The sequence below is a fragment of the Kitasatospora sp. NPDC040550 genome (assembly GCF_055594965.1).
Window position 1 is genome coordinate 1 of record NZ_JBVIWC010000014.1, and the last position, 56,423, is coordinate 56,423.

Genomic DNA, 56,423 nt, shown 5'->3' on the forward strand with positions numbered 1-56,423 from the left:
CCCCCCCCCCCCCCCCCCCCCCCCCCCCCCCCCCCCCCCCCCCCCCCCCCCCCCCCCCCCCCCCCCCCCCCCCCCCCCCCCCCCCCCCCGCCCCCACATCCACCACCCACGCGGACACCCCCGAACGCACTACGGAGGCCCAGCGGTGCACGACCTACCGCAGCAGCTGGCCAACGGCCTGATCCTCGGCGCCCTCTACGGACTCGTCGCGATCGGCTACACGATGGTCTACGGCATCGTCCAGCTCATCAACTTCGCCCACGGCGAGATCGTCATGGTCGGCGGCTTCGGCGCCCTGACCGCCTACCTCGCCCTCCCCGGCGGCACCACCCTGTGGCTGGCCCTACCCCTCATGCTGATCGCCGGCATCCTGGTCTCCACCCTCACCGCCGTCGCCGCCGAGCGCTTCGCCTACCGGCCGCTGCGCAACGCCCCCCGGCTCGCCCCCCTGATCACCGCGATCGGGCTGTCCATCTTCCTCCAGCAGCTCGTCTTCTCCTTCTACCCCGACGCCAAGAAGGCCCGGGTCTTCCCCAAGATCCCCGGCGACCCGTTCAGCCTCGGCTCCGTCACCATCCAGCGCAGCGACATCTTCCTGATCATCGCCGCCCCGCTGTGCATGCTCGCCCTCGGCTGGTTCGTCACCCGCACCCGCTCCGGCCGCGCCATGCAGGCCACCAGCCAGGACCCGGACACCGCCAAGCTGATGGGCATCGACACCGACCGCATCATCGTCATGGCCTTCGCCATCGGCGCCGCGTTCGCCGCCGTCGCCGCCGTCGCCTACGGACTGCGCAGCGGCCAGGTCGACTTCCGGATGGGCTTCATCCTCGGCCTCAAGGCCTTCACCGCCGCCGTCCTCGGCGGCATCGGCAACATCTACGGCGCCATGCTCGGCGGCCTCGCCCTCGGCCTCGCCGAAGCCCTCGCCACCGGCTACATCCAGCACCTGCCCGGCATGCACCTCTTCGGTGGCGGCGCCTGGAAGGACGTCTGGGCCTTCGTACTCCTCATCCTCGTGCTCCTCGTCCGGCCCCAAGGCCTGCTCGGCGAGCGCGTCTCGGACAGGGCGTGACCACCATGACCACCACCAGCACCGAGACCACCCCGGTCATCCCCCTGCCCGCCACCGCCGCCACCGCCCTCACCGGCCTCGGCGCCCTGCTCACCGCCGCCTCCGCCGCCATGTCCTGGACCTGGACCAGCGACTTCCCCGGCGACCTCACCTACTACGGCTCCCCGGCCGGACTCCAGTGGCTCGCCGTCGTCGCCGGCATCCTCACCCTGGTCCTGCTGCTCGCCGCCCAGGGCGTCCCCGGCCTGCGCTGGGCCGCCCCCAGCCGCAGCAACAACGCCGTCCTGTTCGCCGCCACCGGCGCCCTCGCCGTCGCCGCCTACTCCGTCACCGCCATCTCGGTCGAACTCGGCGGCCTCGCCAACCTCGAACCCGGCGGCTGGGTCCTCGCCGCCGGCGGCCTGCTCGGCGTCATCGGCGCCCTCGGCCTCCCGCTCGACCGGCGCACCGCCGTCCCGCTGCGGATCCTCGACAAGCGGCTCTTCCTGCTCGTCCCCGCCGCCCCCATCGGCTGGTTCGCCGCCCACGCCATCCCGGACGACCAGCCCGTCGCCCCGGTGACGACCGCCCTGGCCGGCGCCCTCGCCATCGCGGCCGGCGTCGTCCTGCTGCTCCAGCTCGGCCACCTCGCCAACAGCCGGATCCGCCTCGGCACCGTCGAGCGCCCGCTCCCCGCGGCCCGCCGACTCCCCTCCTGGGTCGAGGTCCTGCTCATCGTCCTGGCCTTCGGACTCGGCCTGTACGCGATCACCTTCGGCATCGACACCGAGTACGGCGAGCTCTTCATCGGCTACCTGCTGCTCGCCGCCCCCTCGATCGCCGCCCTCGCCAAGTCCGGACTGCTCGGCCGGCTGCGCGCCCTGACCGTCAAGTACCGCCCGGTCACCACCGGCGCCGCGTTCGCCGCCGCCGCCAGCTTCCCCTTCACCCAGAGCAGCGACCAGTACACCTCGGTCGCCACCAACATCCTGATCTTCGCCACCGTCGCCCTGGGCCTCAACATCGTCGTCGGCCTGGCCGGCCTGCTCGACCTCGGGTACGTCGCCTTCCTCGGCGTCGGCGCCTACGCCGCCGCCCTGGTCTCCGGCTCCCCCGCCTCGCCCATCCACGTCCAGTTCCCGTTCTGGGCCGCGATGCTCACCGGCGCCGCCGTCTCCATGGTCTTCGGCGTGCTGATCGGCGCCCCCACCCTGCGGCTGCGCGGCGACTACCTCGCCATCGTCACCCTCGGCTTCGGCGAGATCTTCCGCATCACCATGCTCAACCTCAACGGCACCACCGGCCCCAAGATCACCAACGGCTCCAACGGCATCCCGCGCATCCCCGACCTGGAGATCTTCGGCTTCGACCTCGGCAAGCCGCACACCGTCGGCGGCATCGAACTCGGCCGCTTCTCCAACTACTACCTGCTGATGCTGCTGGTCACCGCCCTCGTCGTGCTGATCTTCGCCCGCGTCGGCAACTCCCGCATCGGCCGCGCCTGGGTCGCCATCCGCGAGGACGAGACCGCCGCCGAGGCCATGGGCATCAACGGCTTCCGCCTCAAGCTGCTCGCCTTCGCCCTCGGCGCCTGCCTGGCCGGCCTGGCCGGCACCGTCCAGGCCCACGTCAGCTACACCGTCACCCCCGACCAGTACACCTTCGCCGAAGCCCTCCCGCCGAACTCCGCCTTCCTGCTCGCCGCCGTCATCCTCGGCGGCATGGGCACCATCAGCGGCCCGCTGGCCGGCGCCACCCTCCTCTTCCTCATCCCCAAGAAGCTGGAGTTCCTCTCCGACTACCAGCTCCTCGCCTTCGGCGCCGCCCTCATCGTCCTGATGCGCGTCCGCCCCGAAGGACTCATCCCCAACCGGCGCCGCCAACTCGAGTTCCACGAAGCCGCCATCCCGGCCCAGCCCACCGGCGAACCGGGCGCACTCACCAAGGCAGGGGCGTGACGCGCCAGATGACCACCACCGCAACGCCACCCACCGCAACGCCCCTGCTCGACGTCACCGGCGTCACCATGCGCTTCGGCGGCCTCACCGCCGTCAACGACGTCTCCCTCACCGTCGGCGAGGGCGAGATCATCGGCCTCATCGGCCCCAACGGCGCCGGCAAGACCACCTTCTTCAACTGCCTCACCGGCCTCTACGTCCCCACCGAGGGCACCGTCCGCTACCGCGGCACCCAACTGCCCCCCAAACCCCACCTCGTCACCCAGGCCGGCATCGCCCGCACCTTCCAGAACATCCGGCTCTTCGCCAACATGACCGTCCTGGAGAACGTCCTCGTCGGCCGGCACAGCCGCACCAAGGAAGGCATCTTCGCCGCCATCCTCCGCGGCCCCCGCTACCACCGCGCCGAAGCCGAGAGCCGCGAGAAGGCCATGGAACTCCTCGCCTTCACCGGCCTCGCCGAAAAGGCCGACCACCTCGCCCGCAACCTCCCGTACGGCGAACAGCGCAAGCTGGAGATCGCCCGCGCCCTCGCCTCCGACCCCGGCCTGCTGCTCCTCGACGAACCCACAGCGGGCATGAACCCCCAGGAGACCCGCGCCGCCGAGGAACTCGTCTTCGCCATCCGCGACCGCGGCATCTCCATCCTCGTCATCGAGCACGACATGCGGTTCATCTTCAACCTCTGCGACCGCACCGCCGTGCTCGTCCAGGGCCAGAAGATCGTCGAAGGCGACCGCGAGACCGTCCAGAACGACGAACGCGTCATCACCGCCTACCTCGGCGCCCCGCTCGAAACCCCCGCAACACCGGAGGACCCCAAGTGACCGCACTCCTCGAGGTCGAGGACCTCCGCGTCGCCTACGGCAAGATCGAAGCCGTCAAGGGCATCAGCTTCACCGTCGAACAGGGCGAGGTCACCACCCTCATCGGCACCAACGGCGCCGGCAAGACCACCACCCTGCGCACCCTCTCCGGCCTCCTCAAGCCCACCGCCGGCCGGATCACCTTCGACGGCCAGGACCTCTCCACCGTCCCCGCCCACAAGATCGTCGCCCTCGGCCTCGCCCACTCCCCCGAGGGCCGGCATATCTTCCCGCGCATGACCATCGAGGAGAACCTCCTCCTCGGCGCCTTCCTGCGCACCGACACCGCCGGCATCCAGTCCGACGTGGAACGGGCCTACACCCTCTTCCCGATCCTCGGCGAACGCCGCAAGCAGGCCGCCGGCACGCTGTCCGGCGGCGAGCAGCAGATGCTCGCCATGGGCCGGGCCCTGATGTCCCAGCCCAAGCTGCTCATGCTGGACGAGCCCTCGATGGGCCTCTCCCCGCTGATGATGCAGAAGATCATGTCCACCATCGTCGAACTCAAGGCGTCCGGTACGACCATCCTGCTGGTCGAACAGAACGCCCAGGCCGCCCTGTCGCTCTCCGACCGCGGCTACGTCATGGAGACCGGCCGCGTCGTCCTCTCCGGGACGGGCGCCGACCTCCTCCACGACGAGTCCGTCCGCAAGGCCTACCTCGGCGAGGACTGAGCCCGCACACGCGGAAGGGCCCGGCGGATCCGATCCGCCGGGCCCTTCGCCTGCGCGCTACTCGCCCTTGTCGCCCTCTTCCGCCTTCTTGCGGTCCTGGGCCTCGCCCTCCTCGATGACCGCCTCGGCCACCGCCGCCATCGTCATCCGCCGGTCCATCGAGGTCTTCTGGATCCACCGGAAGGCAGCCGGCTCGTTCAGCCCGAACTTCGTCTGCAGCACGCCCTTGGCGCGGTCCACCAGCTTCCGGGTCTCCAGCCGCTGGGTGAGATCCCCGATCTCCTTCTCCAGCTCCCGCATCTCGGTGTACCGCGACACCGCCATCTCGATCGCCGGCACCAGGTCCGACTTCGAGAACGGCTTCACGATGTACGCCATCGCCCCCGCGTCCCGCGCCCGGTCCACCAGCTCCCGCTGCGAGAACGCGGTCAGCATCAGCACCGGCGCCAGGTGCTTCTCGTGGATCTGCTCGGCGGCGGAGAGCCCGTCCAGGATCGGCATCTTCACGTCGAAGATCGCCAGATCCGGCTTGAGCTCCTCGACGAGCCGCACCGCCGTCTCCCCGTCCCCGGCCTCACCGACGACGGTGTACCCCTCCTCCTCCAGCATCTCCTTCAGGTCGAGACGGATCAGCGCCTCGTCCTCGGCGATCACGATCCGGGTGATCTGGGGCATATCGGTCTCAAGCGGCTGTGCCTGCTCGTCGGCGGTGCTCACTGGGCTCCTAGTTCCGGCGGGGTACTGCATGCACGAGGGTACCTAGACACGGTATGTTTGAGACACGACGCGAAGGCAATCGCCTTCGAATCGTAGGCCCCGATAGCCCAATCGGCAGCAGGCGATGGTCTCAAACACCATACAGTGTGGGTTCGAATCCCACTCGGGGCACTTTTCCTTCGAATCGAAGGAGTCCGCCAGCCAGACAATGGTTGGCGATCTTCGCCCAACCGGGTGAAGATCCGGGCATTTTCCTGATGCGCCCAAGAACTTCGTGCACGCTCGGCCACATGTACGAGCTCTCCGTGCGCGAACAAGCCGTCCACCTCCTGCGGCGTGGCACAGGCACCTCCGAGACCGCCCGCCGCCTTGGAGTTCCCGTCGGGACGGTCTCCTGGTGGAAACACAGGGACCTCGCCAAGCGAGGCGAACTTCCCGGCCGCAAGCACTCCACCTGTATGCACTGCGGCGGCTGCGACCTGAATCGCCCCGCCTACTCATACCTGCTCGGTCTCCACCTGGGCGACGGCCACATCAGCCACCCGAAGCAGCACCGAGTCCCCAGCCTCTTCATAACCTGTGACGACAAGTGGCCAGGGATCATGGATGCCGTCGAGACGGCCATGCGGCAGGTCTTTCCCGTTCTCACGCCTTGCCGCGTGCGGTGCCCTGGCTGCCACAACGTCAAGGTGTACTCGAAGCACCTGCCGTGCTACTTCCCCCACCACGGACCGGGCAAGAAGCACGAACGCACGATAGCCCTGGAGCCCTGGCAGCAGGAGATCGTCGACGCCCACCCCTGGGAGTTCCTGCGCGGCCTCATCCACTCCGACGGCTGCCGCATCACCAACTGGGCGACCCGCACCGTCAACGGCGTCACGAAGCGCCACGAGTACCCGCGGTTCTTCTTCACCAACACCTCGACCGACATCATCGGCCTCTTCACCGCCACCCTCGACGCCGTCGGTGTCCAGTGGAAGGCATCGACCCCCCGCCCGACCGGCCAGGTCAACATCTCCGTCGCCCGCAAGGACTCCGTCGCCCCGATGGACGCCCACATCGGCCCCAAGTCCTGACAACGCCATGTACGACATGGCCACGCGTCGGCGCGCGCTCGACCTCCACGCATCAGGCCTGACGTTCAGCCAGGTCAGCCGCGCGACGGGCATCTCCCGCTTCGCGATCCGCGAGTGGGCGTCCGGCACAGTCCCCAGCCCTCGCATGACCGCCGAGTGCCCGGTCCGCGACGGCCGGCTCGACCCATCCCGCCCACGCGCGGAGTACGCCTACCTGCTCGGCCTCTACCTCGGCGACGGCTGCATCAGCGAGGGCCGCCGCAAGGTCCACGCCCTCCGCATCGCCTGCTGCGACGCCTGGCCCGGCCTCATCGACGAGTGCGAGCGGGCCGTCTCCGCCGTCATGCCGCACAACAAGGTCAACCGCGTCCGCGCGCCCGGCTGCACCAGCGTCGTGAGCACCAGCAAGCACTGGCCCTGCCTCTTCCCCCAGCACGGCCCCGGCCCGAAGCACCTGCGGTCGATCTCCCTCGCGCCTTGGCAGCAGGAGATCGTGGACGCCCACCCGTGGGAGTTCCTGCGCGGCCTCATCCACTCCGACGGCTGCCGCATCACCAACTGGGCGACCCGCACCGTCGGTGGCGTCACGAAGCGCTACGAGTACCCGCGGTACTTTTTCACCAACACCTCGACCGACATCATCGGCCTCTTCACCGCCACCCTCGACGCCGTCGGCGTCGCCTGGAAGGCCGCTCCGCGCGCGACCGGCGCCACCAACATCTCCGTCGCCCGCAAGGACTCCGTCGCCCTCATGGACGCCCACATCGGTCCCAAGTACTGACAGCGGCGCGACCCCTGGCAGGGCCGCGCCGCCTGAGCAACGTCAGTCGTCCAGGGTCCCCACGTGGTGGACGCGGACGAGGTTGGTGGAGCCGGCCAGGCCGGGCGGGGAGCCGGCGGTGATGACGACGATGTCGCCCTTCTGGCAGCGGCCGAGGGAGAGCAGGGCCGCGTCGACCTGTTCGACCATCTGGTCGGTGGTCGGGGCGAAGGGGCCGAGGAAGGTCTCCACGCCCCAGGTGAGGGCGAGTTGGCTGCGCACGGCCGGTTCGTAGGTGAAGGCGAGCACCGGGATGGGCGAGCGGTAGCGGGTGAGCCGCCGGGCGGTGTCGCCGGACTGGGTGAAGGCGATCAGGTACTTGGCGTGCAGGAAGTCGCCGATCTCGGCGGCCGCGCGGGCGACGGCGCCGCCCTGGGTCCGCGGCTTGCTGCCGGTGGTCAGCGGGGGCAGTCCGGCGGCCAGGATGTCGTTCTCGGCGGCTTCGATGATCCGGCCCATGGTCTTGACCGTCTCGATCGGGAACTTGCCGACCGAGGTCTCGCCGCTGAGCATCACCGCGTCCGTCCCGTCGAGGACGGCGTTGGCGACGTCGGAGGCCTCGGCGCGGGTGGGCCGGGAGGCGTTGATCATCGAGTCGAGCATCTGGGTCGCCACGATGACGGGCTTGGCGTTGCGCCTGGCCAGCTTGATGGCGCGCTTCTGGACCAGCGGGACCTGTTCGAGGGGCATCTCCACGCCCAGGTCCCCGCGGGCCACCATGATGCCGTCGAAGGCGTCCACGATGGAGTCGAGGTTCTCGACCGCCTGCGGCTTCTCGATCTTGGCGATGACCGGGACGTACCGCCCCTCCTCGGCCATCACCCGGTGCACGTCCTCGATGTCGCGCCCGGTGCGGACGAAGGAGAGCGCGATCAGGTCGGCGCCGGTGCGCAGCGCCCACCGCAGGTCGGCGACGTCCTTGTCGCTGAGTGCGGGGACGGAGACGGCGACGCCGGGGAGGTTGAGGCCCTTGTGGTCGGAGACGAGTCCGCCTTCGATGACGAGGCATCGCACCCGTGGTCCGTCGACGGCGACGACTTCGAGGGTGACGCGGCCGTCGTCGACGAGGATGCGTTCGCCGCGGCTGACGTCGCCGGCGAGGCCGGCGTAGGTGGTGCCGCAGATGTCCTTGTCCCCCACGACGCCGTTGTCGGTGGAGATGGTGAACTCGTCGCCGCGTTCGAGGAGTACGGGCCCGTGGGCGAAGGTGTCGAGTCGGATCTTCGGGCCTTGGAGGTCGGCGAGGACGCCGACGCTCCGGCCGGTCTCGTCGGCGGCCTTGCGGACGCGACGGTAGCGTTCCTCGTGTTCGGCGTGGGTGCCGTGGCTGAGGTTGAAGCGGGCGACGTCCATTCCGGCGTCGACCAGGGTCTTGATCTGGTCGTACGAGTCGGTGGCCGGCCCGAGGGTGCAGACGATTTTTGCTCGGCGCATACTGCTGAGGGTAGGCATTACCGGCGCGTAACCTCGACGCGGGTCCGGACTGCGGGATGACCTTTGTCGTAAGGCGAGTTGAACAATCTGACACTTCCTCGGACCGGTGTGCGAGGGGTTCGTCGAGGGTTGTTCGGGCGCCCTCCCGGAGCCCCTCTTCCGATGCGATTCCGTGAAACGGTGTTCACCCCCGGTTCACCGCGCCTTCCGCCCGTGCTCCCCGCCCGGCGGGACGCTCGTCACCCCCGGGTGACCGCATCCGGGTGGCGGAGCAACGAGGGGGAGGCGCTCGCGATGAGACGACGCGCTCTGGGGGTGCTCGCGGCCCTGGCCCTGCTGGGCGGGGTGACGTACGCGCTGGTCCCGGAGGACGCCGGGACCGGCCCGACGAAGACGGTCACGGTCACCGGGCTGATCGGTTCGGAGAAGCGGAGCTTCTTCGAGAACGCCGAGGTGAAGGCCGAGTTGGCGAAGCAGGGGGTGGAGGTGCACGCCGACTCGACCGGTTCGTGGACGATGAGCGAGCAGGCGAGGAGCAGTTCCGGGCTGGACTTCGCGTTCCCGGCGAGCACCGCGCCGGCCCGGGAGATCCAGCGCGACTGGGGGTTGCAGGACTCGCCGCTGGTGCCGTTCTACTCACCGCTGGTGGTGGTGGCGCACGCGCCGGTCGCGCAGATCCTCAAGGACAGCAACCTGGCCGCGAAGGACGATTCGACCGGTGTGTGGACGTTCCGGATGGACGAGTACGTCCGTGCCCTCAAGGCCGGGCGCAAGTGGCAGGACCTGGCGGGCGCGGGGAGCCACGGGGAGTTGTCGGGCCCGGTCTTCGTCACCACCACCGATCCGGAGAGTTCCTCCTCGGGGGCGTTGTACATCGCGCTGCTGTCGTACGTCCTGAACAACAACCTGGTGGTCTCCGACGACGCCGGGGTCGAGGCCGCCCGGCCGGTCCTGTACCAGGCGACCGCGCTGCAGGGCGGCCAGAAGAGCAGCAGCGACGAGCCGTTCCGGGACTTCCTGGCCGGGGTGGGCAACCCGCTGATCTTCGGCTACGAGTCGCAGGTCGCCGCGATGGCCGTCCAGGGCCAGCCGACCGGGGACATGGTGGTGATGTATCCGGACACCACGGCCTACTCCGACCACACCATCATCGCCCGCACCCAGAACGGCCGGAAGCTCGCCGGACTGCTGCAGAACGACGAGGCGCTGCGCGCCCTGGAGGTCCGGTTCGGCTTCCGTCCGCAGGCGGGCAGCGGCGCCTTCGCCGACCGGGTGAAGGACGTCAGGCAGCCGGTCTTCGCCCAGGACCTGAACGCGGCGAGGGTGAAGCAGGCGACCGTCCCGTCGCTGGAGAACCTGACCAAGCTGACCAAGGCGGCGAAGGGGAGCCCGAAGTGAACCTCCTGACGAAGCGGCCCGCCCGGCTGGCCGCCGTCCTGGCGGCGGTGCTGGCCGCGGTGACCGCCTGCACCTCCTCTCCCGCCCCGGCGCCCGCGCCGAACCCGACCGGCTCGCTGGCCGAGACCGCGCGCCCCGGGGTGCTGCGCGTCCTGGCCGGCAGTGAACTCCAGGACCTGCAACCGGTCCTGGACGACGCGCGGAAGGCGACCGGGGTGACGGTCCAACTGGCGTACGGCGGCACGCTGGACGGCGCGGACGCCATCTCCGCCGGGCGGGCGGACGGCAAGTACGACGCGGTCTGGTTCCCGTCGAACCAGTACCTGCGGCTGGACCCGGCGGGCAAGTCCAAGGTGCTGTCGGAGACCCCGGTGATGGTCTCCCCGGTGGCCGTGGGGGTGCGCTCCTCCGTCCTCGCCGACCTCGGCTGGGGGGACGGTTCGAAGGTCACCTGGGCGCAGATCGGCGATGCGGCCGCGGCCGGGAAGCTGTCGTACGGGATGTCCGACCCGTCGCGCTCCAACTCCGGCTTCTCCGCCCTGGTCGCGGTGGCCTCGGCGTTCTCCGGCGCGGGCGCGGCACTGACCTCGGCGGACGTGCAGAAGGCGACGCCGCAGTTGAAGCAGTTCTTCACCGGCCAGAAGCTGACCTCGGGTTCCTCGGGGTGGCTGGCGCAGGCCTACGCCAAGGCCGAGCCGGGCCGGGTCGGCGCCCTGGTGAACTACGAGTCGGTGCTGCTGTCGCTGAATCAAACGCTGCCCGCGGACCAGCGGCTGACGGTGGTGCGCCCGGTGGACGGCGTGGTGTCGGCGGACTACCCGCTGTCGCTGCTGTCCTCGGCGGGGCAGGGCGAGCGGGAGTCCTTCCAGCGGCTGGTCGGCTACCTGTTGAAGGAGGACGTGCAGAGGCGCATCTCGGAGCTGACGCTGCGGCGCCCGGTGACGGCGGGGGTGGCCCCGGCGGCGGGGCTGCCCGCCGACCGCCGCCGCGAGCTGCCGTTCCCGGGTACCCGGGCGGTGGCGGACGGCCTGCTGGCCTCGTACCAGAACGAGCTGCGCCGCCCGTCCCGGACGGTGTACGTGCTGGACACCTCGGGTTCGATGGACGGCCAGCGGCTGGCCTCGCTCAAGGCGGCGCTGGGCCGGCTGACCGGTACGGACGACACCCGGGGGCTGCGCCGTTTCCGGGACCGCGAGGAGGTCACGCTGCTCTCCTTCGCGTCCTCGGTGAAGTGGTCGAGGACCCATGTCGTCCCGGCCTCGGGCAGCCAGCCCGGTCCGGAGTCCGAACTGGCGGCGATCAACGCCGACGTCCAGTCGCTGCGGGCCGAGGGCGGTACGGCGCTGTACGACTCGCTGGAGCAGGCGTACCGGGTGATCGAGGCGCAGCAGAAGGCGGCGGGGGACGACCGGTTCACGTCGATCGTGCTGATGACGGACGGGGAGAGCAACGAGGGCGCGACGGACGGGGACTTCAAGCGCTTCCACGACGGGTTGCCGTCGGCGGAGAAGTCGATCCCGGTGTTCCCGATCAAGTTCGGGGAGGCGGCGGTGAGCCAGTTGCAGGGGATCGCGGACGTCAGCGGGGGCAAGCTCTTCGACGGCGGGGGTTCGCTGGACGGGGTGTTCGAGGAGATCCGTGGCTACCAGTAACGGGGCCGGGTTCGGTCGGCTGCTGCTGGGCTACCTGGAGTCGACCAGGAACCTGGTCGGCTGCGGGGGCGGCGCCATCGGGCTGGGGCTGCACTTCGCGGGCCTGGGCGGGTCCTGGTGGCCGGGGGTGGTGGCGGGCCTGTACGGCGTCGGCGCCCTGCTGACGCCGGGCCCGCCGCCACCGCCCCCTCCTCCGCCGCCACCGCCGCCCCCGCCGCCTCCGGCGCACCCCGAACTGGACGGGCTGGCCGCCTATCTGGAGACCGTCCCGCTGCCCGCTTCCGCCGGGGTGGACGCCCTGCTGGTGGCGTTGCGCGAGGCCGGTCCCGGCCCGGTGGCCGATCCGATCGTCCGGCACCGCCTGCCGGTCGCGGTGGACGGCTACCTACGGGCTCGCGCCTGGCTGCCGTGGGCGGAGCCGGACGCGCCGGACCCGGCGGCGCAGCTGGGCCGCGAGGTGAAGCAGCTGTCCGCCGAACTGGGCTGACCGAAGTCGACCGACCGGCCGGAAGGCAGGGGCGGGGTGGCCGGAAATCGACCCTCCCGCCCCATACCACCCCTTTCTCCGCCCACCCCGGACACGAACGAGTCGCCAAGATCTCACCCGTTGGAAACGTCCGAGGGCTATCCAGCGGCCCGGCCCGCACGGCACACTTCTACGCGCGTCCTTCTACGCGCGTCACCGCTCTCGCCGACGCGCCACGCACCTCATCTGCACACACGTTGACGGCCCATCCGCCGTCGTTCCCCACTCGGGAGAGTCGTCCATGCCGCTGAACCGCCGTGACTTCGTCACCCGGTCCGCCGCCACCGCCGCCGGCGCCGCCCTGACCGGCGGAGCCGTCGTCGCCGCCGCCCCCGCCGCCGCGGCCGCCGAGCCGGACACGGCGGCCGCCAAGGGCAGGAAGAAGCAGCCCCGCCGCCAGGCCTTCACCGTCATGGGCACCACCGACCTGCACGGCCGGGTGCTCAACTGGGACTACTTCACCGACGCCGAGTACGTCGACAAGGCCCACAACGCGGTCGGCCTCGCCAAGATCTCCACGCTGGCCAACCAGGTCCGCGAGGAGAAGGGCTGGGACCGCTGCCTGCTCATCGACTCGGGCGACATCATCCAGGGCACCCAGCTGTCCTACTACTACGCCCGGGTCGAGCCGATCGCCACCGACGGCGACAACGTGCCGGACCACCCGATGGCGGTCGCCATGAACCTCATGGGCTACGACGCCGCCGCGCTCGGCAACCACGAGTTCAACTACGGCATCCCCACCGTGAAGGCCTTCGAGGACCAGCTGGAGTTCCCGCTGCTCGGCGCCAACGCCCTGCACGCGAAGAACGAGAAGCCGGCCTTCAAGCCGTACGTGATCAAGGAGGTGTGGCTGGACGAGGACACCCCGATCAAGGTCGGCATCCTCGGCCTCACCAACCCCGGCATCGCGATCTGGGACAAGGCCAACGTGGCCGGGCAGATGGTCTTCCCGGGCATCGTCGAGACCGCCGCCAAGTACGTGCCCCGGATGAAGGCCGCGGGCGCGGACGTCATCGTGGTCTCCGCCCACTCCGGCATCGACGAGCCGACCACCTACGGCGACCAGCTGCCCTGGCCCGAGGACGCGTCCGGCGAGATGGCCGAGACCGTCGCGGACATCGACGCGGTGCTGGTGGGCCACACCCACAAGGAGGTCGCGCAGCGCCTCATCGTCAACAAGAAGACCGGCAGGACGGTCGTGCTCTCCGAGCCGCTCTGCTGGGGCCAGCGCCTGAGCTGCTTCGACTTCGAGGTCGAGTTCGTCGACGGCCACTGGAAGGTCGCCTCGGTCTCCTCCCGGGTGCTGAACTCCAACACCGTGCCGGAGAACCCGGAGATCAGCGACGCCATCGTCGGCCAGCACAAGAAGGTCGTCGCGTACGTCAACCAGAACATCGGCACCAGCAAGATCGAGCTGTCGATCGCCGACGCCCGGTTCAAGGCCACCCCGATCATCGACCTGATCGGCAAGGTCCAGGCCGACGCCGTCAGGACCGCGCTGGCGGGCGGGCAGTACGCCAACCTCCCGGTCCTGGCCCAGGCCGCCCCGTTCAACCGCACCGCGCTGATCCCGTCCGGCCAGGTCAAGCTGCGCGACGCGGCCGGCCTGTACATCTACGAGAACACCCTGGAGGCCCGCATCCTGACGGGCGCCCAGCTCAAGGACTACCTGGAGTTCTCGGCGAAGTACTACTACCAGCTCGCCCCGGGCGCCCCGGTCGACAAGGACGCCATGACCGGCGCCGAGACCACCCCGGACTACAACTACGACTCGGTCTACGGCCTGAGCTACGACATCGACATCGCCCAGCCCAAGGGCCGGCGGATCGTCAACCTCAGCTTCCAGGGCAAGCCGATCGACCCGAACGCCCAGTTCGTGTTCGCGGTCAACAACTACCGCGCCAACGGCGGCGGCAACTTCCCGCACGTCGCCACCGCCAAGGTGGTCTGGACGAACTCCGACGAGATCCGCAACACCATGATCGCCTGGGTCAAGGCCAAGGGCGTCATCGACCCCGCCGACTTCTTCACCAACTCCTGGCGCCTCGTCCGCGCCGGCCAGCCGGTGTTCTAGTCACACCTTTCCATGAAGGCCGTCTGCCCCCGCGCAGACGGCCTTCGTGCCGTTCCCGCTGGAAGAATGGAGCCATGAGCGAGTTCCCGATTCCCGACCGCCACGCCCGGCTGCTCGAGTACGCGCAAAGCCTGACGCCCCCGGCCGGATGGAAGATCGAGATCTCCGGCGACGAGATCATCATGATGGCCGGCCCGTCCGCGATCCACCAGCGCAACCTCCTGCTGGTCCGCAGGCAGTTCGAGGCACACGAGCCGGCCGACATGATGCCGAGCGAGAACACGGACCTCGCCTCCCCCAACGTGGGAAAGCTGCGCAACCCCGGCCTCACCTACATCCCTCTGGAGTCGGCCGGCAACCCGACCCCCGCCGAGCAGGCCGCCATCGCGGTCGAGATCGTCTCCCCGTCGAACCCCGAGAACGACCTGGTCGGCAAGGTCCGCGACTATCCGCTGATGGGCATCCCGCTCTACCTCCTGATCGACCCGCGCGAGGGCGACATCACCCTCTACTCGGACCCCTCCGACGGCAGCTACCACCAGTGCTGGCACGGCAAGTTCGGGGACCGCGTGCCGATCCCGGTCCCCTTCGACTTCAAGCTCGCCACCGACGGCCTGGTCCGCTACCCCGCCTGAGCCGCCGTCTAGAACGGGAACGGCGCCCGCCCGTGCTGCACCGAGATCCACTTCACGGTGGTGAAGGCGTCCACCGTGTACTCCCCGTTGAGCCGCCCGACGCCGGAGTTCTTCTCCCCGCCGAACGGCACCCCGGGCTCGTCCGCGATGGTCCCGCCGTTGACGTGGATCATGCCGGTCTCGATCCGCTGGGCGACCCGCACCCCGCGCTCGACGTCCGCGGTGTGCACCGCGCCGCTGAGCCCGAAGGGCGTGTGGTTGGCCAGCCGGACGGCCTCCTCCTCGCCGTCGAAGGGCACCAGCAGGACGACCGGGCCGAAGAGTTCGCGCTGCAGGATGGGCGCGTCCTCGGCCAGGCCGGTGAGCACGGTGGGCGCCATCAGGCTGCCGGCCGTGGCCCCGCGGAGCAGGGCGGTGGCGCCGCCGGCGACGGCCTGGTCGACCTGGGCGTTGATCGCGTCGGCCTGGACGGCGTTGATCAGCGGGCCGATGTGGGTGGCCGGGTCCCGGGGGTCGCCGACGGTCAGCGAGGCGATCTTGGCGACGAACTTCTCGGTGAACTCGGCGAGCACCCGCCGGTCCACCAGCACCCGGTTGGCGGCCATGCAGACCTGGCCCTGGTGGACGAAGCGGCTGAACACGGCCGCGTCCACGGCGTAGTCGACGTCGGCGTCGTCCAGGACGATCAGCGCGCTGTTGCCGCCGAGTTCCAGCACCGCCCGCTTGAAGTGCGCGGCGGCGACGGTGGCGACGTGCCGGCCGATCTGGTCGGAGCCGGTGAAGGAGATCACCTTGGGCACCGGGTGCTCCAGGAAGCTGTCGCCGATCTCCGCGATGTCGGTGATGACGACGTTCAGCAGGCCGGGCGGCAGGCCCGCGTCCTCGAAGAGCTTGGCGATCAGGCTGCCGCCGACGATCGGGGTCTCCTGGTGCGGCTTGAGCACCACGCCGTTGCCGAGCGCGAGCGCCGGGCCGATCGCCTTGAGGGCGAGGAACAGCGGGAAGTTGAACGGGCTGATCACACCGACCACGCCGACCGGCAGCCGGTAGAGGCGGTTCTCCTTGCCGGGGGCGGGGGAGGGCAGCAGCCGGCCCTCGGTGGCCACCGACAGGTGCAGGCACTCCCGCAGCACGTCCTTGACCAGGGAGAGTTCGAAGCCGGCCTTGAGCGCGGTGCCGCCGAGTTCGGCCATCACGGCCCGGACGATCTCGCCCTCGCGCTCCTCCAGCAGCCGCAGCGCCCGCTCGAAGACCAGGCGGCGCTGGTAGGGGTTGGTGGCGGCCCAGGAGCGCTGGGCGCGCTCGGCGGCGCGGTAGGCCCGGTCGACCTCGGCGACGGTGGCCACGGTGATGGTGGCCAGCTTGTCCCCGGTGTAGGGGTCGACGTCGACGATGTCCCAGGAGCCGCTGCCGCTGCACCATTCGCCGTCGATGTACTGCAGCGCCAACTCGGAGAAGTACGACATCTGTTCCCTCTCGTGCCCGACCTGATGGGAGCTCATCGTACTGATGTGTCAAAGCTCTTGGCGTACGGAGAGCAGAAGATCGCGGGTCCGTTCGGGTTCGAGGCTCTCGGCGAGCAGCCCGTCCATCGCCTGCCGGTACGAGGCGACCTCGGCGGGCTTGTCCACGTAGAGGGCGGTGGTGAACTGCTCCAGGTAGACGACGTCGGCGAGTTCGGCCTCGGCGAAGCCCAGCACGCTGAACGCACCGCTCTCGGCGCTCAGCGCGGCGCCGCCGAGCGGCCGCACCTGGAGGCGCACGTTGGGCAGTTCGGAGAGCTGGAGGAGGGTGTCCAGCTGGCCGCGCATCAGCTCGGGCCCGCCCCAGGGGCGGCGCAGCGCGGCCTCGTCGAGGACGGCGTGCAGGTGCGGCGGGTGGTCGGCGGTGAGCAGGTCCTGGCGCTTGCGCCGCACCTCGACCCGGCGTTCGACCTCGTCGTCCCGGAGGCCGTGGCAGCCGGCGTGGATGACGGCGCGGGCGTAGTCGGCGGTCTGCAGCAGCCCGTGCACGAACTGGACCTCGTAGCTGCGGATCTCGGCGGCGGCCTCTTCCAGGCCGAGGTAGTTCTGGAACCAGGCGGGCAGCACGTCGCCGTAGTCGTGCCACCAGGAGGTGGCGTTGGCCTCCCGGACGAGGCCGAGGACGTTGGCCCGTTCCTGTTCGGCGTCGACGCCGTAGAGGGTGAGCAGGTCGGCGACGTCGCGTTCCTTGAAGCCGACCCGGCCGAGCTCCATCCGGCTGATCTTGGACTCGGAGGCGCGGATCGAGTACCCGGCCTCCTCGCGGCTGACGCCTCTGGCCTCGCGGAGCTTGCGCAGCTGGCTGCCGAGCAGCAGGCGCCGTACGGTGGCGCCTCCGCCTGCCTGAGTCGTGCCCATCGAAGTCAACCTCCGCACTCGTGCAGCCCCCCGGCCGTCGGCCGCAGTCTGCCACCTGGCACTGACGAGCAACAGCCCGTGCCGGGTCGCATTCCGGTCGCGGTGCGAAGCCTGGGAGAAAGCTGGGAGGCGACCCTCGGTGCACGGACGGACGCGCAGGTGGGAGCGCAGGTGGGAGCCCTGGTAAGGGGCGGGTGAGAGCTCCGGCGGGGCGCGGGTGAGAGGAGTCTGGGAACGCGTTCCGGAACCCGCCGGGAAGCCCCGGCGACACCCCGGGAACGCGAGAGGGAACGCACTCGGGAACCCGCGGGGGAACGCGACGGCGCCCGCCCTCCAACTGGTCGGGGAAGAGGGCAGGCGCCAGGAGACCGCGTTGGCCCGGCGACGCTGGCGGGGGCAGCGGGTTGAGCTCCCGGCGATGCGGCGCCGGGGGTTCGGGGTGGGCCGGTCGGACCGTCGGCCGTCAGACCACCAGGGGGCGGTCGGTGGGCCGGATCGGGGCGGGAAGCGGGGTCTTGCCGCCCAGGTGCTTGTCCACCGCGGCGGCGGCCGAACGGCCTTCCGCGATGGCCCAGACGATCAGTGACTGGCCACGGCCGGCGTCTCCGCAGACGTACACGCCATCGACATTGGTGGCGAACCGGCCGTCGCGGCCAATGTTACCGCGTGTGTCGAGGTCGACGCCGAGCTGCTCGACCAGGCCGTTCTTCACGTCCGTCCCGGTGAAGCCCATGGCCAGGGTGACCAGCTGGGCCGGCAGGGCCCGCTCGGTGCCGGAGACGGGCTCGAACCGGCCGTCCTTGAACTCGACCTCGACCAGGTGCAGTTCCTGGACGTTGCCGTCCTCGTCGCCGGTGAAGTGGGTGGTGTTGACGGAGTAGATCCGCTCGCCGCCCTCCTCGTGCGCGGAGGTGACCTTGTAGGTCATCGGCATGGTGGGCCAGGGCTGGTGCCCGGGCCGCTCCTCGCCGGGGCGCGGCATGATCTCCAGCTGGGTGACGGAGAGGGCGCCCTGGCGGTGGGCGGTGCCGACGCAGTCCGCGCCGGTGTCGCCGCCGCCGATGACGACCACGTGCTTGCCCTTGGCGCTGATCGGGGAGTCGACGAGGTCGCCCTCCTGGACCTTGTTGGCCAGCGGCAGGTACTCCATCGCCTGGTGGACGCCCTTGAGCTCGCGTCCGGGGACCGGCAGGTCGCGGGCGGTGGTGGCGCCGGCGGCGATCACCACGGCGTCGAAGCGCTCGCGCAGCTGCTGGCCGGTGATGTCCTCGCCGACGTGCACGCCGGTGCGGAACCGGGTGCCCTCCGCCCGCATCTGCTCGATGCGGCGGTTGATGTGGCGCTTCTCCATCTTGAACTCGGGGATGCCGTAACGCAGCAGCCCGCCGATCCGGTCGGCGCGCTCGTACACCACCACGGTGTGCCCGGCCCGGGTGAGCTGCTGGGCGGCGGCCAGGCCGGCCGGGCCGGAGCCGACGACGGCGACAGTCTTGCCGGAGAGCCGCTCCGGGATCTGCGGGGTGACCCCGCCGCGGTCCCAGGCCTTGTCGATGATGGTGACCTCGACGTTCTTGATGGTCACCGCGTCCTGGTTGATGCCGAGCACGCACGCCGACTCGCAGGGCGCCGGGCACAGCCGCCCGGTGAACTCCGGGAAGTTGTTGGTGGCGTGCAGCCGCTCGATGGCGCCGGTGAAGTCGTCGCGGTAGGCGAGGTCGTTCCACTCGGGGATGAGGTTCCCGAGCGGGCAGCCGTTGTGGCAGAACGGGATGCCGCAGTCCATGCAGCGGCCGGCCTGCTCGGTGATGATCGGCAGGAGGCTGCGCTCGACGTAGACCTCGTTCCAGTCCTTGATCCGCACGTCGACCGGGCGGCGCTCCGCCAGCTGCTTGGGCGTGGTCAGGAAGCCCTTGGGGTCAGCCATGTGCCGCCTCCATCATCTTGCGAGTGGTCTCGGTCTCGGAGAGACCGTCGCGCTCGGCGGCGTCCTTGGCGGCGAGCACTGCCTTGTAGTCGGTCGGCATGATCTTGGAGAAGCGGGAGACCCCGCTGCCCCAGTCGGCCAGGAGTTCGGCGGCGACGGTGGAGCCGGTCTCCTCGTAGTGCTGCTGCACGGTCTCGCGCAGCCAGTCGCGGTCGGCGGCGGTCGGGGCCTCGATGCCCACCATGCCGTCGTTGACGTTGGCGGGGCGCAGGTCCAGGACGTACGCGACGCCGCCGGACATGCCGGCCGCGAGGTTGCGTCCGGTCTCGCCGAGGACGACGACCCGGCCGCCGGTCATGTACTCCAGGCCGTGGTCGCCGACGCCCTCGACGACGAGGGTGGCGCCGGAGTTGCGGACGGCGAAGCGCTCACCGGCCTTGCCGCGCAGGTGGATCCGGCCGGAAGTGGCGCCGTAGCCGATGGTGTTCCCGGCGATGACGTGGTTCTGGGCGTCGTTGCCGATGGCCGCGGCCTCGCGGGCCGGGCGGACGACGAGCACGCCGCCGGAGAGGCCCTTGCCCACGTAGTCGTTGGCGTCGCCCTCCAGCCGCAGGGTGATCCCCCTCGGCACGAAGGCGCCGAAGGACTGTCCGGCGGAGCCGGTGAAGGTGACGTCGATGGTCCCCTCCGGCAGGCCCTCGCCGCGGTACCGCTTGGTCACCTGGTGGCCGAGCATGGTGCCGACGGTGCGGTTGACGTTGCGGATCGGCAGCTGGATCCGCACCGACTCGCCGCGCTCCAGGGCGTCCTCGGCCAGCGTGATCAGCTGGTTGTCCAGGGCCTTGTCCAGCGCGTGGTCCTGCTCGGTGGTGCGGTGCCGGGCGGCGCCCTCGGGCAGTTCGGGCACGTGGAACAGCGGGGCCAGGTCGAGCCCGACGGCCTTCCAGTGGTCCACGGCGGCCTGGGCGTTGATGTGCTCGGCGCGGCCGACGGCCTCCTCGATCGAGCGGAAGCCCAGCGAGGCCAGGATCTCCCGGACCTCCTCGGCGATGAACTCGAAGAAGTTGACCACGAATTCGGGCTTGCCGGAGAAGCGCTCGCGCAGCACCGGGTTCTGGGTGGCGACGCCGACCGGGCAGGTGTCCAGGTGGCAGACGCGCATCATGATGCAGCCGGAGACGACCAGCGGGGCGGTGGCGAAGCCGAACTCCTCGGCGCCGAGCAGCGCGGCGATGACCACGTCGCGGCCGGTCTTCAACTGGCCGTCGGTCTGGACGACGATGCGGTCGCGCAGCCCGTTCAGCAGCAGGGTCTGCTGGGTCTCGGCGAGGCCGAGCTCCCAGGGGCCGCCGGCGTGCTTGAGCGAGGTCAGCGGTGAGGCGCCGGTGCCGCCGTCGTGGCCGGAGACCAGCACCACGTCGGCGTGCGCCTTGGAGACGCCGGCCGCGACCGTACCGACGCCGACCTCGGAGACCAGCTTCACGTGGATGCGGGCCGCCGGGTTGGCGTTCTTGAGGTCGTGGATCAGCTGGGCCAGGTCCTCGATCGAGTAGATGTCGTGGTGCGGCGGCGGCGAGATCAGGCCGACGCCCGGGGTGGAGTGCCGGGTCCTGGCGACCCACGGGTAGACCTTGTGGCCGGGCAGCTGACCGCCCTCGCCGGGCTTGGCGCCCTGGGCCATCTTGATCTGGATGTCGTCGGCGTTGACCAGGTACTCGGAGGTGACGCCGAAGCGGCCGGAGGCGACCTGCTTGATCGCCGAGCGGCGCTCGGGGTCGTAGAGGCGGTCCGGGTCCTCGCCGCCCTCGCCGGTGTTGGACTTGCCGCCGAGGCGGTTCATCGCGATGGCGAGGGTCTCGTGGGCCTCCAGCGAGATGGAGCCGTAGGACATCGCGCCGGTGGAGAAGCGCTTGACGATCTCGGAGACCGGCTCGACCTCCTCCACCGGGATCGGCTCCCGGTCGAGGCCGTCCAGCTGGAACAGGCCGCGCAGCGTCATCAGCCGCTCGGACTGCTCGTTCACCCGGTCCGTGTACTGCTTGAAGATGTCGTACCGGCGGTTGCGGGTGGAGTGCTGGAGCCGGAAGACGGTGTCCGGGTCGAACAGGTGCGGCTCGCCCTCGCGGCGCCACTGGTACTCGCCGCCGATGTCCAGCGCGCGGTGCGCGGCCGGGATGCCGGAGGCCGGGTACGCCTTGGCGTGCCGGGCGGCGGTCTCCTTGGCGATCTCCTCCAGCCCGATGCCGCCGAGCTTGGTGGTGGTGCCGGCGAAGTAGGCGTCGACCAGGCCCTGGGAGAGGCCGATGGCCTCGAAGACCTGGGCCCCGCGGTAGGAGGCGACGGTGGAGATGCCCATCTTGGACATCACCTTGAGCACGCCCTTGCCGAGCGCCTTGATCAGGTTCTTGATCGCCTTCTCGGCCTCGACGCCCTGGATGAAGACGTTCTGGGCGACCAGGTCCTCGACCGACTCCATCGCCAGGTAGGGGTTGACGGCCCCGGCGCCGTAGCCGATCAGCAGCGCGACGTGGTGCACCTCGCGCACGTCACCGGCCTCGACCAGCAGCGACACCTGGGTGCGCTGCTTGGTGCGGATCAGGTGGTGGTGGATCGCGGAGGTGAGCAGCAGCGAGGGGATCGGGGCGTGCTCGGCGTCGGAGTGCCGGTCGGAGAGCACGATGATCCGGGCACCGTCGGCGATCGCGGCGTCGGCCTCGGCGGCGATCTCCGCCAGCCGCGCGGCCAGGCCCGCTCCCCCGCTGGCGACCTTGTACAGGCCGGACAGCGTGACGGCCTTCAACCCGGGCTGGTCGCCGTCGGCGTTGACGTGGACCAGCTTGGCCAGTTCGTCGTTGTCGATCACCGGGAAGGTGATGCCGACGGAGCGGCAGGAGGCGGACTCGGCGACCAGCAGGTTGCCCTCGGGGCCGAGGTTGGACAGCAGCGAGGTGACGAGCTCCTCGCGGATGGCGTCCAGCGGCGGGTTGGTGACCTGCGCGAAGAGCTGCACGAAGTAGTCGAACAGCAGCCGCGGCTTCTCGCTCAGGGCGGCGATCGGCGAGTCGGTGCCCATCGAGCCGAGCGCCTCGGCGCCGGTCCTGGCCATCGGTGCCAAGATGACGCGCAGCTCCTCCTCGGTGTAGCCGAAGGTCTGCTGGCGGCGGGTGACGGAGGCGTGGGTGTGGGCGATGTGCTCGCGCTCGGGCAGCTTGGCGAGCTGGATCTGCCCGGCGCCGACCCACTCCTCGTAGGGGTGCTCGGCGGCGAGGGCGGACTTGATCTCCTCGTCCTCGACGATCCGGCCCTGGACGGTGTCCACCAGGAACATCCGGCCGGGCTGGAGGCGGCCCTTCCTGGTGACCTTCTCCTGGTCGATGTCGAGCACGCCGACCTCGGAGGAGAGGACGACCAGGCCGTCCTCGGTGATCCAGTAGCGGGCCGGGCGCAGGCCGTTGCGGTCGAGCACGGCGCCGACCTGGGTGCCGTCGGTGAAGGTGACGCAGGCCGGGCCGTCCCAGGGCTCCATCAGGTTGGAGTGGTACTGGTAGAAGGCGCGGCGGGCCGGCTCCATGGTGGCGTGGTTCTCCCACGCCTCCGGGATCATCATCAGCACCGAGTGCGGCAGCGAGCGGCCGCCGAGGTGCAGCAGTTCCAGGACCTCGTCGAAGGACGCGGAGTCCGAGTGGTCCGGCGTGCAGATCGGGAAGATCCGCTCCAGACCCTGCCCGTTCCTGTTGGCCGGGATCAGGTCCGTCGCGAGCTGCGACTCCCGGGCCCGCATCCAGTTGCGGTTGCCCTTCACCGTGTTGATCTCGCCGTTGTGCGCGACGAAGCGGTACGGGTGGGCGAGCGGCCAGCTCGGGAAGGTGTTGGTGGAGAACCGCGAGTGCACCAGGCCGATCGCGGACGCGTAGCCGCGGTCCGACAGGTCGGGGAAGAAGGGCTCCAGCTGGCCGGTGGTCAGCATGCCCTTGTAGACGATGGTGCGGGCGGACAGCGACGGGAAGTACACCCCGGCCTCGCGCTCGGCCCGCTTGCGGACGACGAAGGCGACCCGGTCCAGCTCGATCCCCGACCGGCCGTCCTGGGCCAGGAAGAGCTGCCGGAAGCGCGGCATCACGCTGCGTGCGGTGGCGCCGAGCAGGTCCGGGGTGACCGGCACGTCGCGCCAGCCGAGGACGGTCAGGTCCTCCTCGGCCGCGATGGCCTCGATCTGCGTGACGGCGGCACCGGCGGCCTCGTCCTCGTCCGGGAGGAAGGCGATGCCCACCGCGTAGGAGCCGGCGGCCGGGAGCTCGAAGTCGACCTTGCCGCGCAGGAACGCGTCCGGGACCTGGGTCAGGATGCCCGCGCCGTCGCCGGAGTCCGGCTCGGCGCCGGTGGCGCCGCGGTGCTCCAGGTTGCGCAGGACGTTCAGCGCCTGCTCGACGATGGTGTGGTCGGCGATGCCGGTCAGCGTGGCGACGAAACCGACGCCGCAGGCGTCGTGCTCGTTCCGCGGGTCGTACAGGCCCTGAGCAGCAGGTCGCGCATCCGGCACGAGCGCGTACGGCTGGCGGGCGGCGCCGGCCTGGGGCTCGTTGGCGGAGTGCGTGGATGCAGACAGCATCGGCTCTCCCGTCGTCGTCTTTCGGCAAGTTGGTGCAAGTAGGGACGACGTTGGCCCTGATGCGGTGAATCGATGTCGTGCAAGTTACATGATGCCCAGGATCCCGAGAAGCGGAATATCCCGTCCACATGGCGGACGGACGCGCAGGTCAGGGGGCCGGAGAAGAGGACGTGCCACAGTGCACGTCCCGACGATTGTGCCCGGCCGTCCCCGGCCTGAAACAGGGGCGAAACCGGATCGCCACACAAGCCGATCATGAACGCCTGGGAATCCATCCCGGGAGCCCGGTTCCCGGATGCGAATCCGCGGCTCCGAGGCCCGGATGATGAGACGATGCCGGGCAACGCGCGACGTCCATGTGTGAAACGTCACCCATTGCCCGGCATAGTCATGCAGTGCTGTCGCCGCCCGCCCTAGCCGACGTGCCCGCCGATCAGCCACCCCAGCAGGTACGTCACCCCGGCCGCGGCCCCGCCCAGCACCAGCTGCCGCAGCCCGCTGAACCACCAGCTGCGCGCCGTCACCCGGGCCACCACCGCGCCGCACAGGAACAGCCCCAGGCCCGCCAGGAGCATCGCCGGCAGCAGCGTGGTCGCCCCCAGCAGGTACGGCAGCAGCGGCAGCAGCGCGCCCAGCGCGAAGCACAGGAAGGACGAGCCGGCCGCGACCAGCGGCGAGGGCAGGTCGTTGGGGTCGATCCCCAGCTCCTCCCGGGCGTGCACCTCCAGCGCCAGCTCCGGGTCCCGGGAGAGCTGCCGGGCCACCTCGTGGGCGAGCTCCGGGTCCACCCCGCGCGAGACGTACACCTGCGCCAGCTCGGCCAGCTCGCCGTGCGGGTTGCGGCTCAGCTCCAGCCGCTCGGCCTCGATCTCGGCCTGCACCAGCTCCCGCTGGGAGGCCACCGAGGTGTACTCCCCCGCCGCCATCGAGCAGGCACCGGCCGCCAGGCCCGCCAGTCCGGTGAGGATCACGGTGCCGTTGGAGGCCGCGCCGCCGACCACACCGGTCATCAGCGCGAAGTTCGACACCAGGCCGTCCACCGCCCCGAACACCGCGGGCCGCAGCCACCCGCCGTTGACGTCGCGGTGGTGGTCGGCCGCGGGTATCCGCGGGTGCTGGGCGGGCTCGGCTTCCAGGGTGCTGGCAGTCACGGTTCTTCCCCTCCGTCTTTCGTTCGTCGCCCCGACCGTAGCCCCGTTGACCTGCGCATTTCCAGCAAAGTAAGGCTGTCCGAACAGCACTGAGGCCACCCTTCGCAAGGGTGGCCTCAGTAGCGGGGAAGTCCCTGGTCAGATCGGGTTCTTGGCGTCCTTGCCGGCCTTCTCGGCGCCCTGGTCGGCCGGTTCGGCCGCCGCCTTTTCGTCCAGCAGTCGAGACGGCTTGTCCCCGTCCACCGTCTCGCTCGGCTTCGGAACCGCCGCCTCCGCCGTCTTCCGCGCCGCGTCCTTCTCCTGCGCCGCGTCCTTCTCCGCCGCCTCCGCGTGCGCCGCCGGGTCGATGCTCGCCGGGTCCTCCCGGCCGGGCCGCTTCTTCCCGACGACCACGAAGTACACGACGGCGCCGATGAACACCACGATCGAGGTCCAGTCGTTCAGCCGCAGGCCGAAGTAGACGTGCGCCTCGTCGATCCGCAGCCACTCGGTCCAGAACCGGCCCACCGTGTACGCGGCGACGTACAGCGCGAAGGCCCGGCCGTGGCCCAGCCGCCAGCGCCGGTCCGCCCAGATCACCAGCAGCGCGACGGCCACGTCCCAGATCGACTCGTACAGGAAGGTCGGGTGGAAGACCCCGTTCACGACCTCACCGTCGGGCAGCGTCTTGTGGATCTCCAGACCCCACGGCAGCGTGGTGGCCCGCCCGTACAGCTCCTGGTTGAAGTAGTTGCCCCAGCGGCCCATCGCCTGCGCGAGCACGATGCCCGGCGCGATGGCGTCGGCGTAGGCGGGCAGCGGCACGCCCCGGCGGCGGCAGCCGATCCAGGCGCCGACCGCGCCGAGCGCGACCGCGCCCCAGATGCCGAGGCCGCCCTCCCAGATCTTGAAGGCGTTCCAGGGGTTCTTCCCCTCGCCGAAGTAGAGCTGGTGGTCGGTGATCACGTGGTACAGCCGGCCGCCGACGAGGCCGAAGGGCACGGCCCACACGGCGATGTCACCGACGGTGTGCTTGGCACCGCCCCGGGCGACCCAGCGCTTGCTGCCGAGCCAGACGGCCGCGACGACCCCGAGGATGATGCAGAAGGCGTAGGCGCGCAGCGGGACCGGTCCGAGGTACAGGACGCCCCGCGACGGGCTGGGAATGTAGGCGATATCCATGGCAGTTCCGACGCTACAGGGTCCGGCGTCCCCTTCCGACACCCCCGGGGTCACAGAAACCGAACAACGAATGCCGCCGCCCCCTCCCGAACGGAAGGGGGCGGCGGCCGGACGGGCTCAGCCGGCCGACGGCGAGGGGTTGTTGGCCTCCGAGGCGGCGGCGGTGGGCGCCGGGGTCTGACCGTTCGGGCCCGCCGTGCCCAACTGCTTGCCCTGGTTGGCGGCGTCCACCCACTTCACCAGGTTCGCCGGGGTGATCTCCTCGTTGCCGTTCTTCGGGTAGATCGGCTGGCCGTTGAGCAGCACCGTCGGGGTGGACTTGTAGCTGGACTTGTCGAAGTCCTGCTGCACCGCCGACACCCATCCGCCGTACTTGTTGTCGTTGACGCAGGCCTGGAACTCCGGCGTGTCCAGCCCCCCCACCTGCTTCGCCAGGTTGAGCAGCACCGCCTTGTTCCCGAAGGCGTCGTTGGTCTCGTCCGGCTGGTTGCGGTACAGCACGTCGTGGTAGTCCCGGAAGTGCCCGGCGTCCTGGGCGCAGGCCAGCGCGTTGGCGCCGTTCTTCGAGCCCTTGCCCGGCACCGCCCGGTCGATGAAGGACACCACGTGGGCGTTGGTGTAGATCTTCCCGGCGTCCTCGAGCTGGTCGATGGTGGCCGAGAACTCGCGCTCGAAGATCCCGCAGGCCGGACAGCGCGGGTCCTCGTACACGGTGAGCACCGACGGCGCGTTGCCGGCGCCGACCGGGATGACCAGGTTCTTGTCGCCGATCGTCCCGGCCGGGGCGGCGGTCGGGGTCTCCGGCTTGGAGCGCTGGTTCTGCACCAGCACGCCGGTGACCACCGCGGCGGCGATCACCACGAGCACGGCTCCGCCGACGACCAGCTTCTTCCTGCGCCGCGAGCCGGCCTCCTCGGCCGCCCGCTGCTCCAGCATCCGCTCACGGGCGGTGCGCTTGCCTTCTCGGTTCTTCTCGCTCATTGCCTTGACATCCACGGTCTGGGGCCTTCGTCGGGTGCGGGGATGGGAATGGCCGGGCGGGTCAGCTCGCCAGCCAGCCGTCGGCCGAGAGCCGGGTGCGGGGCCGCCACAGCAGGTACCCGGCCAGCAGCAGGAAGCCGGTGTCGCGGAGGATCTCCTGCAGGTACTCGGTCTGCGAGGCGTCGACGTGCCCTCCGCCGCCGAAGCAGCCGCAGTCGATCGAGATCCCGCGCGCCCAGGCCGAGGCGATCCCGGCGATGAAGGCGAGCAGCAGCAGCGCCGACACCCCGGCGACCAGGCGGACCCCGAGACCGACCACCAGCAGCAGGGCGAGCGCCAGCTCCAGGAAGGGCAGCCCGTAGCCGATCGGTTTGACCAGGCCCTCGGGCAGGATCTCGTACGCCCGCACCGCCTGGGCCGCCTCCGCCGGGTCGGCGATCTTCGCCAGCCCGGCCCACCCCCAGACCACGGCCAGGCCGAGCCGCGCGACCGTACCGATCCACTCGCTCCGGACCGGCACCCGCCGCGGCGCGGGCGCGGAGCCACCGGACTGCACTGCCGGCCCCGCCATCAGGGAACCCCCCTCGGGAAACTCGTTCACTTCCTGACGAACCGTAAGGGATGAAGCCCGGTTCCTCCGGATTCACGAATTAAGCCGGACGAGTGACGTTCCGTCCGATTCCCTCGAACACCCCTACGTCACCGGCACCCCTGCATCCGCCCCGGGTCGAACAGCTCCGGCCGCCCCTCGTGCGATCCCCGCGCGGCCCGCTCCGCCGCGCCCCACCGCGCCGCCTCCGCGCAGGCCACCGCCTCCCGCTCGGCCCGCTCCGCCCCCCGCTTGGCCAGGGCCTGCCCCACCTCGGTGTGCGCGCCGACCGCGGCCCCCAGAGCCAGCGCGGCCGCCGCCGCCCGCAGCAGCACGGCCCGATGAAGCCCAGCCACCCGCTCACCCCTTCGCTAGCCCGGCCGCCCCCGTACACGTGGTTCGTGCACTCGTCCCTCCACTCAACGCCGGTCAACCCCGCCTGATGCGTGTCGCCCCCGCTCTTCACCCGTTCGGGGCCGCCGCACCGCTGACGCCCCCGGAAAAGGCCGACGACCCGCTCCCCCCGGAGGGGGAACGGGCCGTCGGCCGACGACCGCTACCGCGGGTCAGCGCCTGCGCACACCCGCCGCCAGCTCCCCGGCCAGCGCGCGGACCGCGGCCAGACCGGCGGCCTCGTCCGCACCGGCCTCCAGGATCCGCTTCACGAACGCGGACCCGACGATGACGCCGTCCGCGAACCGGGCGACCTCCGCCGCCTGCGCGGCGTCGGAGACCCCGAGCCCGACGCAGACCGGCAGGTCGGTGGTGGCCCGGGTCCGGGCGACCAGGTCCTCCGCCAGCGAGCCCACCGCGGACCGCGTCCCGGTCACCCCCATGACGGCGGCCGCGTAGACGAAGCCGCTCCCGGCCGCCGTGACCTCCGCCAGCCGCGCGTCCTTGCTGCTCGGCGCGACCACGAACACGGTGTCCAGCCCGTGCTCGTCCGCCGCCTTGCGCCACTCCTCGGACTCCTCCACCGGCAGGTCCGGCAGGATGCACCCGGCCCCGCCCGCAGCGGCCAGGTCGGCCGCGAAGCGCGCCACCCCGTACCGGTCGACCGGGTTCCAGTAGGTCATCACCAGCACCGCCGTCCCCGGGTGGGCGGCGGCCACCTCCTGGACGGTCCGCAGCACGTCCTTGATCCGCACCCCGCCCCGCAGCGCGATGTCGTCCGCGGTCTGGATCACGGCCCCGTCCAGGACCGGGTCGGAGTGCGGCAGCCCGATCTCGACGACGTCGCAGCCGCCCTCGATCAGCGCGCCGACCGCCCGGATCCCGCCGTCGACCGTGGGGAACCCGGCCGGGAGGTACCCGATCAGCGCGGCCCGGTCCTCGGCCCTGGCCGCCGCCAGTACGGTGCTCAGCTTCGAAGCCATGATCACTTACCCCCCTCGGCCGCGCCGCCGGCCGCGTCGCCGGAGCCGGCCGGCGAGTCGTAGAGCCCGAAGTACTGGGCCGCGGTGTGCATGTCCTTGTCGCCGCGCCCGGAGAGCGAGACCAGGATGGTCGCCTCCGGTCCGAGCTCGCGGCCCAGCTCCAGCGCGCCGGCGAGCGCGTGGGCGCTCTCGATGGCCGGGATGATCCCCTCGGTGCGGGAGAGCAGCCGCAGTGCCTGCATCGCCGCGTCGTCCGTGACCGGCCGGTACTCGGCCCGCCCGGTGTCCTTGAGCCAGGCGTGCTCCGGCCCGACGCCGGGGTAGTCCAGCCCGGCCGAGATGGAGTGCGACTCGATGGTCTGCCCGTCCTCGTCCTGGAGGACGTACGTCCGGGAGCCGTGCAGCACGCCGGGGTCGCCCTTGGTCAGGGTGGCCGCGTGCCGGGGGGTGTCGGCGCCCTCGCCGGCCGCCTCGCAGCCGATCAGCCGCACGCCGGCGTCCGGGATGAACTCGTGGAAGATGCCCATCGCGTTGGAGCCGCCGCCGACGCAGGCCACGACCGCGTCGGGCAGCCGCCCGGTCCGGTCGAGCACCTGCTGCCGCGCCTCGACCCCAATGACCCGGTGGAAGTCGCGGACCATCATCGGGAAGGGGTGCGGCCCGGCGACCGTCCCGAACAGGTAGTGGGTGGAGTCGACGTTGGCGACCCAGTCGCGGAAGGCCTCGTTGATGGCGTCCTTGAGCGTCCGCGAGCCGGACTTGACGGCGACGACCTCGGCCCCGAGCATCCGCATCCGGGCGACGTTGAGCGCCTGGCGCTCGGTGTCGACCTCGCCCATGTAGATGGTGCAGTCGAAGCCGAACAGGGCGCAGGCGGTGGCGGTGGCCACCCCGTGCTGGCCGGCCCCGGTCTCGGCGATGATCCGGGTCTTGCCCATCCGCTTGGTGAGCAGGGCCTGGCCCAGCACGTTGTTGATCTTGTGCGAGCCGGTGTGGTTGAGGTCCTCGCGCTTGAGCAGGATCCGGGCGCCGCCCGCCTCGGCGGAGAAGCGGTGCACGTCGGTCAGCGGGCTCGGGCGCCCGGTGTAGTCCTTGAGCAGCCCGTCCAGCTCGGCGGTGAAGGCCGGGTCGGTCTTGGCCTTCTCGTACTCCTCGGCGACCTGCTCGACCGCGGCGACCAGCGCCTCGGGGATGAAGCGGCCGCCGTACGCGCCGAAGTAGCCGCGGGCGTCCGGCACCTGGGCGCCGGGCAGGTAGTCCTTCTCGGACATTGTGGTTTCCCTTGACGGAGATGGATGACGGTGACGTCTGATCGGCTGGTTCAGCCGTGCGTCACGCGCCATCGCCGTCCGGGCACCTGACCCGGCTCGCACCCGATCACGTACCGCACCCGACGCCCCAGCACCCGGCGTGCGGGCGCGCGGCAGCCGCGCGGGCGGCAGCCGGGGGCGAGTCGGGTGGCGATCTTCATCGGGGCGGTGTCAGTCCTTGTGCCGGACGGCGGGGTGGGCGCCGGCCGCGACCAGGTCGGCGACCGCGGCCCGCGGGTCCTTGCCGGTCACCAGGGACTCGCCGACCAGCACCGCGTCGGCGCCCAGGTTGGCGTAGCCGATCACGTCCAGCGGGCCGCGCACACCGGACTCGGCGATCTTGACGATGCCGTCCGGAATGGCGTGGGCGACGTTCTCGAAGGTGTTGCGGTCCACTTCGAGGGTCTTCAGGTTGCGGGCGTTGACGCCGATGATCCGCGCCCCGGCGTCCACCGCGCGCTTGATCTCCTCCTCGTCGTGCACCTCGACCAGCGGCGTGAGGCCGATCGACTCGGCGCGCTCGATCAGCGACACCAGGGCCGGCTGGTCGAGGGCGGCGACGATCAGCAGCGCGAGGTCGGCGCCGTGGGCGCGGGCCTCCCAGAGCTGGTAGGCGGTGACGATGAAGTCCTTGCGCAGCAGCGGGGTGTCCACCGCGGCCCGGACGGTGTCCAGGTCGGCGAGCGACCCGCCGAAGCGGCGCTGCTCGGTCAGCACGCTGATCGCGGCGGCACCGCCGGCCGCGTAGTCGCGGGCCAGGGCCGCCGGGTCGGCGATCGAGGCCAGCGCGCCCTTGGACGGGCTGGAGCGCTTGACCTCGCAGATCACCCGGATCCCGTCGCCCTTGAGGGCGGCGACGCCGTCCTTGGCCTCCGGAGCCTTGGCCGCGAGTGCCTTGAGCTCGTCCAGGGAGACCCGGGCCTGCCGCTCGGCGAGGTCCTCGCGGACCCCTTCGATGATCGAGTCGAGCACACTCACTCAGGAGCCCCCATCATTTCTGCTGGTTCGCCAGCGCGAGCCGGACGGGCGGGGGCCCGTCGGCCCTTCGATGGTATCGGCACCCGGGTGCGCTCAGCGCATCCGCCCGGCCCGCGTCTCGCGGAACGGGACGCTCCCGGTACGGCTCTCAACTGCGGCTTCACCGGCTCTCCACCGGCCGCGGCCGGGGCGGCCTCGGGTCGGCGCCGGCCCGCCGGGCCCGGCTCAGACCACCGGCGGCGCCAGCCCGGCCCCCACCGGCAGGTTCCGCACCACCGCGAACACCAGCACCAGCAGGGCGATCAGCGCCCAGCGCCGAGCGCCCACCGAGACCCGCACCGGCGGCCCGCCGGTCAGCGCCGCCCAGGCCCAGCGCAGCCAGAGCAGCGCCAGCACCGCGAACAGCAGGACGGCCACGGCGTTGTCGTGCAGCGCGCCGGTGAGGTCCCCGTGGGCCAGCGCGTGGACGCAGCGCAGGCCCCCGCAGCCGGGGCACCACCAGCCGGTGGCGGTCAGGAAGGGGCAGTCGGGGTAGTGCCCGGGGGCGTTCGGGTCCACCGCCGCGACGTACCCGGCGGGGACGGCGACCGCCGCCAGCGCGGCCAGTGGCGGGCCCATCCGGCGCAGCACGGGCGGCGGGGCGGAGGCGGTGGGGGCGGCGTTCACGCCCCGATTGTGCCCGCGTCGGGCCCGGACAGAACGAAACGGCGGGCGCGGCGCGCCCGCCGTTCGGTTGTGCGAATACCCGCTGGTCAGGCGGCGACGGCCTCGCGGGCCTCGACGGCCGCGCGGCGGGCGGCGTGCTGCTCCGCGACCGACTTGTAGACGTTGGTGCTGGCCTGCTTGCCCATGCCGGCCATCGACATGGCCTTGCCGACGATGCCGCCCACCAGGACGACCGCCAGACCGGCCCAGACGAGCAGCGGCGACGGCAGGATCATCGCGACGCCCGCGATGCCGAAGCCGACGAAGGAGATGACGACGCCGGTCCAGGCGGCGGGGTTGTGGCCGTGTGCTGCTGCTGACATCGATGGTGCTCCTAGGCTCTCGGGGCCCGGCCGGGCCTGCGGGGCCGCCGGCGGGTTGACGGTTCCCATTGTGCCGGGCCACACACCGGCTCCCCAAAGCGGGTGGCCCGTCTACCGCGTCACACCGGGGCGGGCGCCGCGCGGCGGCGGGCGCTACACAGCGGCGGGCGCTACACGGCGGTCGGGTCCTCGCCGCGGTCCAGGGCCTTCCACAGGTCACCGGGGGTGTCGGCCGTGGCCGGGGCCTTGCGGGTCGGCGCCTCGTAGCGGCTGCCCATGGCCGGCCAGCCGCGGCCGTAGCGCAGGGTGATCAGCCCGGCCAGGGCGAGCAGCAGTCCGCCGGCCAGCGCGACCCAGGGCCAGCCGGTGTGCGACACCTCGGTGGCGGTGGAGCCGGCCAGCGCCAGCTTGCCGGAGGCGGCGCTGTCCAGCGCGGCGGTGTCCGAGGCCCCGGCCACCGAGGCGGCGGCCGCGCCCAGCCCGGCCAGCAGGGTCAGCGCGCCGACCGCGAGCCGGCCCGCGCCGCGCACGGCGAACACCGCGACGGCCGCGGCCAGGCCCACCAGGGCCAGCCCGCCGGGCAGTTCGGAGATCCTGCCGCCGGTGACGGACACGTCCAGGGTGCCGGCCCGGCCCTCGGCCCAGGTCCGCCCGGCCGCGGTCAGCACCAGCACGGCGCTCAGCACGGTCAGCAGCAGCATCACGCCGAGCGTGCGGCGGCCCGCCCCGGACGGGGCGGGAGCGGCGGGGGCGGGGGTCTGGTCTGCAGCGGTCACCCGTCCACTATCCCCCGGGCCACGCCCCGCGCCGTACCCGGGGTGGGGAACTCGTCCGTCCGCAGCACCACGGTGCGCCCGCCCAGCGGCAGGAACAGGTCGTTGCCGAAGGGCACCCGCTCGGCCTCCCGGTACACCCCGCCGGAGGACGGCGCGGTGTGCACGGTGCAGGTGGCGGCCGCCGGGTCGACCACCACGTACAGCGGTACGCCGCTCTCCGCGCAGGCCCGCGCCCAGGCGTGGTCGCGGCCCGGGTGGGCCACCTCCAGCACCGCCTCGGCCGCGGCGGCCGCGTACCGGCCCCGGGCGTTGTGGACGGCGTCCGCGGCGAGCACCGCCAGGTCCGGGGCGAGCGGGCCGTGCGCGGCCGGGAAGTCGATCAGGACGCGGGACAACACCCGTCCCCGGCCGCCGAGTTCACCCCGGATCTGGACGGCCGCGCCGAACACGACCTCCCAGCGCAGCTCGTCGTACGGCACCTCGGGCATCCGGCCGCCTCCTCACGCCTCAGGACAGGTCCGGCCTCCGCAGCGTATTGGCGGTGGCGACGGCCCGCAGCACGGCGGCCGCCTTGTTGCGGCACTCGGTGTCCTCGCCGTGCGGGTCCGAGTCGGCGACCACGCCCGCGCCCGCCTGCACGTACGCGGTGCCGTCGCGCAGCACCGCGGTGCGGATCGCGATCGCGGTGTCCGAGTCCCCGGCGAAGTCCAGGTAGCCGACGCAGCCGCCGTACAGGCCGCGGCGGGTGGGCTCCAGCTCCTCGATGATCCGCATCGCCCGCGGCTTGGGCGCGCCGGACAGGGTGCCCGCCGGGAAGCAGGCCGTCAGCACGTCGAAGGCGCTGCGCCCGGGGGCGACCGTGCCGGTCACCGTCGAGACGATGTGCATCACGTGGCTGTAGCGCTCGATCTGCATGAAGTCGACCACCTCGACGCTGCCCGGCTCGCAGACCCGTCCCAGGTCGTTGCGGCCCAGGTCGACCAGCATCAGGTGCTCGGCCCGCTCCTTGGGGTCGGCCAGCAGCTCGGCGGCCAGCGCCGCGTCCTCGTGCGGGGTCGCGCCGCGGTGCCGGGTGCCGGCGATCGGGTGCAGCATCGCCTCCCCCTCGGTGACCTTGACCAACGCCTCGGGGCTGGAGCCGACCACGTCGAAGCCGCCCTCGGCGCCGCCGTCCGGGCCGGGGAAGCGGAACAGGTACATGTACGGGCTCGGGTTGGTGGTGCGCAGCACCCGGTAGACGTCCAGCGCGGAGGCCGGGCAAGGCGCCTCGAAGCGCTGCGAGGGCACCACCTGGAAGGCCTCGCCGGCCCGGATCCGCTCCTTGATCTCCTCCACCGCGGCCCGGTACGGCGCCCCGCCGAACGGCGAGTGCACCTCCCCCGGACCGGCCGGGGTGAAGGTCGCCAGGCCCGGGTCGACCGGCTTCAACAGGCCGGCCTCCATCGCGTCCAGGCGCGCCACCGCGTCCGCGTACGCCTCGTCCACGCCGCTCGCCAGGTCGTTGTGGTTGACGGCGTTGGCGATCAGCAGCACCGTGCCGTCGGAGTGGTCGAGCACCGCGAGGTCGGTGGCCAGCAGCATGGTCAGCTCGGGGAGCCCGAGGTCGTCCGGGTTCAGGTCCGGCAGCTTCTCCAGCCGCCGGACGATGTCGTACCCGAGGTAGCCGACCAGGCCGCCGGTCAGCGGCGGCAGGCCGTCGTCGGCGCGCCGCGGGGTGTGCAGCGCCTCCAGGGCGGCCCGCAGCACCTCCAGCGGGTCGCCGCCGGTCGGGATGCCCACCGGCGGGGTGCCCAGCCAGCGGGCGCCCCCGTCCGCGTCGGCGGTCAGCGCGGCGGCGCTGCGCACGCCCACGAAGGAGTAGCGCGACCAGCTGCCCTGCTCGGCGGACTCCAGCAGGAAGGTGCCCGGCCGCTCCTCGGCGAGGCTGCGGTACAGGCCGATCGGGGTGAGGCCGTCCGCGAGGAGCCTGCGGGTGACGGGGATGACCCGGGTGTCGACGGCGAGCTTGCGGAAGGCTTCGAGGTCCATGCGGGGCGGCACCTTCTGGGTTCTGGAGTCGGCTGTGATCGGGGTGGGTCAGGCGAGCGGGAGGACGTCGGCGTCGAAGCAGGTCCGGTCGCCGGTGTGGCAGGCCGCGCCGGTCTGGTCGACCTTCACCAGCAGGGTGTCGCCGTCGCAGTCCAGTGCCACCGACTTGACCGCCTGCACGTGACCGGAGGTGTCGCCCTTCACCCAGTACTCGTTGCGGCTGCGGCTCCAGTACGTGCAGCGGCCGGTGGTGAGCGTGCGGTGCAGCGCCTCGTCGTCCATCCAGCCCAGCATCAGCACCTCGCCGGTGTCGTACTGCTGCGCGACGGCCGGGACCAGGCCGTCCTCGGTGCGCTTGAGGCGGGCGGCGATCGCGGGGTCGAGAGCGGTGGAGCCGGGGGCGGCGGGTGTGGTGGACATGGGGCCATTGTGTCAGCCCGCCCGGGCGGTGGACCGTTCCGTCCGGGCGGTGGACCGCTCCGTCCGGGCGGCGAACCGTTCGCGGGCGTCCCGTTCGGGGGCAGTTCCGCCAACCGCCTGCCGGGGGCGGCCCCGGTGGTCCATCCTCGGGGCCATGACCTCCGAGCAGCAGCCGCCCGAAGCCGCCGCCACCCGTCCGCCCCGGAGCCTGGTGATCACCGTCGTCGCCGTCCTGGCCGTGCTGCTCGCGGTGGTGGCCACCGTGCTGCTCTGGCCCGAGGACGCCCCGAAGCCCGCCGCCGCCCCGCCCCCGCCCTCGGCCACCCCGACCCCCACCCCCACGCCGACGCCGACCCCCACTCCCAGCAAGCCCCAACCCCCGTACGCCTACTTCCCGGTCGGCACCTGCTTCGACCACCCCCAGCTCAGCCCCGTCATCACCAAAGCCGAGCAACGCCCCTGCACCGGCGACCACGACGGCGAGGTCATCGCCACCCCCAAGCTCCCCGACGGCCTCACCGGCGAGATCCCCCTCGCCCTCGCCATGCGCGACGGCTGCAAGACCGCCGAAACCACCGCCGAATCCCACCAACCCCCCGGCCGCACCTACTACCCCCGCCAGTTCGGCCCCGCCCTCGCCAACTACAAGGACGGCTGGCGCGACTACACCTGCACCCTCACCGCCGGCAACAAACAGGGCAGCCCCAAACTCACCGGCCAGCTCCACCCGTAGGGCCCGTCCTCGAACGGGCCGTAGGGCCCGTCTTCAAACCCCCGGCGTCGGCCCGCAGGCGGGGGCTTGAAGACGGGCCCTAGGCTTGCCACCATGCCGAACCACGCCCTCGCCGAACGCCACCGCCTCGCCGAACTCCTCACCGCCGCAGGGCCGGACGCGCCGACCCTCTGCGCCGGGTGGACCACCCGGGACCTCGCCGCCCACCTGGTGATCCGCGAGCGCCGCCCCGACGCCGCGGCCGGCATCCAGGTCGCCGCCCTGGCCGGCCGGACGAAGCGCATTCAGGACGACTACGCGGCACGCCCCTACGAGGAACTGGTCCGGCTCTTCCGCGCCGGCCCGCCCGTCTACTCCCTGTTCGCCCTCCCCGGCGCCGACGAAGCGGCCAACACCGTCGAGTACTTCGTCCACGCCGAGGACGTCGCCCGGGCCGGCGAGGACTGGACCGCCCAGCCCGTCCCGCCGGGTCGCGCCGAGGCCCTCTGGCGCCGCCTCCCCATGATCGCCCGCTTCGAGGCCGGCCGCCGCTCCCCCGTCCGCCTCGCTCTCACCCGCCCCGACGGCGAGTCCCTCACCGTCGGCCCTGCCGGCGGCCCCACCGTCCACCTCACCGGCGACCCCGGCGACCTCGTCCTCTTCACCTACGGCCGCGGCGCCCGCACCACCCTCACCGTCGACGGCCCCCAGGACGCCGTCGAAGCCCTCCGCCACGTCCTGCCGCTGCCGTAACAGCGTCCGGGCTCTGCGCAGGACGTCGGCCAGGCCGACGTCCTGCGCAGACTCTCCCCGACCGTCCTACGGCGTGAGTCGGTTCGGGCCGCGGAAGAGGAAGGTGGCCTCGCGGATCGAGGGCAGGCCGAGCAGGACCATCAGGACCCGGCCGAGGCCCATGCCGAAGCCTCCGTGCGGCGGGCAGCCGTACCGGAACGCGTTCAGGTAGTCCCGCATCGGCTCCGCGCTCATGCCCTTCTCGGCGGCCTGCTCCAGCAGCACGTCGTACCGGTGCTCGCGCTGGGCGCCGGTGGTGATCTCCAGGCCCTTCCAGAGCAGGTCGAAGCTCAGGGTGACAGCCGGGTCGTCGGCGGGGCGCTTGTGGTAGAAGGGCCGGATGCCGACCGGGTAGTGGGTGATGAAGGCGAACTCGTGCCCGGTGGCCTCCTTGAGGTGGGCCGCGATGGCCCGTTCGCCCTCCGGGTCGAGGTCGTCCTTGACGCCCTCCGGGTCCCAGCCGCCCTCGCGGAGGATCTCCTGCGCCTCGGCCATGGTGATGCGGGGGAAGGGCGTCGTGGGCACGGTGACCTCGACGCCGAAGTGCTCGGCGATCGCCTCCCCGTGCGCGTCGGCGACCTCGGCGATGGCGTGGGCGAGCATCCGCTCCTCGAAGGCCATCACCTCCTCGACCCCGTCGATCCAGGCCAACTCCACGTCCACGCCGGTGAATTCGGTGGCGTGCCGGGAGGTGAACGAGGGTTCGGCGCGGAAGACCGGCCCGATCTCGAAGACCGTGTCGATGCCGGCCGCGATCGCCATCTGCTTGAAGAACTGCGGCGACTGCGCCAGGTAGGCGCTGCGGCCGAAGTAGCCGACCTCGAAGACCTCCGCGCCGGACTCCGAGGCGGTGCCCATCAGCTTGGGGGTGTGCATCTCGGTGGCGCCCTGCGCGTGGGCGTACCCGCGCAGGCCCTGTTCCAGGGTGGTCTGGACGGCGAACAGCAGCTGCGCGGCGGGACGGCGGCGCACGTCCAGGAAGCGCCAGTCGAGCCGCTGCTCCGGGCCGGTGCGGTCGTCGATCGGCAGTGGAGTGGCGGCCGGGTTGAGCACCTCGACCGTCTCGGGGACGAGCTCCAGGCCGCCGAGTTTGACCTGGGCCGCCTCGACGACGCGGCCGGTGATCCGCACGGCGGACTCGGGGGTGAGGGCTTCGAGCCGGGCCTCCAGCGGCCCGCCGTCCCGCCGGTGGGTCACCTGCACCAGGCCGGTGCCGTCCCGCACGACGACGAACTGCATCGCGCGCTGCAGGCGCAGGGTGTGCACCCAGCCGCAGACGGAGACGGTACGGCCGACGTGTTCCCGCAACTCGGAGACACGGACGCGGCTGTGGATCATTGAGGTCCTCCGAAGGACATCGTCATGATCCCTTGGGAGTGCGGGCGAGAAGGGTGACTCGCGGTACCACCGCACTTTCGCCGCCACCGGAGCAGCGGCCTCGTTCAGGCCCGGTGACGGGGGCCGGCCGGCGGGGCATTGGACCACCGGATACGGGGTCGTTCCTCCCCGCGCTCAGGAGGGTCTTCGCCTCGGGACGCGAGACCGCCTTCCCAGCTTCCGGCGGTTCTCTCTGCTCGCGTGTTCCCTTGCTACTCGTCTCCGTCGACGCGTTGCGCAGCAGGATACGAAGCGGGTGGCAGCGGTGGCAACCGAGAAACCCGCGCGGTCGCGGGGGCTCACCGGTGGTGCTGGTGAGCCCCCACAGCCGGGTCGGCCGGTCAGCCCTTGGGGCGGCCCTTGGAGATGAACAGCTGGACCGTCCCGTTCGCCGCCACGGTGAGCCCGGCCTGCGGCTCGGAGTTGATGACGGACCCGGCGGGCGCCTTCCAGTCGGTGAGCTCGTGGACCTCGTAGCGCAGCCCGGCCGCGTCCAGCAGCCGGGTGGCGGCGTCCCGGGACAGGCCGGCGAGCGGGGGCACGGGCACCGTCGCGGTGCCGGGCGCGGGCGGGGCGGCGGGGGAAGGGGCGCCCTCGGTCGCCGTCGGCCCGCCGACGGGCGCCGACACCGGGGCCGAGGCCGACGCCGAGACGGACGCGGACCCGGAAGCGGGCGCCGACTGGACGGCCGGGGCCGGCCCGGTCCCCGACGGGCGGTCCCCGCCACCCGTCGATCCGGGCACGAGCAGGGCCGCGCCCGCCGCGATGGCGGCAACCGCCGCCACCGCCGCGGCTCCGGTGAGCGCGGTGCGCCGGCGCACCGCGCGCCGGATCCCCACGGCGTCGATCACGGGGGCGGGGGCGTCGTCGGCGAAGGCAGTCATGGCGGCGAGCAACTCCTGATCGAAAGCGGAACCGAAAGCGGAACCGGATGCGGGGTCGGATGCGGGGTCGGATGCGGGGTCGGGGTCGTGGGGCGGGAAACGGATCATCACGCACCTTCACGCGAGGTCGACGACGCGGACGGGACGTCCTGCCGAGGCAGCGCGGCCCGCAATTTCGCGAGCCCGCGGGCGAGTTGTGAGCGCACGGCGCCGGGAGAGATGTCGAGGGTCTGCGCGATCTCCTGGTCCCCGAGGTCGTGGAGGTAGTACAGGACGACCACGGTGCGCATCCCCATCGGCAGCGTGTGCAGCGCCGCGACGAGCTCCGCGCGCAGCTCCACCGACCGGTAGGCGTCGCGGGGATCGGGGTGCTCGACTCCGGGTTCCGGCGCGGGGCGCTCGCCCGAGCGGTGCAGCCGCCGCCAGCGGTCGTTGGCCAGGTTCACCAGGATCCGACGGACGTACGCCTCGGGCACCTCCGCGCGCGCCACCCGCCGCCAGTGGCGGCAGGCCCGCTCCAGCGTCTCCTGCACGAGGTCCTCAGCGGTGTGGGCGTCCCCGGTGAGCACGTACGCCGTGCGGAACAGCGCGCCCGAACGCTGCTCCACGAACTCGACGAAGTCGATCCCGGGACCGGTCCTGCGCAGCCTCACCCGCGGCCTCACTCTCTCCCGCCGTCACTTCCACCCCCATGACGGCCGCCGGCCGCGCCCTGCTGCACGGCCACCGTGGAAGTGGCGCGGCTCACACCCGCCGGTGCCCGGCCACCCCACCGCCGGCGGTCGACGACGACGGCGGGCCCGCCGGCCGGGGAGATCCCCGACCGACGGGCCCGCCGTCCGACCTTCGGCCTACCAGCCGCCGGTGCCGATCTCGGTGCGGGAGCTCAGACCCTTGCCGGTGCCCTTGTAGAGGTAGAGCTTTCCGGTCTCGCCCGGCGCGGACTCCACCGCCGCCAGGTCACCGATGCCGTCACCGGTGAAGTCCGCCCCCGCGTAGTCGGAGATGCCGTTCCAACCACCGGAACCGATCTCCACCCGGTCACCCACACCGTGGCCGGTGCCCGGGTACAGCCACAGCTTCCCCGTCGACGTCTCGGTCGCCACCAGGTCGTCCTTGCCGTCCTTGTTCATGTCACCAGGACTGACGATCTTGTTCATCCCGTTCCAACCACCGGAACCGATCTCCACCCGGTCACCCAGGGACCCGCCACGGCCGGGGTACAGCCACAGCTTGCCGGTCGAGTTCTCACTCGCCACGACATCGGCGACGCCGTCGCCGTTGAAGTCGCCCACCGCGGTGTTGTTCATGCCGTTCCAGCCGCCGCTGCCGAGCTCGATCCGGCCTTCGATGCCGTGGCCGTTGCCCGGGTACAGCCAGAGCTTGCCGGTCGACTTCTCGGTCGCGACGATGTCGTCCCCGCCGTCACCGTTCAGGTCACCGACCGCCAGGTTGCTCATCCCGTTCCAACCACCGGAACCGATCTCCACCCGGCTGCCCAGCGTGCCCGACCCCGTCCCCGGGTACATCCACAACTTCCCCGTCGACACCTCCACCGCCACCAGGTCCTTCTTGCCGTCACCGTTGAAGTCACCGGCCGTCAGATTCGTCATCCCCGGGTCCGACGGGCCTGCCGGGTACGGGTCCGCATGGTCGGTCGAGAGTCCGGTGCCGGGGCTGCAGGTCCATGCGCCGGCCCCCTGGTCGGCGAGGATCTTCTCGGCGATCAGGATCTGTTCCTTCTTGGTCGCCTGGTGCGGATAGGCCGCGTACTGGGTGCCGCCGTAGTGCCGCCAGTTGTCCTCGGATATCTGGAGCCCGCCGAAGTAGCCGTTGCCGGTGTTGATGGACCAGTTGCCGCTGCTCTCGCAGGCGGCCACCTTGTCCCAGGTGCTGACCGACGCGGCACCGGCCGTGCCGGCGAGGCCGAGGGGCGCGAGGCTCAGCGCGAGGACGGCCAGGCTCCTGCGCATGCGGATGTGTACGGACATGGGTGTTCTCCCCCTGGAATCGGTGTTGGCTGACGTTCGTTCAGTACTGCTTCGTTGCGTTCGGCGGCTCACCAGCCGCCGGTGCCGATCTCGGTGCGGGAGCTCAGGCCGTTGCCGGTGCCCTTGTAGAGGTAGAGCTTTCCGGTCTCGCCGGGCGCGGACTCCACCGCCGCCAGGTCGCCGATGCCGTCACCGGTGAAGTCCGCCCCCGCGTAGTCGGAGATGCCGTTCCAACCACCGGAACCGATCTCCACCCGGTCACCCACACCGTGGCCGGTGCCCGGGTACAGCCACAGCTTCCCCGTGGACGTCTCGGTCGCCACCAGGTCGTCCTTGCCGTCCTTGTTCATGTCACCAGGACTGACGATCTTGTTCATCCCGTTCCAACCACCGGACCCGATCTCCACCCGGTCACCCAGACCACGACCCGTCCCCGGGTACAGCCACAGCTTCCCGGTCGAGTTCTCACTCGCCACCAGGTCCTTCTTGCCGTCACCGTTGAAGTCACCCACCGCGGTGTTGTTCATCCCGTTCCAACCACCGGAACCGATCTCCACCCGGTCACCCACACCGTGGCCATTGCCCGGGTACAGCCACAGCTTCCCCGTCGACTTCTCCGTCCCGACCAGGTCGTCCCTGCCGTCACCGTTCAGGTCACCGACCGCCAGGTTGCTCATCCCGTTCCAACCACCGGAACCGATCTCCACCCGGCTGCCCAGCGTGCCCGACCCCGTCCCCGGGTACATCCACAGCTTCCCCGTCGACACCTCCACCGCCACCAGGTCCTTCTTGCCGTCACCGTTGAAGTCACCGGCCGTCAGATTCGTCATCCCCGGGTCGTTCACCGAGGCCTTGGCGGCGACGTCGACGTAGTTCCGGTCGATGTTGATCGAGGTGCCGCCGTACGACTCCGTGACGTCGCCGGCGTACTGGTGGACGCGCTGGTGGTTGGACCAGTACCCCGCCGGGATGTAACTGTCGTCGGTGTCCGCGGCGTTGTTCCAGTTCGCCGCCCATGCCACGTCGGGGCGGTCGAAGCCGGACGAGTTGTACACGGCGACCATGTCCTTGATCCCGCTCGACGAGGAACTGTAGACGCCGGAGCGGAAGTTGAGCTCGTGAAGTCGACTGGTCCAGCCCGACAGGTAGTTCAGCACGTTGGTGCGGTAGCCGGAGGAGTAGGCCTCCATGTCGACGTAGAGCACCGTGCCGCCGGTGAAGCCCAGGCCCTGGGCCAGGTTGACCGCGGCTTCCGCCGCCGCCCGGCCCTGGCCCTCGGCGTCCGAGGAGGAGATCCCCGCGGCCTGGGTGCCCGCGTAGATGGGCAGCAGGTGCCAGCCCGCACCGCTCTGCTGCGCGACCCACGACGCGGTGAGGTTGTTCTGCGCGCAGACCCGGGTCGGACCGCCGATGTAGATGCCCACGCCCCGGTAGGGCGAGGAGGCCCAGTCCGACATCGCGCCGGACGAAGGGGCGGCGCAGGCGTCGAACGCCTTGCCGGTGTAGCCGGTGCTCGGCGTCGCCGACGAGGCCTCCGACGCCGCGGCGGACGCGGCGGGCGCGGCCAGGGCGCCCGGTGCGGCCTTCGGTGACTGCGGCACCGGGACCGGGGCCGCGGTGGCGCCGCCCTCGATCGCCGCGGACGCGAGGATGCGCTGCACCGCGGCGGCGGACGAGGTGGCGTGGCTCGCCGTCACGTAGACGCCGGCGCCCTCGAAGGCCACCCGCGCCTCCTGGCCGACGCTGTCCGGCAGGGACGGGACGCCGCGTCCGGCGGGCACCGCGACGGTGGTGAGGTCGGCCCGCTCGGCGGCACCGGCGAAGGTCTCGACGACCAGCGCGTCCGCCTTCTCCCCGATCAGGTGGGTCGGGCAGTTCTGGTCCGCGCCGGGGTGGCCGAGGTAGACGGTGTTGCGGTCCAGCCGGACGCAGGTGCCGGGGGCCTGAGCCAGGTCGACCACCGACCAGCTCGACGGCACCTGGAGCGAAAGCCCTTGGTACGTAACGGTCTTGACGTTCTGGCCGGCAGCGGAAGGATCGGCGGCCGGCCCGGCGACGACGGGCTCGGCCGCCTGGGCGGCCGGGCTCAGCGGCAGGGCGGCGGTGAGGGCGCCGGCCGCCACGACGAGCGAGGCGACACCCCTCAGACGGTGGTGGTTCACGGATCTCTCCAAGCAGACGGGCACGGCGGAGCCGCCCGGGGACGGATCCGGGCAGGGCGGCACGCAGCGGGGGGAAGGCGAACGAGGGAAAGGTGGGCGGGCGGGGTGGGCCCGTACGGTGATGGCGGGCCCACCCCGGTTGCGGCGGCCGACCGGGCGAGGTCGGCGGAGCCCCTACGCGGTCTACCAGCCGCCGGTGCCGATCTCGGTGCGGGAGCTCAGGCCGTTGCCGGTGCCCTTGTAGAGGTAGAGCTTTCCGGTCTCGCCGGGCGCGGACTCCACCGCCGCCAGGTCGCCGATGCCGTCACCCGTGAAGTCCGCCCCCGCGTAGTCGGAGATCCCGTTCCAGCCACCGGAACCGATCTCCACCCGGTCACCCACACCGTGGCCGGTGCCCGGGTACAGCCACAGCTTCCCCGTGGACGTCTCGGTCGCCACCAGGTCGTCCTTGCCGTCCTTGTTCATGTCACCAGGACTGACGATCTTGTTCATCCCGTTCCAACCACCGGAACCGATCTCCACCCGGTCACCCAGACCACGACCCGTCCCCGGGTACAGCCACAGCTTCCCGGTCGAGTTCTCACTCGCCACCAGGTCCTTCTTGCCGTCACCGTTGAAGTCACCCACCGCGGTGTTGTTCATCCCGTTCCAACCACCGGAACCGATCTCCACCCGGTCACCCACACCACGACCCGTCCCCGGGTACAGCCACAGCTTCCCCGTCGACTTCTCCGTCCCGACCAGGTCGTCCCTGCCGTCACCGTTCAGGTCACCGACCGCCAGGTTGCTCATCCCGTTCCAACCACCGGAACCGATCTCCACCCGGCTGCCCAGCGTGCCCGACCCCGTCCCCGGGTACATCCACAGCTTCCCCGTCGACACCTCCACCGCCACCAGGTCCTTCTTGCCGTCACCGTTGAAGTCACCGGCCGTCAGATTCGTCATCCCCGGGTCCGACGGGCCGTCCTCGCGGATGGACTTGTTGCGGACCGGCACGAAGGTGCCGTAGCCGGAGTAGTACGGGTAGGGGATCTCGCGGTAGTGGACGCCACTGCCGGTGAACTCGTAGCCCATGTAGTGGTCGGAGTCGGTCCACTTCTCGAACAGCACCACGTGGCCGCTGGCCCCGCTGCTGTCGTTGAGCAGCGCGTCGCCCGGCTTGAGGTCGCCCTTGCTGATCCCCTCGGTGACGCCCTGCGGGCCGAAGGTGTCGGTGGTCAGCGAGTCGCCGAGCTTCCAGGCCATCGAGGCGTAGCCGGAGCAGTCGGTGCGGTAGCCGTTGTGCGAGCCGGTCCAGCTGTAGTCGAGGCCGATGCCGACCCAGGTCTTGGCGCGCTGGATCGCCTCGCTCCGGGTGACCGCGGGGGCCAGCACGGAGGCGGCGGCCGACGAGCCGTCAGCGGAGGGCGCCTGGAAGGCTCCTGCGCCCTTGCCGGCCCCGACCGGCTGGCCGGCGCCGCCGTACTCGCCGCCCGCGACGGCGCTGGCGGTCGTGGGGACGGGTTCGGCGGCGAACGCGGCGCCGCCCTGGACGAGCAGCCCGAGCGACAACGAGCCGGCCAGGCCGAGGGCGACGGCGGACGTGCGGAGATAGGCCTTGCGGGACATGAGAACTCCTGAAAAGGGCATTCGGAGGACCGGTGCGGCGAAGAGCGCCCGGATCACCGGAAGAGGGAGCGCCGGAGGAACTCCGGCGGGATGTGGACGGCCGTCAGCCGGCGACGGAGACGCGCCAGGACCGGAAGACCGGGGACCGCGAGAGGGCGGCGGAGCAGATGGCCAGCGAATGGGCGGGGGCGTCGTCGCCGCTTCCGCCACTGGTGAAGATGATGAGGTCGATGGAGTCCTGACGGGCTCTCGACTGGACGTGCTCCAGGCCGCCGCAGGGATCGGCGTGGGCCCAGAGCACGTCCTTGAGGACATGGGCGTCGGCCCCGGTGGGCGGACGCGGGTCGGGACTCGTCAGGGTGAGACGGACAATGTGCATCGGGCTCGGTCCGCGAGGCCGGCGCCGACGGCAGTGGTCACTTCTTGTCGTCCCAGCTGATGCTGCCCGGGTCGCCCAGGCCGGGCTTGCCGGTCCCGCTCGGGGTGGGCACGCCCGGGGTGGGCACGCCCGTGCCGGGGTCGCTCGCCGCGGACACGCCCGCCACGGTGACCGGTGCGGTGGCGGCGGCGGTGACGGCCGGCAGAGCGAGCGTGGCCACCACTGCCGCAGCCGCGAGAACACCGGAAACGCGAGCGGAGATCCGCATGGAGAACAACCCCCTGGTTGATGGTCGATCGGTTCGTCGAACGGGCGACGGCTGCTTCCCGTCTCCCACCGGCCCGGGGCTCGGCGCCCCTGCGGCTCGGTGATCCCTATCCTGCAAGCCCGACCGGCGCTCCGGAAGGCCTTTCCCGAGGCACCATCAGGCCTGGCACCATCGCGCCACCCCAGCCCCGGCTCTCCACCGCCGCCCCGGCGGCCCGGGCCCGCCACCGCCACCGCACCGGCCCCGCCGACGGTCCGTCAGTTCTCCTTGCACACACGTGTGCGAACTGTGAGAATCACGCGAGCGGCCTTGACGTTGCCGGGCCGCCCGCCGCGCCGCGACCAGGGGGAATCGTGCTCGAAGTACTGGGACTGGATCCGACGGCGGAAGCCGTCTACACCGCCCTGCTGGTCGAGCCCGGCTGCGGGGTCACCGACCTCTGCCGCCGGCTCGGCCTCTCCGAGACCGCCGTCAGGGAAGCCCTCGACCAACTCGCGGACCTGACGCTGCTGCGGCCCTCCCAGGAGGTGTCCGGCGCGCTGCGCCCGGTCAGCCCGGAGGTCGGCCTGGAGGCCGTCCTCCGCCGCCAGGAGGACGACCTCGCCCGCCGCCAGCAGGAGCTGGCCGCCAGCAAGGCGGCCGTGGCCCGGGCCGTCGCCGCCTTCGCGGACCTGGTGCCCAACACCGCCTCGGACGCCACCGAGCGCCTGGTCGGGATGGACGCGATCCAGGCCAAGCTCGAGACGCTGGCGCGCGGCCTCCGGGAGGAGTTCCTCGCCGCGATCTCGGGCGGGGCGCAGTCCCAGGCCAGCATGGACGCCGCCCGCCCGCTCGACCAGGACGCCCTGGAGCGCGGCGTCGCCATGCGGACGCTCTACCAGGACAGCGTCCGCAACGACCAGGCCACCCACACGTACGCCCAGTGGCTCACCGGGCTCGGCGGCCAGGTGCGGACGGCGCCCCTGCTGCCGCCCCGGCTGCTGGTCTTCGACCGGCGCACCGCCGTCGTCCCGATCGACCCGACGCGGACCAGGCTCGGGGCGCTCTGCACCAGCGAGCCCGGTCTGGTGGCCTCCCTGGTCGCCCTGTTCGAACAGGCCTGGTCCACCGCCGTACCGCTCGGCGCCGACCAGCCCACCCACCACGACACCGGCCTCACCCCGTCCGAACGCGACCTGCTCCGCCTGCTCGGGACGGGCCTGACCGACGAGGCCGCCGGCAAGCGGCTCGGCATCTCGCTGCGCACCGTGCGCCGCCAGATGTCCGCCCTGATGGAGCGGCTCGATGCCGCCAGTCGCTTCGAGGCCGGCCTCAAGGCGGCGCAGCGCGGCTGGCTGTAGCCGCGCCCGGCCGCGCCCCGCAGGCCGACCGACCGCGCCCCGCAGCCCGGCCGAGCGACAGCCCAGCCGACCGGCCGCGTCCCGGCTGCGGATGTCAGTACCCGGGTGCAGACTCGCAGGTGGCCGGGGAGGGGGCGTCCGCGCGCCCGACGGAACCGCCCCGGTCACTCTCCGTCGAAGGGGCACCACCTCATGCTCACCACCGACTTCCCCATCGGCTCGCCCTGCTGGATCGACCTGGGCAGCCCGGACATCCGGGCCACGGCCGGGTTCTACGGCAAGGTGTTCGGCTGGACGTTCCAGGAGGTCCCCGACACGGGCGGTTACGGGTTCCTCCAGTCGGGCGGAAGGACCGTCGGCGCGCTCGGCAACCTCGAGGCGGACGCCCGGTCCGCCTGGACGACGTACTTCCGCACCGCCGACGTGGACGCGACGGTCAAGGCGGCCGAGCAGTCCGGTGCCACGGTCCGGGTCCCGCCGATGGACGTCATGCAGGAGGGCCGGTTCGCCGCGCTGACCGATCCGCAGGGCGCCGAGTTCGCGGTCTGGCAGGCCGGGAACACGGTCGGCCTGGACGCCGTGTCCGAGGACAACACGCTGGTCTGGTCCGAGCTGCACACCAAGGACCAGGACGGCGGCTTCTCCTTCTACCACGGCCTGTTCGGCTGGCGGGTGGAGAACTTCGAGCCGTCCCCGGGGATGAACTACCGGGTGATCTCCACCGCCGAGGGCGACCAGCAGCAGACGAGCTTCGGCGGCATCGCCCCGACCATGCAGCCGGACCAGCCGTCCGCCTGGACGCCGTACTTCGCCGCCAACGACGTGGACGCGCTGATCGTCAAGGCGACGGCGGCCGGCGGCACCGTGCTGATGCCGGCCGCGGACGTGGAGAACGTCGGCCGGATCGCCTGGCTGGCGGACCCGAACGGCGCCCCGTTCGCCCTGATCAAGGGCGAACCGCGCGAGTCGTGAACACGCGCGGGTCATGAACGACCGCGCGAGTCGTGACCATGCGTGAGGGCCCGCCGCACACCGGCGACGGGCCCTCCCGCACGACAGAACAAGGTCACCGCACCGGGTGCCCGGCCTCCCGCAGCGCGTTCTTGACCTCGCCGATCCGCAGGTCCCCGAAGTGGAAGACGCTGGCCGCGAGGACGGCGTCCGCGCCCGCCTCGACGGCCGGGGCGAAGTCGGCGAGCTTGCCGGCGCCGCCGGAGGCGATGACCGGCACCGACACGGCCTTGCGCACGGCCCGGATCATCTCCAGGTCGTAGCCGTCCTTGGTGCCGTCGGCGTCCATCGAGTTGAGCAGGATCTCGCCCGCGCCCAGCTCGGCCGCCCGGCCGGCCCATTCGACGGCGTCCAGGCCGGTGCCCCGGCGCCCGCCGTGGGTGGTGACCTCGTAGCCCGAGGCGGTCTCCACGCCCTCGGCGCAGCGCCGGGCGTCGACCGACAGCACCAGCACCTGCCGCCCGAAGCGCTGGGCGATCTCGCGGATCAGTTCGGGCCGGGCGATGGCCGCGGTGTTGACCCCGACCTTGTCGGCGCCGGCCCGCAGCAGCTGGTTCACGTCGTCGACGGCGCGGATGCCGCCGCCGACGGTGAGCGGGATGAACACCTGCTCGGCGGTGCGGCGGACCACGTCGTAGGTGGTCTCGCGGTCGCCGGAGGAGGCGGTGATGTCGAGGAAGGTCAGCTCGTCGGCGCCTTCGGCGTCGTACAGCTTGGCCATCTCGACCGGGTCGCCGGCGTCGCGCAGGTTCTGGAAGTTGACGCCCTTGACCACCCGCCCGGCGTCCACGTCCAGGCAGGGGATGACACGTACGGCGAGGGTCACGGCTGCTTGCCTTCCAGGGCTTCCAGGGTCATTGCCAGCCCGGTGCGGTACGCGTCGAGTTCGACCTCGACCATCATCCGGGAGTCGATCAGCCCGTCGACCACCACCATGGTGGCCACCGGGCGTGCGGCGTCGAAGAGTTGGCGGTGGGCGCGGCCCACCTCCTCGGCGTCGCGGGCGTGGGTGATGTACATCCGGGTGCGGACCACGTCGTCCGCGGTCAGACCGTACGCGGCCAGGGCCGAGAGCCCGACGCCGAACGCGGCGAGGGTCTGCCGGTACGGGTCGCCCTCGTGCTCGATCCGGCCGTCCACCCAGGCGGTGGACCCGGCGACGTGCACGTGGTCGCCCGCGGCGACCGCCCGGGAGTAGCCGAACTCCTCCTCCCAGGGGGAGAAGCCCGTCACCCGGCCGCGTACGATCCGACCTTCGGTCATCCGGAAACCGCCTCCAGGGCCTCTTCGAGGGTGAACTTCTGCTCGTAGAGTGCCTTGCCCACGATGGCGCCCTCGACACCCAGGTCGACCAGACCGGCGATGGCGCGCAGGTCGTCGAGGGAGGAGACGCCGCCGGAGGCGACGACGGGGCGGTCGGTGGCGCCGCAGACGTCGCGCAGCAGCTGGAGGTTGGGGCCGGTGAGGGTGCCGTCGCGGTTGACGTCGGTGACGACGTAGCGGGTGCAGCCCTCGGCGTTCAGCCGCTCCAGGACGTCGAAGAGCTGGCCGCCGTCGCGGGTCCAGCCGCGGCCGCGCAGGGTGGTGCCGACCACGTCCAGGCCGACGGCGATCTTGTCGCCGTGCTCGGCGATGGCCTTGGCGACCCACTCGGGGGCCTCCAGGGCAGCGGTGCCGAGGTTGACCCGGGTGCAGCCGGTGGCGAGGGCGCGGGCGAGCGACTCGTCGTCGCGGATGCCGCCGGACAGCTCGACCTTGATGTCCAGCTGTCCGGTGACCTCGCGCAGCAGCTCGTAGTTGGTGCCGGTGCCGAAGGCGGCGTCCAGGTCGACCAGGTGGAGCCACTCGGCGCCGGCGTTCTGCCAGGCGAGGGCGGCGGCCAGCGGCTCGCCGAAGGAGGTCTCGGTGCCGGAGGCGCCCTTGACCAGGCGGACGGCCTGGCCGTCGCGGACGTCGACGGCGGGCAGCAGCTCAAGGCTCATCAGTAACAACTCTCAGACGTTCAGAGGGTGTTGACCCAGTTGGTCAGCAGGGCGGCGCCGGCGTCGCCGGACTTCTCGGGGTGGAACTGGGTGGCCCAGAGCGGGCCGTTCTCGATCGCGGCGACGAACGGCTGCCCGTGCGTGGCCCAGGTGACCAGCGGCGGGTTGATCCGCGCGCTGTGGGTCTCCAGCTCCCAGTGCCGTACGCCGTAGGAGTGCACGAAGTAGAAGCGGGTCTCCGGGTCGAGGCCGGCGAACATCCGGCTGCCCTCGGGCACGTCCACCGTGTTCCAGCCCATGTGCGGCACGACCGGGGCGTCCAGCGGCTCGACGGTGCCGGGCCACTCGTCGCAGCCGGGCGTCTCCACCCCGTGCTCGACGCCCTTCTCGAAGAGGATCTGCATGCCCACGCAGATGCCCATGACCGGGCGGCCCCCGGCGAGCCGGCGGCCGATGATCCAGTCCCCGCGGACGGACCTGAGGCCGCGCATGCAGGCCTCGAAGGCACCCACGCCGGGGACGAGCAGGCCGTCCGCGGCCATCGCGGTGTCGTAGTCGGAGCTGACCGTGACGTTCGCCCCGGTCCGCTCCAGGGCGCGCTGCGCGGAGCGGAGGTTGCCGGAGCCGTAGTCGAGGACGACGACGTTCTTGCCCATGTTCAGGTGTCCAGTCTCTCTGCTACGGGTGTTACAGGCGCATGAGGCCGGAGCCCAGGCACATCACGGCCCCGATGGCCAGCACCAGGATGACGCCCTTCGGCAGCTTCTGCTTCCAGAAGGAGATCACCCCGCCCGCCAGGAAGAGGCCGACGAAGAGGAGGATCGTCGCGGTCTTGTTCACAGCGCACCCTTGGTCGAGGGAAGGATTCCGGCCGCGCGCTGGTCCCGCTCGGCGGCGTAGCGCAGCGCCCGGGCCAGTGCCTTGAACTGGCACTCCACGATGTGGTGCGCGTTGCGCCCGTACGGGACGTGCACGTGCAGCGCGATCTGCGCCTGGGCCACGAAGGACTCCAGGATGTGCCGGGTCATCGTGGTGTCGTAGCTGCCGATCATCGGCGCCATGCCCTCGGGCTCGGTGTGCACCAGGTAGGGCCGGCCGGAGAGGTCGACGGTGACCTGGGCGAGCGACTCGTCCAGCGGCACCGTGCAGTTGCCGAAGCGGTAGATGCCGACCTTGTCGCCGAGCGCCTGCTTGAAGGCGGCGCCGAGCGCGAGGGCGGTGTCCTCGATGGTGTGGTGGGTGTCGATGTGCAGGTCGCCGTCGGTCTTGACGGTGAGGTCGAACAGACCGTGGCGGCCGAGCTGGTCGAGCATGTGGTCGTAGAAGCCGACGCCGGTGGAGATGTCGGTCTTGCCGGTTCCGTCGAGGTCTATCTCGACCAGGACGGAGGTCTCCTTGGTGGTGCGCTCGACGCGTCCGATGCGGGACATGAGGGGTTACAGCTCCTTGATCACATTACGGACGGCGTCCAGGAAGGCGTCGTTCTCGGCGGGCGTGCCGGCGGTGACGCGCAGCCACCCGGGGACCCCGTTGTCACGGACCAGGACACCCCGGTCGAGGATGGCCCGCCACACGGCGTGGGTGTCGGCGAAGCGGCCGAACTGGACGAAGTTGGCGTCCGAGTCGGTCACCTCCAGGCCCATCGCGCGCAGCGCGTCCACCAGCCGGTCACGCTCCTGCTTGAGCCGGCCGACGTACCCCAGCAGGGTGTCGGTGTGCTCCAGGCAGGCCAGCGCGGTGGCCTGGGTGACGGCCGACAGGTGGTACGGCAGCCGGACCAGCTGGACGGCGTCGACCACGGCCGGGTCGGCGGCCAGGTAGCCGAGGCGCAGCCCGGCGGCGCCGAAGGCCTTGGACATGGTGCGGCTGACCACCAGGTTGGGGCGGCCCTCGACCAGCGGCAGCAGCGAGGCGCGGTGCGAGAACTCGACGTACGCCTCGTCCACGACCACCAGGCTGGGCCGGGCGGCCTGCGCGGCCTCGTACAGCCGCAGGACGGTCTCCGCCCCGACGGCCGTCCCGGTCGGGTTGTTCGGCGAGCAGATGAACACCACGTTCGGCCGGTGCTCGGCGATCGCCGCGAGGGCGGCGTCCACGTCGATGGTGAAGTCGCCGTTGCGGGGGCCGGAGATCCAGGCGGTGCCGGTGCCCCGGGAGATCAGCGCGTGCATCGAGTAGGAGGGCTCGAAGCCGAGCGCGGTGCGGCCGGGGCCGCCGAAGGTCTGCAGCAGCTGCTGGAGGACTTCGTTGGAGCCGTTGGCGGCCCACACCTGCTCGCGGGTGACCGGGAAGCCGGTGGTGCGGGTCAGGTACCCGGCGAGGCCCTCGCGCAGCTCGACCGCGTCCCGGTCGGGGTAGCGGTTGAGGTTGCGGGCGGCCTCGGCGACGCGCTCGGCGATCCGGGCCACCAGCTCCTCGGGCAGCGGGTACGGGTTCTCGTTGGTGTTCAGCTGGACGGGGACGTCCAACTGCGGTGCGCCGTACGGGGACTGGCCGCGCAGCTCGTCCCGGATGGGCAGGTCGTCGATACGGGTCGTACGGATGGTCACGTGCCCGGCACCGTCCAGTCGAAGCGAGCCTTGATGGCGTCGCCGTGACCGGGGAGGTCCTCGGCGTCCGCCAGGTTGACCACGTGCGCGGCGACGTCCGCCAGCGCCTGCCGGTCGTACTCGACGACCTGGACGCCGCGCAGGAAGGTCTGCACCGACAGTCCGGAGGAGTGGCAGGCGCAGCCGCCGGTCGGCAGCACGTGGTTGGAGCCGGCCGCGTAGTCGCCCAGCGAGACCGGGGTCCAGCGGCCGATGAAGATCGCACCGGCGTTGACGACCTTCGCCGCCACCGCGTGCGGGTCGCGGGTCTGGATCTCCAGGTGCTCGGCCGCGTAGGCGTTGACCACGGCGAGGCCCTGCTCCAGGTCGTCGACCAGGATGATGCCGGACTGGCGGCCGCCGAGCGCCTCGGCGACCCGCTCGCCGTGCTTGGTCCGGCCGACCTGGGTGACCAGCTCGACCTCGACCGCGTCTGCCAGCTCAAGCGAGTCGGTGACCAGCACCGAGCCGGAGGTGGGGCCGTGCTCGGCCTGGCTGATCAGGTCGGCGGCGACGTCGCTCGGCAGCGCGCTGTCGTCGGCGAGGACGGCGATCTCGGTCGGGCCGGCCTCGGAGTCGATGCCGATCCGGCCGGCGAACAGCCGCTTGGCCGCCGCCACGTAGATGTTGCCGGGGCCGGTGACCATGTTGACCGGGGCGCACTCCTCGGTGCCCAGGGCGAACATCGCGACCGCCTGGGCGCCGCCGACGGAGTAGACCTCGTCCACGCCGAGCAGCGCGCAGGCCGCCAGGATGGTCGGGTGCACGCGGCCCCCGAACTCCTTCTGCGGCGGCGAGGTCACCGCGATGCCCCGGACGCCCGCCTCCTGGGCCGGCACCACGTTCATCACCACGGAGGACGGGTAGACCGCCAGCCCGCCCGGCACGTACAGGCCGACCCGCTCGACCGGCACCCAGCGCTGGGTGACCGTGCCGCCCGGTACCACCTGGGTGGTGTGCCCGGTGCGGCGCTGGTCGGCGTGCACGGCCCGGGCGCGGCGGATCGACTCCTCCAGCGCGGCCCGCACCTTCGGGTCCAGCGTCTCCAGGGCCTCGGCCAGCTGCTCGGCGGGCACCCGGGTGGACTCCAGCCGGACGCCGTCGAAGCGCTCGGTGATCTCGATCAGCGCCGCGACCCCGCGATGGCGTACGTCCTCGGCGATCGGCCGCACCTTCTCCAGGGCGGCCGCCACGTCGAACTCGGCACGGGGCAGCAGGTCACGCGGGTCGTCCAGCGAGCCGCGGAGGTCGATTCGAGAGATCACGCCACCCAGTGTAAGGAGTGGCCGGAACGGGTGGTCCCGCATTTCAGTCCGTGATACGAAAGGCGAGACGACCGGGGGGACGGGGAAACGATGGCGGAGAGTGCTCCGGAGAGCTGGACCGACACCGAACGGGAGCTCTGGGAGGCCTTCCGCGAGGGCGAGGTCTTCGACCTCCGGTGTGGCCGGACCGACATCGACGACCCCTTCGGGGACACCGTCTGGGGCCCCGAACGCACGGTGAGCGCCGAGGTCCTCGCCCACCTCCTGCTGGCCGGCCCGCGGCCCACCGCCGGGCGGGTCGCCTCGCTGCGGATGAGCGGGGTGTACGTCACCGGCGCGCTCAACCTGGCCGGCGGCCACATCGACCGGTACGTCGAACTGCGCGGCTGCCGCTTCGAGCACAAGATCCTCATCTCGGAGGCCTCGGCCACCACCCTGCGGATGGTCGACTGCCTGATCCCCCGGCTGGAGGCCTCCCGGCTCGCCACCACCGGCGACGTCCACCTGGCCCGCTGCCGGATCCCCGACGGCATCCGGCTCACCGACGCCAAGATCGGCACCGACCTGCTGCTCAACCTGGCCGTCATCGGCGGCGACCGCTACGGCCGCGCGGTGTCCGCCGACGGGATCACCGTCCACCAGGACTTCGAGGCCGAACGCCTGGAGACCCGGGGCGAGTTGAGCGTCCGAACGGCCCGAATAGGCGGCCGCCTCTCGCTCCGCGGCGCCCAGCTGCACGCCGACCCGCAGAACCGGGTCTGCCTCAACGCCGTCCGGCTCAACGTCGGCCACACCCTCTACCTGACCAGCTCGGCCGACGGCGGCTGGTTCGGCTCCCGCAGCTACTACGGCTCCGGCTACGGCCAGAGCCCCCCGCCCGACGCGCCCAGCACCCCGTTCCGCGCCTACGGCCAGGTGCGGCTCTCGGACGCCCGCTTCGACGCCGCCTGCCTGATCTCCGGAGAGTTCCACCTGGAGGGTGACGACGAGCTCTCGCTGCGCCGCATCCACACCCCCGAACTCCGGTTCACCTGCAAGATCCGGCCCACCGGCACCGTCTCCCTCTCCCGCGCCCGGGTCGGCAACCTGGTCGACACCCCGGACGCCTGGCCGCTCGGCAAGCACCTGCGGCTGACCGGCTTCGTCTACGAAAACCTCCGCCCGGTCGGACAGTTCACCGTCCAGCAGCGGATCGCCTGGCTGGAGGGCTCGACGGTCGAGTTCCAGCCGGAGTCCTACGAGCAGCTCGCCACCGCGCTGCGCCGCGACGGCGCCGACGACGACGCCCGCGAAGTGCTCTACGCCAAGCAGCGCCGCCGCCGGGAGACCCTGCCACTGCCCGCCCGGGGCTGGGGCCTGGTCCAGGACGTCACCGTCGGTTACGGCTACCGCCCCGGCCGCGCCGGCCTGTGGCTCCTGCTCGCCTGGGCCCTCGGCAGCATCTGGTTCGCCACCCACCCGCTGGACCCGCTCAAGGCCGACGAGAAGCCGCACTGGAACCCGGTGCTCTACACCCTCGACCGGCTGCTGCCCATCGTCGACCTCAACCAGGGCGCCTGGAACCCCGGCGAGGCCTCCCAGTGGATCTCCGCCGGCCTCGTCGTCGTCGGCTGGCTCCTCGCCTCCACCGTCGTCACCGGCGCCACCCGCCTCCTCCAACGCGGCTGACCCCGGCCTCCGCACCACCCCGACAACCGGGTCACGGCCTTCCGGGCTCCAGGCCGGCGCCCCCGCTGCCATCCTGCGACCCCGCCGTTCCGATGGCCCGCCGCCAACCACGCGTCACTTCACCCTCGCCACCCCGTCGCCGCTCCGGCAAGGCCGAGGCAGCGACGACTTCTGCATAGGAAGTCGTCCAAACCGACTCCCTATACAGGAGACGAGAAGGCCTCGAAATCTCGCATCGGGGATCAACCGTCCCGCTCGACGCCTCGATGACCACCCATGCCGACGGTCGGCTCCGGCCATGCACGACCAAGAAGCGCGGCCTGGACCGGCAGCCGCGCACGCGCACCGGGACGTCTCCCCTCAGGTGTGACGGTCCAACCGGGCTCTCCAGGCAGGCGCTAGTGCTGTGACCGCAAAGGTTCGCGGGGTTGCCTGGCAGGATCTCCCCATGCTGGATGAGAAGCTCGATGCGCTTGCGCAGATGATGGCAGAACACATGGCCAGGCCGTTCCCGCCCGGCTTCCGCGGCCTGGACATCGAGGGTCGAAACATGGTGATGCTCGACTCGGACGCCTATGCCTACGCGGCCTGCGTCTACGAAGACCTGCTCAGCGAGCAGGCCCACGCGCGCCTGACGCGGCTGACGTCGGCGTTCGGGAAGGTCCTTCCGGCGATCGACGACGAGTACGCGGCCAAGTACTACACGCATCTGCACAACATGGTCGTGCTGTCTGCCGAGATCGAGAGCCAGCGCAAGAAGCACTCCCCGCCAGGGGTGCAGCAAACCCGGTGAACCT

General features: G+C 71.7%; 54 protein-coding genes and 1 tRNA gene. 18 read left to right on the plus strand and 37 right to left on the minus strand.

The window, feature by feature from the left end; all coding sequences use genetic code 11:
• Positions 1 to 145: 145 nt before the first annotated feature.
• From ACZ58X_RS21120 to ACZ58X_RS21135, 4 genes are read left to right on the plus strand one after another with little or no spacing between them, the layout of a single operon-like run.
• Positions 146 to 1,075 carry a branched-chain amino acid ABC transporter permease gene (locus ACZ58X_RS21120; RefSeq protein WP_350505243.1) on the plus strand — a complete coding sequence of 310 codons (930 nt, stop codon included), beginning with the start codon at positions 146 to 148 and terminating at the stop codon, positions 1,073 to 1,075.
• A gap of 5 nt (positions 1,076 to 1,080) precedes the next feature.
• A complete protein-coding gene (locus tag ACZ58X_RS21125) occupies positions 1,081 to 3,012 on the plus strand; it encodes a branched-chain amino acid ABC transporter permease (protein ID WP_470335148.1) in 1,932 nt (643 codons plus the stop codon).
• An 8-nt stretch (positions 3,013 to 3,020) separates the two neighbouring features.
• On the plus strand, positions 3,021 to 3,839 hold the full coding sequence (locus ACZ58X_RS21130) for an ABC transporter ATP-binding protein (RefSeq protein ID WP_375893394.1): 819 nt from the start codon (positions 3,021 to 3,023) through the stop codon (positions 3,837 to 3,839).
• Complete coding sequence (locus tag ACZ58X_RS21135; RefSeq protein ID WP_470335149.1) at positions 3,836 to 4,552, plus strand: ABC transporter ATP-binding protein; 717 nt, start codon at positions 3,836 to 3,838, stop codon at positions 4,550 to 4,552. Before ACZ58X_RS21130 ends, ACZ58X_RS21135 begins: the two co-directional genes overlap by 4 nt.
• A gap of 57 nt (positions 4,553 to 4,609) precedes the next feature.
• Here ACZ58X_RS21135 and ACZ58X_RS21140 read toward each other — a convergent pair whose 3' ends face one another.
• Positions 4,610 to 5,227 (minus strand): ANTAR domain-containing response regulator, encoded by a 618-nt coding sequence (locus ACZ58X_RS21140; RefSeq protein WP_470335308.1) that lies wholly within the window; start codon positions 5,225 to 5,227, stop codon positions 4,610 to 4,612.
• Between the two features lie 138 nt (positions 5,228 to 5,365).
• Here ACZ58X_RS21140 and ACZ58X_RS21145 point away from each other — a divergent pair.
• From ACZ58X_RS21145 to ACZ58X_RS21155, 3 genes are all read left to right on the plus strand, one after another.
• Positions 5,366 to 5,440, plus strand: a tRNA-Leu gene (locus ACZ58X_RS21145).
• Between the two features lie 119 nt (positions 5,441 to 5,559).
• Positions 5,560 to 6,345, plus strand: a complete 786-nt coding sequence (locus tag ACZ58X_RS21150) for an RNA polymerase sigma factor sigma-70 region 4 domain-containing protein (RefSeq protein WP_470335150.1) — start codon at positions 5,560 to 5,562, stop codon at positions 6,343 to 6,345.
• A gap of 7 nt (positions 6,346 to 6,352) precedes the next feature.
• Positions 6,353 to 7,126 (plus strand): transcriptional regulator, encoded by a 774-nt coding sequence (locus ACZ58X_RS21155; RefSeq protein WP_470335151.1) that lies wholly within the window; start codon positions 6,353 to 6,355, stop codon positions 7,124 to 7,126.
• Between the two features lie 42 nt (positions 7,127 to 7,168).
• Here the strand turns inward: ACZ58X_RS21155 and pyk are convergent, their stop codons facing one another.
• Positions 7,169 to 8,599 carry a pyruvate kinase gene (gene pyk, locus ACZ58X_RS21160; protein ID WP_470335152.1) on the minus strand — a complete coding sequence of 477 codons (1,431 nt, stop codon included), beginning with the start codon at positions 8,597 to 8,599 and terminating at the stop codon, positions 7,169 to 7,171.
• A 294-nt stretch (positions 8,600 to 8,893) separates the two neighbouring features.
• Here pyk and ACZ58X_RS21165 point away from each other — a divergent pair, with 294 nt between their 5' ends.
• The 5 genes from ACZ58X_RS21165 to ACZ58X_RS21185 all read left to right on the plus strand — a co-directional run bounded on the left by ACZ58X_RS21165 (position 8,894) and on the right by ACZ58X_RS21185 (position 14,887).
• Entirely contained in the window at positions 8,894 to 9,997 is a 1,104-nt protein-coding gene (locus tag ACZ58X_RS21165; RefSeq protein ID WP_470335153.1) for a substrate-binding domain-containing protein, read from the plus strand.
• A complete protein-coding gene (locus ACZ58X_RS21170) occupies positions 9,994 to 11,649 on the plus strand; it encodes an extracellular solute-binding protein (RefSeq protein WP_470335154.1) in 1,656 nt (551 codons plus the stop codon). Before ACZ58X_RS21165 ends, ACZ58X_RS21170 begins: the two co-directional genes overlap by 4 nt.
• A complete protein-coding gene (locus tag ACZ58X_RS21175; RefSeq protein WP_470335155.1) occupies positions 11,636 to 12,136 on the plus strand; it encodes a hypothetical protein in 501 nt (166 codons plus the stop codon). Before ACZ58X_RS21170 ends, ACZ58X_RS21175 begins: the two co-directional genes overlap by 14 nt.
• A gap of 280 nt (positions 12,137 to 12,416) precedes the next feature.
• Positions 12,417 to 14,252, plus strand: a complete 1,836-nt coding sequence (locus ACZ58X_RS21180) for a bifunctional metallophosphatase/5'-nucleotidase (protein WP_470335156.1) — start codon at positions 12,417 to 12,419, stop codon at positions 14,250 to 14,252.
• Positions 14,253 to 14,326: 74 nt separating this feature from the next.
• A complete protein-coding gene (locus ACZ58X_RS21185; protein WP_470335157.1) occupies positions 14,327 to 14,887 on the plus strand; it encodes a Uma2 family endonuclease in 561 nt (186 codons plus the stop codon).
• A gap of 8 nt (positions 14,888 to 14,895) precedes the next feature.
• On the opposite strand, the gene ACZ58X_RS21190 is transcribed toward ACZ58X_RS21185, so the two are convergent.
• The 19 genes from ACZ58X_RS21190 to hisI form a co-directional block, all read right to left on the minus strand.
• Positions 14,896 to 16,353 carry an aldehyde dehydrogenase family protein gene (locus ACZ58X_RS21190; protein ID WP_470335309.1) on the minus strand — a complete coding sequence of 486 codons (1,458 nt, stop codon included), beginning with the start codon at positions 16,351 to 16,353 and terminating at the stop codon, positions 14,896 to 14,898.
• 48 nt (positions 16,354 to 16,401) lie between these two features.
• Positions 16,402 to 17,268, minus strand: coding sequence for a helix-turn-helix domain-containing protein (locus ACZ58X_RS21195; RefSeq protein WP_470335158.1), 867 nt, complete (start codon positions 17,266 to 17,268; stop codon positions 16,402 to 16,404).
• A 463-nt stretch (positions 17,269 to 17,731) separates the two neighbouring features.
• Entirely contained in the window at positions 17,732 to 19,192 is a 1,461-nt protein-coding gene (locus ACZ58X_RS21200; protein WP_470335159.1) for a glutamate synthase subunit beta, read from the minus strand.
• Complete coding sequence (gene gltB, locus ACZ58X_RS21205) at positions 19,185 to 23,801, minus strand: glutamate synthase large subunit (protein WP_470335160.1); 4,617 nt, start codon at positions 23,799 to 23,801, stop codon at positions 19,185 to 19,187. Before gltB ends, ACZ58X_RS21200 begins: the two co-directional genes overlap by 8 nt.
• A gap of 413 nt (positions 23,802 to 24,214) precedes the next feature.
• Entirely contained in the window at positions 24,215 to 24,937 is a 723-nt protein-coding gene (locus ACZ58X_RS21210) for a VIT1/CCC1 transporter family protein (protein WP_470335310.1), read from the minus strand.
• Between the two features lie 153 nt (positions 24,938 to 25,090).
• Positions 25,091 to 26,113, minus strand: coding sequence for a prolipoprotein diacylglyceryl transferase (gene lgt, locus ACZ58X_RS21215; RefSeq protein ID WP_470335161.1), 1,023 nt, complete (start codon positions 26,111 to 26,113; stop codon positions 25,091 to 25,093).
• Between the two features lie 117 nt (positions 26,114 to 26,230).
• A complete protein-coding gene (locus tag ACZ58X_RS21220) occupies positions 26,231 to 27,094 on the minus strand; it encodes a DsbA family protein (RefSeq protein ID WP_470335162.1) in 864 nt (287 codons plus the stop codon).
• Between the two features lie 61 nt (positions 27,095 to 27,155).
• Positions 27,156 to 27,665 carry a MauE/DoxX family redox-associated membrane protein gene (locus tag ACZ58X_RS21225; protein ID WP_470335163.1) on the minus strand — a complete coding sequence of 170 codons (510 nt, stop codon included), beginning with the start codon at positions 27,663 to 27,665 and terminating at the stop codon, positions 27,156 to 27,158.
• A 128-nt stretch (positions 27,666 to 27,793) separates the two neighbouring features.
• Entirely contained in the window at positions 27,794 to 28,039 is a 246-nt protein-coding gene (locus tag ACZ58X_RS21230) for a hypothetical protein (protein WP_470335164.1), read from the minus strand.
• Between the two features lie 210 nt (positions 28,040 to 28,249).
• A complete protein-coding gene (gene trpA, locus ACZ58X_RS21235) occupies positions 28,250 to 29,059 on the minus strand; it encodes a tryptophan synthase subunit alpha (RefSeq protein WP_470335165.1) in 810 nt (269 codons plus the stop codon).
• A 2-nt stretch (positions 29,060 to 29,061) separates the two neighbouring features.
• Positions 29,062 to 30,330, minus strand: a complete 1,269-nt coding sequence (gene trpB, locus ACZ58X_RS21240; protein WP_360245162.1) for a tryptophan synthase subunit beta — start codon at positions 30,328 to 30,330, stop codon at positions 29,062 to 29,064.
• Between the two features lie 50 nt (positions 30,331 to 30,380).
• Positions 30,381 to 30,530, minus strand: coding sequence for a tryptophan biosynthesis modulator TrpM (trpM, locus tag ACZ58X_RS21245; protein ID WP_167395798.1), 150 nt, complete (start codon positions 30,528 to 30,530; stop codon positions 30,381 to 30,383).
• 10 nt (positions 30,531 to 30,540) lie between these two features.
• On the minus strand, positions 30,541 to 31,347 hold the full coding sequence (gene trpC / locus ACZ58X_RS21250) for an indole-3-glycerol phosphate synthase TrpC (protein WP_470335166.1): 807 nt from the start codon (positions 31,345 to 31,347) through the stop codon (positions 30,541 to 30,543).
• Between the two features lie 225 nt (positions 31,348 to 31,572).
• Positions 31,573 to 32,013 carry a DUF2752 domain-containing protein gene (locus ACZ58X_RS21255; RefSeq protein ID WP_470335167.1) on the minus strand — a complete coding sequence of 147 codons (441 nt, stop codon included), beginning with the start codon at positions 32,011 to 32,013 and terminating at the stop codon, positions 31,573 to 31,575.
• Positions 32,014 to 32,099: 86 nt separating this feature from the next.
• Positions 32,100 to 32,375, minus strand: a complete 276-nt coding sequence (locus ACZ58X_RS21260; protein WP_375893350.1) for an HGxxPAAW family protein — start codon at positions 32,373 to 32,375, stop codon at positions 32,100 to 32,102.
• Between the two features lie 170 nt (positions 32,376 to 32,545).
• Complete coding sequence (locus ACZ58X_RS21265) at positions 32,546 to 33,151, minus strand: TIGR02234 family membrane protein (protein ID WP_470335168.1); 606 nt, start codon at positions 33,149 to 33,151, stop codon at positions 32,546 to 32,548.
• The gene (locus tag ACZ58X_RS21270; protein WP_470335169.1) at positions 33,148 to 33,639 is read right to left on the minus strand and encodes a Uma2 family endonuclease; all 492 of its coding nucleotides are present in this window, start codon (positions 33,637 to 33,639) and stop codon (positions 33,148 to 33,150) included. Before ACZ58X_RS21270 ends, ACZ58X_RS21265 begins: the two co-directional genes overlap by 4 nt.
• 19 nt (positions 33,640 to 33,658) lie before the next feature.
• Positions 33,659 to 35,179, minus strand: coding sequence for an anthranilate synthase component I (locus ACZ58X_RS21275; RefSeq protein WP_470335170.1), 1,521 nt, complete (start codon positions 35,177 to 35,179; stop codon positions 33,659 to 33,661).
• Between the two features lie 48 nt (positions 35,180 to 35,227).
• Complete coding sequence (gene hisI / locus ACZ58X_RS21280) at positions 35,228 to 35,599, minus strand: phosphoribosyl-AMP cyclohydrolase (RefSeq protein WP_360245180.1); 372 nt, start codon at positions 35,597 to 35,599, stop codon at positions 35,228 to 35,230.
• 154 nt (positions 35,600 to 35,753) lie between these two features.
• Here hisI and ACZ58X_RS21285 point away from each other — a divergent pair, with 154 nt between their 5' ends.
• Positions 35,754 to 36,332, plus strand: a complete 579-nt coding sequence (locus ACZ58X_RS21285) for a hypothetical protein (RefSeq protein ID WP_470335171.1) — start codon at positions 35,754 to 35,756, stop codon at positions 36,330 to 36,332.
• A 93-nt stretch (positions 36,333 to 36,425) separates the two neighbouring features.
• On the plus strand, positions 36,426 to 37,064 hold the full coding sequence (locus ACZ58X_RS21290; RefSeq protein WP_470335172.1) for a TIGR03085 family metal-binding protein: 639 nt from the start codon (positions 36,426 to 36,428) through the stop codon (positions 37,062 to 37,064).
• Positions 37,065 to 37,130: 66 nt separating this feature from the next.
• On the opposite strand, the gene aspS is transcribed toward ACZ58X_RS21290, so the two are convergent.
• The 8 genes from aspS to ACZ58X_RS21330 all read right to left on the minus strand — a co-directional run bounded on the left by aspS (position 37,131) and on the right by ACZ58X_RS21330 (position 45,724).
• Positions 37,131 to 38,441, minus strand: a complete 1,311-nt coding sequence (aspS, locus tag ACZ58X_RS21295; protein WP_470335173.1) for an aspartate--tRNA(Asn) ligase — start codon at positions 38,439 to 38,441, stop codon at positions 37,131 to 37,133.
• Between the two features lie 380 nt (positions 38,442 to 38,821).
• Entirely contained in the window at positions 38,822 to 39,364 is a 543-nt protein-coding gene (locus ACZ58X_RS21300) for a PASTA domain-containing protein (RefSeq protein ID WP_470335174.1), read from the minus strand.
• A gap of 107 nt (positions 39,365 to 39,471) precedes the next feature.
• Positions 39,472 to 39,951 (minus strand): SigE family RNA polymerase sigma factor, encoded by a 480-nt coding sequence (locus ACZ58X_RS21305; RefSeq protein ID WP_402483306.1) that lies wholly within the window; start codon positions 39,949 to 39,951, stop codon positions 39,472 to 39,474.
• 264 nt (positions 39,952 to 40,215) lie between these two features.
• On the minus strand, positions 40,216 to 41,355 hold the full coding sequence (locus ACZ58X_RS21310; RefSeq protein ID WP_470335175.1) for an FG-GAP-like repeat-containing protein: 1,140 nt from the start codon (positions 41,353 to 41,355) through the stop codon (positions 40,216 to 40,218).
• Between the two features lie 68 nt (positions 41,356 to 41,423).
• Entirely contained in the window at positions 41,424 to 43,517 is a 2,094-nt protein-coding gene (locus ACZ58X_RS21315) for a glycoside hydrolase domain-containing protein (RefSeq protein WP_470335176.1), read from the minus strand.
• Between the two features lie 183 nt (positions 43,518 to 43,700).
• Positions 43,701 to 45,125, minus strand: coding sequence for a C40 family peptidase (locus ACZ58X_RS21320; RefSeq protein ID WP_470335177.1), 1,425 nt, complete (start codon positions 45,123 to 45,125; stop codon positions 43,701 to 43,703).
• Between the two features lie 103 nt (positions 45,126 to 45,228).
• Positions 45,229 to 45,504 carry a hypothetical protein gene (locus ACZ58X_RS21325; protein WP_470335178.1) on the minus strand — a complete coding sequence of 92 codons (276 nt, stop codon included), beginning with the start codon at positions 45,502 to 45,504 and terminating at the stop codon, positions 45,229 to 45,231.
• A gap of 37 nt (positions 45,505 to 45,541) precedes the next feature.
• Complete coding sequence (locus tag ACZ58X_RS21330) at positions 45,542 to 45,724, minus strand: hypothetical protein (RefSeq protein ID WP_470335179.1); 183 nt, start codon at positions 45,722 to 45,724, stop codon at positions 45,542 to 45,544.
• Between the two features lie 401 nt (positions 45,725 to 46,125).
• On the opposite strand from ACZ58X_RS21330, the gene ACZ58X_RS21335 reads away from it, so the two are divergent.
• Positions 46,126 to 47,112 carry a LuxR C-terminal-related transcriptional regulator gene (locus ACZ58X_RS21335; protein WP_470335180.1) on the plus strand — a complete coding sequence of 329 codons (987 nt, stop codon included), beginning with the start codon at positions 46,126 to 46,128 and terminating at the stop codon, positions 47,110 to 47,112.
• A 192-nt stretch (positions 47,113 to 47,304) separates the two neighbouring features.
• On the plus strand, positions 47,305 to 48,084 hold the full coding sequence (locus ACZ58X_RS21340) for a VOC family protein (RefSeq protein WP_470335181.1): 780 nt from the start codon (positions 47,305 to 47,307) through the stop codon (positions 48,082 to 48,084).
• Between the two features lie 94 nt (positions 48,085 to 48,178).
• On the opposite strand, the gene hisF is transcribed toward ACZ58X_RS21340, so the two are convergent.
• From hisF to hisD, 8 genes are read right to left on the minus strand one after another with little or no spacing between them, the layout of a single operon-like run.
• Positions 48,179 to 48,949, minus strand: a complete 771-nt coding sequence (gene hisF, locus ACZ58X_RS21345) for an imidazole glycerol phosphate synthase subunit HisF (RefSeq protein ID WP_360245216.1) — start codon at positions 48,947 to 48,949, stop codon at positions 48,179 to 48,181.
• Entirely contained in the window at positions 48,946 to 49,386 is a 441-nt protein-coding gene (locus ACZ58X_RS21350) for a RidA family protein (protein ID WP_470335182.1), read from the minus strand. Before ACZ58X_RS21350 ends, hisF begins: the two co-directional genes overlap by 4 nt.
• Entirely contained in the window at positions 49,383 to 50,108 is a 726-nt protein-coding gene (gene priA, locus ACZ58X_RS21355; protein WP_375893442.1) for a bifunctional 1-(5-phosphoribosyl)-5-((5-phosphoribosylamino)methylideneamino)imidazole-4-carboxamide isomerase/phosphoribosylanthranilate isomerase PriA, read from the minus strand. The genes ACZ58X_RS21350 and priA overlap by 4 nt, the downstream gene beginning before the upstream one ends.
• 17 nt (positions 50,109 to 50,125) lie before the next feature.
• Positions 50,126 to 50,761 carry an imidazole glycerol phosphate synthase subunit HisH gene (gene hisH / locus ACZ58X_RS21360; protein ID WP_470335183.1) on the minus strand — a complete coding sequence of 212 codons (636 nt, stop codon included), beginning with the start codon at positions 50,759 to 50,761 and terminating at the stop codon, positions 50,126 to 50,128.
• A 31-nt stretch (positions 50,762 to 50,792) separates the two neighbouring features.
• Positions 50,793 to 50,945, minus strand: coding sequence for a hypothetical protein (locus tag ACZ58X_RS21365; protein ID WP_188302392.1), 153 nt, complete (start codon positions 50,943 to 50,945; stop codon positions 50,793 to 50,795).
• On the minus strand, positions 50,942 to 51,535 hold the full coding sequence (gene hisB, locus ACZ58X_RS21370) for an imidazoleglycerol-phosphate dehydratase HisB (RefSeq protein ID WP_360245228.1): 594 nt from the start codon (positions 51,533 to 51,535) through the stop codon (positions 50,942 to 50,944). Before hisB ends, ACZ58X_RS21365 begins: the two co-directional genes overlap by 4 nt.
• A 6-nt stretch (positions 51,536 to 51,541) precedes the next feature.
• Entirely contained in the window at positions 51,542 to 52,654 is a 1,113-nt protein-coding gene (locus ACZ58X_RS21375) for a histidinol-phosphate transaminase (RefSeq protein WP_470335184.1), read from the minus strand.
• Positions 52,651 to 53,958 carry a histidinol dehydrogenase gene (gene hisD / locus ACZ58X_RS21380; protein ID WP_470335185.1) on the minus strand — a complete coding sequence of 436 codons (1,308 nt, stop codon included), beginning with the start codon at positions 53,956 to 53,958 and terminating at the stop codon, positions 52,651 to 52,653. Before hisD ends, ACZ58X_RS21375 begins: the two co-directional genes overlap by 4 nt.
• Positions 53,959 to 54,048: 90 nt before the next feature.
• Here hisD and ACZ58X_RS21385 point away from each other — a divergent pair, with 90 nt between their 5' ends.
• Positions 54,049 to 55,626, plus strand: a complete 1,578-nt coding sequence (locus tag ACZ58X_RS21385; RefSeq protein ID WP_470335186.1) for an oxidoreductase — start codon at positions 54,049 to 54,051, stop codon at positions 55,624 to 55,626.
• 448 nt (positions 55,627 to 56,074) lie between these two features.
• A complete protein-coding gene (locus ACZ58X_RS21390; RefSeq protein ID WP_470335187.1) occupies positions 56,075 to 56,419 on the plus strand; it encodes a hypothetical protein in 345 nt (114 codons plus the stop codon).
• The last annotated feature ends 4 nt before the right edge of the window (positions 56,420 to 56,423 follow it).

Excerpts from the sequence above, each read along its gene's own strand:
- ACZ58X_RS21125 (WP_470335148.1), top strand. The coding sequence starts at position 1,081 with ATGACCACCACCAGCACCGAGACCACCCCGGTCATCCCCCTGCCCGCC.
- hisB (WP_360245228.1), bottom strand. The coding sequence starts at position 51,535 with ATGTCCCGCATCGGACGCGTCGAGCGCACCACCAAGGAGACCTCCGTC.
- ACZ58X_RS21320 (WP_470335177.1), bottom strand. The coding sequence starts at position 45,125 with ATGTCCCGCAAGGCCTATCTCCGCACGTCCGCCGTCGCCCTCGGCCTG.
- hisH (WP_470335183.1), bottom strand. The coding sequence starts at position 50,761 with ATGGGCAAGAACGTCGTCGTCCTCGACTACGGCTCCGGCAACCTCCGC.
- ACZ58X_RS21285 (WP_470335171.1), top strand. The coding sequence starts at position 35,754 with ATGACCTCCGAGCAGCAGCCGCCCGAAGCCGCCGCCACCCGTCCGCCC.
- trpA (WP_470335165.1), bottom strand. The coding sequence starts at position 29,059 with ATGGCTTCGAAGCTGAGCACCGTACTGGCGGCGGCCAGGGCCGAGGAC.
- ACZ58X_RS21310 (WP_470335175.1), bottom strand. The coding sequence starts at position 41,355 with ATGTCCGTACACATCCGCATGCGCAGGAGCCTGGCCGTCCTCGCGCTG.
- hisI (WP_360245180.1), bottom strand. The coding sequence starts at position 35,599 with ATGTCCACCACACCCGCCGCCCCCGGCTCCACCGCTCTCGACCCCGCG.
- trpB (WP_360245162.1), bottom strand. The coding sequence starts at position 30,330 with ATGTCCGAGAAGGACTACCTGCCCGGCGCCCAGGTGCCGGACGCCCGC.
- ACZ58X_RS21260 (WP_375893350.1), bottom strand. The coding sequence starts at position 32,375 with ATGTCAGCAGCAGCACACGGCCACAACCCCGCCGCCTGGACCGGCGTC.
- ACZ58X_RS21385 (WP_470335186.1), top strand. The coding sequence starts at position 54,049 with ATGGCGGAGAGTGCTCCGGAGAGCTGGACCGACACCGAACGGGAGCTC.
- ACZ58X_RS21225 (WP_470335163.1), bottom strand. The coding sequence starts at position 27,665 with ATGGCGGGGCCGGCAGTGCAGTCCGGTGGCTCCGCGCCCGCGCCGCGG.
- ACZ58X_RS21390 (WP_470335187.1), top strand. The coding sequence starts at position 56,075 with ATGCTGGATGAGAAGCTCGATGCGCTTGCGCAGATGATGGCAGAACAC.
- ACZ58X_RS21180 (WP_470335156.1), top strand. The coding sequence starts at position 12,417 with ATGCCGCTGAACCGCCGTGACTTCGTCACCCGGTCCGCCGCCACCGCC.
- ACZ58X_RS21150 (WP_470335150.1), top strand. The coding sequence starts at position 5,560 with ATGTACGAGCTCTCCGTGCGCGAACAAGCCGTCCACCTCCTGCGGCGT.
- ACZ58X_RS21185 (WP_470335157.1), top strand. The coding sequence starts at position 14,327 with ATGAGCGAGTTCCCGATTCCCGACCGCCACGCCCGGCTGCTCGAGTAC.
- ACZ58X_RS21340 (WP_470335181.1), top strand. The coding sequence starts at position 47,305 with ATGCTCACCACCGACTTCCCCATCGGCTCGCCCTGCTGGATCGACCTG.
- ACZ58X_RS21325 (WP_470335178.1), bottom strand. The coding sequence starts at position 45,504 with ATGCACATTGTCCGTCTCACCCTGACGAGTCCCGACCCGCGTCCGCCC.
- ACZ58X_RS21290 (WP_470335172.1), top strand. The coding sequence starts at position 36,426 with ATGCCGAACCACGCCCTCGCCGAACGCCACCGCCTCGCCGAACTCCTC.
- ACZ58X_RS21195 (WP_470335158.1), bottom strand. The coding sequence starts at position 17,268 with ATGGGCACGACTCAGGCAGGCGGAGGCGCCACCGTACGGCGCCTGCTG.
- ACZ58X_RS21270 (WP_470335169.1), bottom strand. The coding sequence starts at position 33,639 with ATGCCCGAGGTGCCGTACGACGAGCTGCGCTGGGAGGTCGTGTTCGGC.
- ACZ58X_RS21220 (WP_470335162.1), bottom strand. The coding sequence starts at position 27,094 with ATGAGCGAGAAGAACCGAGAAGGCAAGCGCACCGCCCGTGAGCGGATG.
- ACZ58X_RS21275 (WP_470335170.1), bottom strand. The coding sequence starts at position 35,179 with ATGGACCTCGAAGCCTTCCGCAAGCTCGCCGTCGACACCCGGGTCATC.
- ACZ58X_RS21155 (WP_470335151.1), top strand. The coding sequence starts at position 6,353 with ATGTACGACATGGCCACGCGTCGGCGCGCGCTCGACCTCCACGCATCA.
- ACZ58X_RS21300 (WP_470335174.1), bottom strand. The coding sequence starts at position 39,364 with ATGACTGCCTTCGCCGACGACGCCCCCGCCCCCGTGATCGACGCCGTG.
- pyk (WP_470335152.1), bottom strand. The coding sequence starts at position 8,599 with ATGCGCCGAGCAAAAATCGTCTGCACCCTCGGGCCGGCCACCGACTCG.
- lgt (WP_470335161.1), bottom strand. The coding sequence starts at position 26,113 with ATGGATATCGCCTACATTCCCAGCCCGTCGCGGGGCGTCCTGTACCTC.
- ACZ58X_RS21165 (WP_470335153.1), top strand. The coding sequence starts at position 8,894 with ATGAGACGACGCGCTCTGGGGGTGCTCGCGGCCCTGGCCCTGCTGGGC.
- trpM (WP_167395798.1), bottom strand. The coding sequence starts at position 30,530 with ATGAAGATCGCCACCCGACTCGCCCCCGGCTGCCGCCCGCGCGGCTGC.
- ACZ58X_RS21130 (WP_375893394.1), top strand. The coding sequence starts at position 3,021 with ATGACCACCACCGCAACGCCACCCACCGCAACGCCCCTGCTCGACGTC.
- gltB (WP_470335160.1), bottom strand. The coding sequence starts at position 23,801 with ATGCTGTCTGCATCCACGCACTCCGCCAACGAGCCCCAGGCCGGCGCC.
- ACZ58X_RS21200 (WP_470335159.1), bottom strand. The coding sequence starts at position 19,192 with ATGGCTGACCCCAAGGGCTTCCTGACCACGCCCAAGCAGCTGGCGGAG.
- ACZ58X_RS21190 (WP_470335309.1), bottom strand. The coding sequence starts at position 16,353 with ATGTCGTACTTCTCCGAGTTGGCGCTGCAGTACATCGACGGCGAATGG.
- ACZ58X_RS21350 (WP_470335182.1), bottom strand. The coding sequence starts at position 49,386 with ATGACCGAAGGTCGGATCGTACGCGGCCGGGTGACGGGCTTCTCCCCC.
- aspS (WP_470335173.1), bottom strand. The coding sequence starts at position 38,441 with ATGATCCACAGCCGCGTCCGTGTCTCCGAGTTGCGGGAACACGTCGGC.
- ACZ58X_RS21140 (WP_470335308.1), bottom strand. The coding sequence starts at position 5,227 with ATGCCCCAGATCACCCGGATCGTGATCGCCGAGGACGAGGCGCTGATC.